This is a genomic window from Streptomyces viridiviolaceus (genome assembly GCF_014650995.1).
Classification (GTDB): domain Bacteria; phylum Actinomycetota; class Actinomycetes; order Streptomycetales; family Streptomycetaceae; genus Streptomyces; species Streptomyces viridiviolaceus.
On record NZ_BMWA01000003.1, the window covers coordinates 286256 to 343607 of the forward strand.

49 protein-coding genes, 1 tRNA gene and 3 pseudogenes (2 of these 53 cut by a window edge) are annotated in these 57352 nt (G+C 71.7%); 28 read left to right on the forward strand and 25 right to left on the reverse strand.

The annotated features are described in order from the left end of the window. The 4 genes from IE260_RS05360 to IE260_RS05375 all read right to left on the reverse strand — a co-directional run. Positions 1-277, reverse strand: the 5' portion of a protein-coding gene (locus IE260_RS05360; protein WP_189869294.1) for a ribokinase. 626 nt of this gene lie to the left of the window's left edge; the window shows 277 of its 903 coding nt (coding positions 1-277); its start codon is at positions 275-277; its stop codon lies off the left edge, out of view. Between the two features lie 105 nt (positions 278-382). Then, positions 383-2335: an ABC transporter permease/substrate-binding protein gene (locus IE260_RS05365; RefSeq protein ID WP_189869295.1), complete on the reverse strand. Its 1953-nt coding sequence runs from the start codon at positions 2333-2335 to the stop codon at positions 383-385. After that, complete coding sequence (locus IE260_RS05370; protein ID WP_189869296.1) at positions 2325-3848, reverse strand: sugar ABC transporter ATP-binding protein; 1524 nt, start codon at positions 3846-3848, stop codon at positions 2325-2327. The genes IE260_RS05365 and IE260_RS05370 overlap by 11 nt, the downstream gene beginning before the upstream one ends. Further along, entirely contained in the window at positions 3845-4879 is a 1035-nt protein-coding gene (locus tag IE260_RS05375) for a LacI family DNA-binding transcriptional regulator (protein WP_189869297.1), read from the reverse strand. Before IE260_RS05375 ends, IE260_RS05370 begins: the two co-directional genes overlap by 4 nt. Before the next feature lie 192 nt (positions 4880-5071). On the opposite strand from IE260_RS05375, the gene IE260_RS05380 reads away from it, so the two are divergent. Next, complete coding sequence (locus tag IE260_RS05380; RefSeq protein WP_189869298.1) at positions 5072-5704, forward strand: VOC family protein; 633 nt, start codon at positions 5072-5074, stop codon at positions 5702-5704. A gap of 15 nt (positions 5705-5719) precedes the next feature. Here the strand turns inward: IE260_RS05380 and IE260_RS41480 are convergent. After that, positions 5720-6062: pseudogene (locus IE260_RS41480) on the reverse strand (ATP-binding protein); the annotation flags it as partial. Here IE260_RS41480 and IE260_RS41485 point away from each other — a divergent pair. The 4 genes and pseudogenes from IE260_RS41485 to IE260_RS05395 form a co-directional block, all read left to right on the forward strand. Beyond that, positions 6032-6249: pseudogene (locus tag IE260_RS41485) on the forward strand (transcriptional regulator); the annotation flags it as partial. The pseudogenes IE260_RS41480 and IE260_RS41485 overlap by 31 nt on opposite strands. 65 nt (positions 6250-6314) lie before the next feature. After that, on the forward strand, positions 6315-6383 hold the full coding sequence (locus IE260_RS43005; RefSeq protein ID WP_373303318.1) for a hypothetical protein: 69 nt from the start codon (positions 6315-6317) through the stop codon (positions 6381-6383). Positions 6384-6876: 493 nt separating this feature from the next. Continuing rightward, on the forward strand, positions 6877-9081 hold the full coding sequence (gene recD2, locus IE260_RS05390; RefSeq protein WP_189869299.1) for an SF1B family DNA helicase RecD2: 2205 nt from the start codon (positions 6877-6879) through the stop codon (positions 9079-9081). A 232-nt stretch (positions 9082-9313) separates the two neighbouring features. Continuing rightward, a complete protein-coding gene (locus tag IE260_RS05395) occupies positions 9314-10603 on the forward strand; it encodes a citrate synthase (RefSeq protein WP_189869300.1) in 1290 nt (429 codons plus the stop codon). A 576-nt stretch (positions 10604-11179) separates the two neighbouring features. Here IE260_RS05395 and IE260_RS05400 read toward each other — a convergent pair. From IE260_RS05400 to IE260_RS05410, 3 genes are all read right to left on the reverse strand, one after another. Next, the gene (locus IE260_RS05400; protein ID WP_189869301.1) at positions 11180-13453 is read right to left on the reverse strand and encodes a heavy metal translocating P-type ATPase; all 2274 of its coding nucleotides are present in this window, start codon (positions 13451-13453) and stop codon (positions 11180-11182) included. A 92-nt stretch (positions 13454-13545) separates the two neighbouring features. Beyond that, entirely contained in the window at positions 13546-13785 is a 240-nt protein-coding gene (locus IE260_RS05405) for a heavy-metal-associated domain-containing protein (RefSeq protein WP_189869302.1), read from the reverse strand. A 91-nt stretch (positions 13786-13876) separates the two neighbouring features. Beyond that, a complete protein-coding gene (locus IE260_RS05410) occupies positions 13877-14512 on the reverse strand; it encodes a TetR/AcrR family transcriptional regulator (protein ID WP_189869303.1) in 636 nt (211 codons plus the stop codon). Positions 14513-14678: 166 nt separating this feature from the next. Here IE260_RS05410 and IE260_RS05415 point away from each other — a divergent pair, with 166 nt between their 5' ends. Further along, positions 14679-16964 carry an MMPL family transporter gene (locus tag IE260_RS05415; protein ID WP_189869304.1) on the forward strand — a complete coding sequence of 762 codons (2286 nt, stop codon included), beginning with the start codon at positions 14679-14681 and terminating at the stop codon, positions 16962-16964. Between the two features lie 69 nt (positions 16965-17033). After that, positions 17034-18071, forward strand: a complete 1038-nt coding sequence (locus IE260_RS05420; RefSeq protein WP_189869305.1) for a zinc-dependent alcohol dehydrogenase family protein — start codon at positions 17034-17036, stop codon at positions 18069-18071. A gap of 49 nt (positions 18072-18120) precedes the next feature. On the opposite strand, the gene IE260_RS05425 is transcribed toward IE260_RS05420, so the two are convergent. Continuing rightward, positions 18121-18321 carry a helix-turn-helix transcriptional regulator gene (locus tag IE260_RS05425; protein ID WP_189869306.1) on the reverse strand — a complete coding sequence of 67 codons (201 nt, stop codon included), beginning with the start codon at positions 18319-18321 and terminating at the stop codon, positions 18121-18123. A 581-nt stretch (positions 18322-18902) separates the two neighbouring features. Between IE260_RS05425 and IE260_RS43010 the strand changes: the two are divergent. Together IE260_RS43010 and mmsA are read left to right on the forward strand one after the other, a co-directional pair. After that, a pseudogene (locus IE260_RS43010) lies at positions 18903-19088 on the forward strand (hypothetical protein); the annotation flags it as partial. 14 nt (positions 19089-19102) lie between these two features. Further along, on the forward strand, positions 19103-20605 hold the full coding sequence (gene mmsA / locus IE260_RS05430; RefSeq protein ID WP_189869307.1) for a CoA-acylating methylmalonate-semialdehyde dehydrogenase: 1503 nt from the start codon (positions 19103-19105) through the stop codon (positions 20603-20605). Positions 20606-20660: 55 nt separating this feature from the next. Here the strand turns inward: mmsA and IE260_RS05435 are convergent, their stop codons facing one another. Further along, a complete protein-coding gene (locus IE260_RS05435; RefSeq protein WP_189869308.1) occupies positions 20661-21500 on the reverse strand; it encodes an SCO4651 family lipoprotein in 840 nt (279 codons plus the stop codon). Between the two features lie 345 nt (positions 21501-21845). On the opposite strand from IE260_RS05435, the gene IE260_RS05440 reads away from it, so the two are divergent. The 4 genes from IE260_RS05440 (at position 21846) to IE260_RS42775 (ending at position 28328) form a co-directional block, all read left to right on the forward strand. Beyond that, a complete protein-coding gene (locus IE260_RS05440; RefSeq protein ID WP_189869309.1) occupies positions 21846-23261 on the forward strand; it encodes an APC family permease in 1416 nt (471 codons plus the stop codon). Between the two features lie 128 nt (positions 23262-23389). Then, positions 23390-26041 (forward strand): alpha/beta fold hydrolase, encoded by a 2652-nt coding sequence (locus tag IE260_RS05445; protein WP_189869310.1) that lies wholly within the window; start codon positions 23390-23392, stop codon positions 26039-26041. Then, positions 26038-26946 (forward strand): ABC transporter permease, encoded by a 909-nt coding sequence (locus IE260_RS05450; RefSeq protein ID WP_189869311.1) that lies wholly within the window; start codon positions 26038-26040, stop codon positions 26944-26946. The genes IE260_RS05445 and IE260_RS05450 overlap by 4 nt, the downstream gene beginning before the upstream one ends. Positions 26947-27386: 440 nt before the next feature. Next, positions 27387-28328 (forward strand): chaplin family protein, encoded by a 942-nt coding sequence (locus IE260_RS42775; RefSeq protein WP_229880426.1) that lies wholly within the window; start codon positions 27387-27389, stop codon positions 28326-28328. 173 nt (positions 28329-28501) lie between these two features. Here IE260_RS42775 and IE260_RS05460 read toward each other — a convergent pair whose 3' ends face one another. Both IE260_RS05460 and IE260_RS05465 read right to left on the reverse strand, forming a co-directional pair. Then, complete coding sequence (locus tag IE260_RS05460; RefSeq protein ID WP_189869422.1) at positions 28502-29767, reverse strand: NAD(P)-binding domain-containing protein; 1266 nt, start codon at positions 29765-29767, stop codon at positions 28502-28504. Between the two features lie 2 nt (positions 29768-29769). After that, positions 29770-31032 carry a carboxylate--amine ligase gene (locus IE260_RS05465; RefSeq protein WP_189869312.1) on the reverse strand — a complete coding sequence of 421 codons (1263 nt, stop codon included), beginning with the start codon at positions 31030-31032 and terminating at the stop codon, positions 29770-29772. Positions 31033-31205: 173 nt separating this feature from the next. On the opposite strand from IE260_RS05465, the gene IE260_RS05470 reads away from it, so the two are divergent. Then, positions 31206-32453, forward strand: a complete 1248-nt coding sequence (locus IE260_RS05470; protein WP_189869313.1) for a glycoside hydrolase family 26 protein — start codon at positions 31206-31208, stop codon at positions 32451-32453. 143 nt (positions 32454-32596) lie between these two features. On the opposite strand, the gene IE260_RS05475 is transcribed toward IE260_RS05470, so the two are convergent. Genes IE260_RS05475 through IE260_RS05510 form a run of 8 tightly spaced genes read right to left on the reverse strand, consistent with a single transcriptional unit; the run spans position 32597 to position 42060 of the window. After that, a complete protein-coding gene (locus tag IE260_RS05475) occupies positions 32597-33253 on the reverse strand; it encodes a YveK family protein (RefSeq protein ID WP_189869314.1) in 657 nt (218 codons plus the stop codon). Then, complete coding sequence (locus IE260_RS05480; RefSeq protein ID WP_189869315.1) at positions 33250-34404, reverse strand: glycosyltransferase; 1155 nt, start codon at positions 34402-34404, stop codon at positions 33250-33252. Before IE260_RS05480 ends, IE260_RS05475 begins: the two co-directional genes overlap by 4 nt. Before the next feature lies 1 nt (position 34405). Continuing rightward, the gene (locus IE260_RS05485; RefSeq protein WP_189869316.1) at positions 34406-35170 is read right to left on the reverse strand and encodes a polysaccharide deacetylase family protein; all 765 of its coding nucleotides are present in this window, start codon (positions 35168-35170) and stop codon (positions 34406-34408) included. After that, positions 35154-36860 carry a murein biosynthesis integral membrane protein MurJ gene (gene murJ / locus IE260_RS05490; protein WP_189869317.1) on the reverse strand — a complete coding sequence of 569 codons (1707 nt, stop codon included), beginning with the start codon at positions 36858-36860 and terminating at the stop codon, positions 35154-35156. The genes IE260_RS05485 and murJ overlap by 17 nt, the downstream gene beginning before the upstream one ends. Continuing rightward, complete coding sequence (locus IE260_RS05495) at positions 36857-38197, reverse strand: O-antigen ligase family protein (RefSeq protein WP_189869318.1); 1341 nt, start codon at positions 38195-38197, stop codon at positions 36857-36859. Before IE260_RS05495 ends, murJ begins: the two co-directional genes overlap by 4 nt. A 5-nt stretch (positions 38198-38202) precedes the next feature. Continuing rightward, on the reverse strand, positions 38203-39630 hold the full coding sequence (locus tag IE260_RS05500) for an exopolysaccharide biosynthesis polyprenyl glycosylphosphotransferase (RefSeq protein WP_189869319.1): 1428 nt from the start codon (positions 39628-39630) through the stop codon (positions 38203-38205). Beyond that, on the reverse strand, positions 39627-40916 hold the full coding sequence (locus IE260_RS05505; RefSeq protein WP_189869423.1) for a glycosyltransferase: 1290 nt from the start codon (positions 40914-40916) through the stop codon (positions 39627-39629). Before IE260_RS05505 ends, IE260_RS05500 begins: the two co-directional genes overlap by 4 nt. 49 nt (positions 40917-40965) lie before the next feature. Continuing rightward, positions 40966-42060 carry a DUF3344 domain-containing protein gene (locus tag IE260_RS05510; RefSeq protein ID WP_189869320.1) on the reverse strand — a complete coding sequence of 365 codons (1095 nt, stop codon included), beginning with the start codon at positions 42058-42060 and terminating at the stop codon, positions 40966-40968. 315 nt (positions 42061-42375) lie between these two features. Here IE260_RS05510 and IE260_RS05515 point away from each other — a divergent pair, with 315 nt between their 5' ends. From IE260_RS05515 to IE260_RS05550, 8 genes are all read left to right on the forward strand, one after another. Further along, entirely contained in the window at positions 42376-43104 is a 729-nt protein-coding gene (locus IE260_RS05515) for a hypothetical protein (protein WP_189869321.1), read from the forward strand. 171 nt (positions 43105-43275) lie between these two features. Continuing rightward, positions 43276-43533, forward strand: coding sequence for a hypothetical protein (locus tag IE260_RS05520; protein WP_189869322.1), 258 nt, complete (start codon positions 43276-43278; stop codon positions 43531-43533). 161 nt (positions 43534-43694) lie between these two features. Next, a complete protein-coding gene (locus IE260_RS05525) occupies positions 43695-44159 on the forward strand; it encodes a tyrosinase family oxidase copper chaperone (protein WP_189869323.1) in 465 nt (154 codons plus the stop codon). Next, positions 44143-45009: a tyrosinase family protein gene (locus IE260_RS05530; protein ID WP_189869324.1), complete on the forward strand. Its 867-nt coding sequence runs from the start codon at positions 44143-44145 to the stop codon at positions 45007-45009. Before IE260_RS05525 ends, IE260_RS05530 begins: the two co-directional genes overlap by 17 nt. 246 nt (positions 45010-45255) lie before the next feature. Further along, positions 45256-45519 (forward strand): hypothetical protein, encoded by a 264-nt coding sequence (locus IE260_RS05535; RefSeq protein WP_189869325.1) that lies wholly within the window; start codon positions 45256-45258, stop codon positions 45517-45519. A gap of 141 nt (positions 45520-45660) precedes the next feature. Continuing rightward, entirely contained in the window at positions 45661-45939 is a 279-nt protein-coding gene (locus IE260_RS05540; protein ID WP_189869326.1) for a hypothetical protein, read from the forward strand. Positions 45940-46092: 153 nt separating this feature from the next. Then, positions 46093-46359, forward strand: a complete 267-nt coding sequence (locus tag IE260_RS05545; protein ID WP_189869327.1) for a hypothetical protein — start codon at positions 46093-46095, stop codon at positions 46357-46359. 142 nt (positions 46360-46501) lie between these two features. Beyond that, positions 46502-46774, forward strand: a complete 273-nt coding sequence (locus tag IE260_RS05550; RefSeq protein WP_189869328.1) for a hypothetical protein — start codon at positions 46502-46504, stop codon at positions 46772-46774. 108 nt (positions 46775-46882) lie between these two features. Here IE260_RS05550 and IE260_RS05555 read toward each other — a convergent pair whose 3' ends face one another. Then, on the reverse strand, positions 46883-47860 hold the full coding sequence (locus IE260_RS05555) for an alpha/beta fold hydrolase (RefSeq protein ID WP_229880429.1): 978 nt from the start codon (positions 47858-47860) through the stop codon (positions 46883-46885). 211 nt (positions 47861-48071) lie between these two features. Then, positions 48072-48144: transfer RNA gene (locus tag IE260_RS05560), tRNA-Arg, on the reverse strand. 321 nt (positions 48145-48465) lie between these two features. Between IE260_RS05560 and IE260_RS05565 the strand changes: the two genes are divergently transcribed. From IE260_RS05565 to IE260_RS05580, 4 genes are all read left to right on the forward strand, one after another. Beyond that, positions 48466-50067, forward strand: a complete 1602-nt coding sequence (locus IE260_RS05565; protein WP_189869330.1) for a dynamin family protein — start codon at positions 48466-48468, stop codon at positions 50065-50067. Positions 50068-50070: 3 nt separating this feature from the next. Next, positions 50071-52035 (forward strand): YfjP family GTPase, encoded by a 1965-nt coding sequence (locus IE260_RS05570; protein ID WP_189869331.1) that lies wholly within the window; start codon positions 50071-50073, stop codon positions 52033-52035. A gap of 215 nt (positions 52036-52250) precedes the next feature. Next, on the forward strand, positions 52251-52718 hold the full coding sequence (locus tag IE260_RS05575; RefSeq protein WP_189869424.1) for a single-stranded DNA-binding protein: 468 nt from the start codon (positions 52251-52253) through the stop codon (positions 52716-52718). 263 nt (positions 52719-52981) lie between these two features. Continuing rightward, positions 52982-54400, forward strand: a complete 1419-nt coding sequence (locus IE260_RS05580; protein WP_189869332.1) for a Cys-Gln thioester bond-forming surface protein — start codon at positions 52982-52984, stop codon at positions 54398-54400. 52 nt (positions 54401-54452) lie between these two features. Here the strand turns inward: IE260_RS05580 and IE260_RS05585 are convergent, their stop codons facing one another. Together IE260_RS05585 and IE260_RS43015 are read right to left on the reverse strand one after the other, a co-directional pair. After that, a complete protein-coding gene (locus tag IE260_RS05585; RefSeq protein ID WP_189869333.1) occupies positions 54453-54932 on the reverse strand; it encodes a hypothetical protein in 480 nt (159 codons plus the stop codon). Between the two features lie 320 nt (positions 54933-55252). Continuing rightward, positions 55253-55552 carry a hypothetical protein gene (locus tag IE260_RS43015; protein WP_373303319.1) on the reverse strand — a complete coding sequence of 100 codons (300 nt, stop codon included), beginning with the start codon at positions 55550-55552 and terminating at the stop codon, positions 55253-55255. A 350-nt stretch (positions 55553-55902) separates the two neighbouring features. On the opposite strand from IE260_RS43015, the gene IE260_RS05595 reads away from it, so the two are divergent. Continuing rightward, the gene (locus IE260_RS05595) at positions 55903-56124 is read left to right on the forward strand and encodes a hypothetical protein (RefSeq protein WP_189869334.1); all 222 of its coding nucleotides are present in this window, start codon (positions 55903-55905) and stop codon (positions 56122-56124) included. A gap of 604 nt (positions 56125-56728) precedes the next feature. Then, a complete protein-coding gene (locus tag IE260_RS05600) occupies positions 56729-57181 on the forward strand; it encodes a hypothetical protein (RefSeq protein ID WP_189869335.1) in 453 nt (150 codons plus the stop codon). 127 nt (positions 57182-57308) lie between these two features. On the opposite strand, the gene IE260_RS05605 is transcribed toward IE260_RS05600, so the two are convergent. Then, positions 57309-57352, reverse strand: partial view of a hypothetical protein gene (locus tag IE260_RS05605; protein ID WP_189869336.1) — the end only. The gene runs 286 nt beyond the window's last position; only the last 44 of its 330 coding nucleotides appear in the window; its start codon lies beyond the right edge, outside the window; the stop codon is at positions 57309-57311.

Genomic DNA, 57352 nt, shown 5'->3' on the forward strand with positions numbered 1-57352 from the left:
TCGGCGCCCCGCCCACCAGGACGCCCACGGGATCGACGCCGGCCGCCCGCTGCGAGTCCAGCAGCAGCCGTCCGTACTCGTCGTCGCCGACCCGGGCCAGCAGGGCCGTACGGGCCCCCAGCCGGGCCGCGGCCACCGCCTGGTTCGCGCCCTTGCCGCCCGGGTGGACGGCCAGGTCGGAACCGAGCACCGTCTCGCCGGCACCCGGCCGGCGCTCGACACCGATCACCAGGTCGGCGTTGGCCGACCCCACGACCAGGAGGTCGTAGTCGTACATGGAATGTCTCCCCGATAAACCCTGATGTCCCGATCGGACCCTGTGCCCCCGAGCGAACGCCCGTGGGGCGGGCGGTCGCCGTGACCGCCCGCCCGCGCACCGGTGTCAGCCGTCGAAGCCGGCCACGTTGTCCTTCGTGACCACCTTCACCGGCACCTTCACCATCTCGTTCACCTTCTTGCCCTCGGCCGCCCGCAGCGCGTTGTCCACGGCGATCCTGCCCAGTTCCTTGGGCTGCTGTGCGACGGACGCGTACAACGTGCCCGCCTCGACCGCCTTCAGACCGTCCGGGGTGCCGTCGAACCCGACGACCTGCACCGACTTGCCGGCCTTGGAACCCAGCGCCTTGATCGCGCCGAGCGCCATCTCGTCGTTCTCCGCGAAGACGCCCTTGATGTCGGGGTGCGCCTGGAGCAGGTTCGTCATGACGTCCAGGCCCTTGGTGCGGTCGAAGTCCGCGGGCTGCTTGGCGACCACCTTGATGCCCGGGTAGGCCTTCAGACCGGCAGCGAAGCCCGCCCCGCGCTCCCGGCTGGCGGACGTGCCGGCCTGGCCCTGGAGGATGACGATCGTGCCCTTGCCGCCGAGCTTCTCGGCCAGCGCCCTGGCGCCCAGCTCACCGCCCTCGACGTTGTCGGAGGCGACCAGCGCGTCCGTGTCCGCCTTGTTGACGCCGCGGTCCACGGCGACGACCGGGATGTCGTCCTTGTTCGCCGAGCGGACCGACGGGCCCGCCGCGTCCGAGTCGACGGGGTTCACGATGATCGAGGAGAGGCCTTCGCTGGTGAAGTTCTGCAGCTGGTTGGCCTGCTGCGACGCGTCGTTCTGCGCGTCCGTGACCGTCAGGTCCACGCCCAGCTTCTTCGCCTGCTCCTGGGCACCGGCCCGGATCTGCACGAAGAACGGGTTGTTGAGCGTCGACAGCGACAGGCCGATCTTCTGCGTCCTGCCGGCCGAGGAGCCGTTGTGCAGGAGCGAGGTCGCACCGACGACGGCCACCGCGACGACCGCCGCGATCACGTACGTGAGCGCCTGCCTGCCCTTCCCGCCACCGGAGGCCCCGGCCGCCGGCGTGGTCGCCCCCGCCTTGCGCCGCACCGTGTCCAGCAGCACCGCCAGCGCGATGACGACACCGATGACGACCTGCTGCCAGAACGCGGAGACCGACAGCAGGTTGAGGCCGTTGCGCAGCACCGCGAGGATCAGCGCGCCGATCAGGGTGCCCGACGCCTTGCCGGTGCCGCCCGCGAGCGAGGCACCGCCGATGACGACCGCGGCGATGGCGTCCAGCTCGTAGCCCTGCGCGGCCTGCGGCTGCGCGGAGGACAGCCGGGAGGCCAGCACGATGCCCGCGGCGGCGGCGAACAGCCCGGAGAAGGCGTAGATGGCGAGCTTCTGCTTCTTCACCTTGAGGCCGGACAGGCGCGCGGCCTCCTCGTTGCCGCCGATGGCGTACATGGAGCGGCCGATGTAGGTCCGGCCGAGGACGAACGCCGTGATCAGACCCATGGCGACCATCACGAGCACCGGCACCGGCAGCCAGCCGCCGAGCGTGTCGCCCAGGTGGGAGACCGAGTCCGGGAAGGCGATCGGCGAGCCCTGCGAGATGACGAGCGACAGACCGCGGCCGACCGACAGCATGGCCAGCGTCGCGATGAACGGCGGCAGCTTCCCGTACGAGATGAGGAAACCGTTCACCAGACCGCACGCGATACCCGTCGCGATCGCCAGGACCACCGCCAGGACGACCGGCACCCCGGCCTCGGTGGCGCTCCACGCCAGCACGGTGGCCGACAGCGCGGCCACCGAGCCGACGGACAGGTCGATGCCGGCCGAGACGATCACGAAGGTGACGCCGAAGGCGAGGATCGCCGTCACGGCGGCCTGGACGCCCACGTTCAGCAGGTTGTCGGCGGTCAGGAAGTCCCCGGAGAGCGCCGACATGGCGACGACGAGGACGATCAGCGCGGTGAGCGCGCCGTTGTCGAGCAGCAGGCGGCGCAGACCGCCCGGGGCGCCCTGCGCGCCCGGCTTGCTCTTGAGCGTGTCAGTGGCCACGGGAGGCCTCCGTTCCGTTGCTGTGGGGAGTGCTGACGGCGAGCGCCATCACGGCGTCCTGGGTGGCCTGTTCGGCGGTGAGTTCGCCGGCGATGCGGCCCTGCGCCATGACCACCACCCGGTCGCTCATGCCGAGCACCTCGGGCAGGTCGCTGGAGATCATCAGGACGGCGGCGCCCTGCGCGGTCAGTTCGTTGATGAGCTGGTAGATCTCGACCTTGGCGCCGACGTCGATGCCGCGCGTCGGCTCGTCGAGGATCAGCACCTTGGTGTTCGCCAGCAGCCACTTGCCGATGACGACCTTCTGCTGGTTGCCGCCGGAGAGCGTGCGCACGTGCTGGCCGAGGCCCGCCATCCGCACGCCGAGCTGCCCGGCGATCCGGGCCGCCGCCTCGTGCTGGCCCTTGAGGTCGACGAGCCCCGCACGGGAGGCCGACCTGAGGGTGACCAGCCCGAGGTTCTCCTCCACGGAGGCGTCGAGCACCAGCCCCTGGCCCTTGCGGTCCTCGGGCACGAGTCCGATGCCGGCCGCCATGGCGGCGTTCACGTCGTGCCGCCTGAGCCGCGTGCCCGCGACCTTCACGGCGCCCTTGTCGTACGGGTCCGCCCCGAACACGGCCCGGACGACCTCCGTCCGGCCGGCGCCGACGAGGCCCGCGATGCCGACGACCTCGCCGGCGCGCACCTCGAAGCTCACGTCGTGGAAGACGCCGTCCCGGGTCAGGCCCTCGACCTTGAGCAGCGCCTCGCCGGTCTCGGGCCGTTCGCGCGGATACTGCTGCTCGATCGACCGCCCCACCATGAGCCGTACGAGTTCGTCCTCGGGCGTGGCGGCGGGCACCTGCCCGACGCTCCTGCCGTCGCGGATCACGGTGACCCGGTCGCCCAGGGCGGCGATCTCCTCCAGGTGGTGGGTGATGAAGACGATCCCGACGCCGTCCTCGCGCAGCCGCCGCACGATGGCGAACAGCTTCTCGACCTCCTCGGAGGTGAGCACGGCGGTGGGCTCGTCCATGATGAGCACGCGTGCGTCCAGACTGAGCGCCTTGGCGATCTCGACCATCTGGAGCCGGGCGATGCCCAGTTCCCGCACCCGCGCGCGGGGGGACACGTGCACACCGACGCGCTCCAGGAGCACTTCGGCGTCCGCGTCCATCTTCTTCCGGTCGATCATCCCCAGGCGGCGCGGCTGCCGCCCGAGGAAGATGTTCTCGGCGACCGTCAGATCGGGAACGAGGTTGAACTCCTGGTAGATGGTGGCGATCCCGAGGCGCTCGGAGTCCTGCGCACCGTTGATGCGCACCTCCTCGCCGCCGGCCAGGATCCGCCCGGCGTCGGGCGTGTAGGCGCCGGAGAGCATCTTGATGAGGGTGCTCTTGCCCGCGCCGTTCTCACCGAGGAGCACATGCACCTCGCCCCGGCGCAGGTCGAAGTCGACGCTGTCGAGCGCGACCACGCCCGGGAAGGTCTTGCGGATGCCCTCGATGCGCAGCAACTCGTCCGGGTTGCTCACGACGTACTCCTTCGTACGGGGGACGGGGACTGTGCGGTTGCCGGCTCGCCGCACGAGCGGCGGACGACGAGACGGGCGGGGAGGGTGACGGACTCGCCGGGCCGCCCCTCGATGCGGTCGACCAGGGCGTGCACGGCGGCCCGCCCCAGATCGCCCGTGGGCTGGGCGATCGCGGTGACCGGCGGATCGGTGTGCACGAACCAGCGGATGTCGTCGAACGCGGCCAGCGCGATGTCCTCGGGCACGCGCAGCCCGCGCGCGCGGACGGCGTCCAGCGCGCCGAGCGCCATCAGGTTGTCGGCGGCGAAGACGACCTCGGGCGGCCGGGGCAGGTCGAGGAACCCCTCGGTGACCCGGCGCCCGCTGTCGGCCTGGAAGTCGCCCTGGCCGATGTAGGCGTCGGGGAGGTCGAGGCCGTACGCGCCGAGCGCCTCCCGGAAGGCGTCCACGCGCTCACGGCCGGTGGTGGTCGCCGCGGGCCCGGCGATGATGGCCAGCCGCCGGTGCCCGAGCCCGTGCAGGTGCGCCACCAGGTCCCGTACGGCCTCCCGTCCGTCCGACCGGACCACGGGCACGTCCACGCCCGGGATCCACCGGTCGACGAAGACCATCGGCGTGCCCGCGCGGGCGGCGTCCAGCATGCGCGGCGAGCCACCGTCGGTGGGGGAGACGAGAAGTCCGTCGATACGGCGGTCCAGCAGGGTGGTGACGTGGTGGTCCTGGAGGTCGGGCCGCTCGTCGGCGTTACCGATGATGACGCTGTAGCCGAGCGCGCGGGCCTCCTCCTCGACGGAGCGGGCCAGTTCGGTGAAGTACGGGTTCATCACGTCGCTGATGACCAGGCCGAGAGTGCGGGTCTGGTCGGTGCGCAGCGACCGGGCGACGGCGTTCGGCCGGTAGCCCAGCGCGTCGACGGCGGCCAGCACGCGCGTGCGTGCGTCCGCGCTCACCGACGGGTGGCCGTTGAGGACGCGCGACACCGTGGCGACGGAGACGCCTGCCTCGGCGGCGACGTCCTTGATGCTCGCCATCGCCGTTCCACCTCCTCGTGGAATCGATTACACGAAGGATTGGAAACGATTACACGCGGCGGGGGCAAGGGGGTGCGGGTGGCCGAAACCCAATCGTGACCGTGAGCCGGAGGGGCGCGGTCCGGCTCGGCCGGCGGAGCCGGTCAGTTTTCGAGAAGCGCCGGCGGGCCGGCGGTCCCTACCGTCGAAGGCATGAACTCCATCGACTCCGTCACCCTGGAAGTGGCCGACACCACGGCCGCCGCCCGCTTCTACTCCACCGCCTTCGGGCTGGACCCGTCTCAGCTGCGCCTGCGCGCCTCCGACGCCCCCACGACCGGGTTCCGCGGTTTCACGCTGTCGCTGGTGGTGTCCCAGCCGGGAAACGTCGACGCGCTCTTCGGTGCGGCCCTGGACGCGGGCGCCACCACCCTCAAGCCGGCCTCGAAGTCACTGTGGGGCTACGGCGGTGTCGTCCAGGCCCCGGACGGCACGATCTGGCAGATCGCGACTTCGACGAAGAAGGACACCCGCCCGGTCACCCGGGACGTGGACGAGCTGGTGCTGCTGCTGGGCGTCGAGGACGTGAAGGCCAGCAGGCAGTTCTACGTCGGTCAGGGCCTCGCCGTGGGCAAGGGCTTCGGCGGCAAGTACGTGGAGTTCGCGACCGGTCCGGGCTCCGTGAAGCTGGCCCTGTACAAGCGCCGCGGCCTCGCGAAGGTCGCGGGCGTCCCCGCCGACGGCACCGGCTCGCACCGGCTCGTGATCTCCGGCGCCGACGTCTCGTTCAGCGACCCGGACGGGTTCGCCTGGGAGCCCGCGGCCTCGCTGACGGCCACCGACTGAGCGTCCCCGGAATCTTCAGGCCGCCGCCGGCTCGCACCACACGTACTTGCCCCGGTTGCCGTGCCTGGCCGGCGGATGCCGCCCCCACACGTCGGCGCCCGCCCGCACCGGTGCGAGTCCCCCGCCCCTCCTCCGCCTCCTGCGTCCGCGCGAAGCGCGCCGGCGGCTCGGGCGGTTCGGGGTCCGCGTCCCAGGCCCCGATCCGCAGTGTGCCCGGCGGCGACCGGCGCACGCGCAGGGCGGCGGGGCCCTTGGTGTGGCGCACGGCGTCGGAGATCAACTCGGTCGCCGGCAGCTCGGCGACGTCGACGAGCCGATCAGTCCGTCGACCTGGAAGGGTTCGCCGGTGCCGCCGGCGCCATGGTGTACGCGGGGGACGTGTCGGAGTTGAACACCGTGGTGCGTGATGCGCCTCTCGGCACCGTCTTCATCGACGCGGAAGCCCAACTCGGTTCTTTCGAACGCTCTTCCGCAAAGTAGAGGCTGTGTCACTCGACCCCGGACGGTCGCGAGACTTCGTCCACAGGTTGGTGAGAGAGCTGTGAGGCACACCGCGTGGACAACTGGGCGGAAGTCGTCCTCCTCGGGCCCGGGCGACGGCAATGAGTGCGTGGAGATCGCAACCTCACCCACCCACGTCGCCCTCCGCGACACGAAGGCCCCGACCAGGCAGCCCTGACCTTCCCGGCCGAAGCCTTCATCCCCGTCCTCGAAGCCCTCAAGAGGCACCCCCGCCCCTGACTCCCCTTGCCGTAGGCGAACGGCACCTGGCCCAGCTGGGAGGAAGGCCCCGAGGGCAAAAAACAGTCCCCGGTAGTGCTGCACGTGTCCTGAAGCTCCAGTCGTCACTGTCGCCTCGGTATCGCGCCGGCTTGCCGGGGGCCTGAACGACATCCTGTCCAAGTCACTCCGCCGACTAGACGTCCTTGCCGACTTTGTGACTCTTTCGGTGTTGCCGTCTACTAACTACTAGTACGCCCTTTTTTCCCCGAGTCAATAGGTCTTGGGAAAATTTTTCGACGCTCATGTGGATCACCTCAAATGATCACACCCCGCGTTGTCCGACCCCGGCGGTAGCCTCCTGTCACACGGAGACGCGAAGGGCAGGTGAGACCGTGTCTGGCGCGGGGAGGGGCGGCCCGGACCGAGGGAACCGGCCGGGTCTTGCCGAAGTGACCGGCGTCCTGGAGCGCATCACGTACGCCAACGAGGAGAACGGCTACACGGTGGCCCGCGTGGACACCGGCAGAGGCGCCGGTGATCTCCTCACGGTCGTCGGCGCGCTGCTCGGCGCCCAGGTCGGCGAGTCCCTGCGCATGGAGGGCCGCTGGGGATCCCACCCGCAGTACGGCAAGCAGTTCCACGTCGAGAACTACACCACCGTGCTGCCGGCCACCGTCCAGGGCATCCGCCGCTACCTCGGCTCCGGCCTGGTCAAGGGCATCGGCCCGGTCTTCGCCGACCGCATCACGCAGCACTTCGGGGTGGACACCCTGAAGATCATCGAGGAGGAGCCCAAGCGGCTGATCGAGGTCCCCGGCCTCGGTCCCAAGCGGACGAAGAAGATCGCCGACGCCTGGGAGGAGCAGAAGGCGATCAAGGAGGTCATGCTCTTCCTCCAGACCGTCGAGGTGTCCACGTCCATCGCCGTGCGCATCTACAAGAAGTACGGCGACGCCTCGATCTCGGTCGTCAGGAACCAGCCGTACCGGCTGGCGGCCGACGTGTGGGGCATCGGGTTCCTCACCGCCGACAAGATCGCCCAGTCGGTCGGCATCCCGCACGACAGCCCGGACCGCGTCAGGGCCGGCCTGCAGTACGCCCTGTCGCAGGCCACCGACCAGGGCCACTGCTACCTGCCCGAGGAGAAGCTGATCGCCGACGCGGTCAAGCTGCTCCAGGTGGACACCGGTCTGGTCATCGAGTGCCTCGGCGAGCTGGCCGCCGAGCCCGAGGAGGGCGAGGACCCCGGCGTCGTCCGGGAGAAGGTCCCCGACCCCGAGGGCGGCGAGCCGGTCACCGCCGTCTACCTCGTCCCGTTCCACCGCGCCGAGCTCTCCCTCTCCGCCCAGCTGCTGCGCCTGCTGCGCACCGACGAGGACCGGATGCCCGGCTTCCGTGACGTGGCCTGGGACAAGGCGCTCGGCTGGCTGAAGGGACGTACGGGCGCCGACCTCGCGCCCGAGCAGGAGGCGGCCGTCAAGCTGGCGCTGACCGAGAAGGTCGCCGTCCTCACCGGCGGCCCCGGCTGCGGCAAGTCCTTCACGGTCCGCTCGATCGTGGAGCTGGCCCGCGCGAAGAAGGCGAAGGTGGTGCTCGCCGCCCCGACCGGGCGCGCCGCCAAGCGCCTGGCCGAGCTGACCGGTGCCGAGGCGTCCACCGTCCACCGGCTGCTGGAGCTCAAGCCCGGCGGCGACGCCGCCTACGACCGGGACCGGCCGCTGGACGCCGACCTGGTGGTGGTCGACGAGGCGTCCATGCTCGACCTGCTGCTCGCCAACAAGCTGGTCAAGGCGGTGCCCCCGGGCGCCCACCTGCTCTTCGTCGGGGACGTCGACCAGCTGCCCAGCGTCGGCGCCGGGGAAGTGCTCCGGGACCTGCTCGCCGACGGCAGCCCCGTCCCGGCCGTCCGCCTCACCCGCGTGTTCCGCCAGGCCCAGCAGTCGGGAGTGGTGACGAACGCGCACCGGATCAACGCGGGGCAGCATCCGGTCACCGACGGGATGAAGGACTTCTTCCTCTTCGTCGAGGACGACACGGAGGAGGCGGGGCGGCTGACGGTGGACGTCGCCGCGCGCCGCATCCCGGCCAGGTTCGGGCTGGACCCGCGCCGGGACGTGCAGGTCCTGGCCCCCATGCATCGCGGCCCGGCCGGCGCGGGCACGCTGAACGGCCTCCTCCAGCAGGCCGTCACCCCGGGCCGCCCCGACGTGCCCGAGAAGCGATTCGGCGGCCGGGTGTTCCGGGTCGGCGACAAGGTCACCCAGATTCGCAACAATTACGAGAAGGGTGAGAACGGTGTCTTCAACGGCACCGTGGGCGTGGTCACCTCGCTCGACCCGGTGGACCAGCGCCTCACCGTGCTGACGGACGAGGACGAGGAGGTTCCGTACGAATTCGACGAACTGGACGAACTGGCCCACGCCTACGCGGTGACCATCCACCGCTCCCAGGGCAGCGAGTACCCGGCGGTGGTCATCCCGGTGACCACGGGCGCATGGATGATGCTCCAGCGGAACCTGCTGTACACGGCGGTCACCCGGGCCAAGAAGCTGGTCGTCCTCGTCGGGTCGCGCAAGGCGATCGGGCAGGCGGTGCGCACCGTGTCGGCCGGCCGGCGCTGCACGGCACTCGACTTCCGGCTGGCGGGCTCCTGACTCCGCAAACCTCTCGGCCCGTGTGACAAAAATGATCGATCAAACGAGTCGCAAAGGTCACAGACCACTTCCCGAAGGGGAGGAGAGGGGGCAGGATGAGCAAGTTGGCGGCACTGAGTGCCGCCAATAGGCCCGATGGTCGACCCCGAGTGCACTCTCCTGAGCCAAGTGGGGGATGGTAGAGACAGTCAGGGCACCTCGAAGATGAGGCACTACGTCGGTGAGGGAAGACGTGAGCGACAACTCTGTAGTACTGCGGTACGGCGACGGCGAGTACACCTACCCGGTGATCGACAGCACCGTCGGTGACAAGGGCTTCGACATCGGGAAGCTCCGCGCCCAGACCGGTCTGGTCACGCTGGACAGCGGTTACGGCAACACCGCCGCCTACAAATCCGCCATTACGTATCTGGACGGCGAGGCGGGCATCCTGCGGTACCGCGGCTACCCGATCGAGCAGCTGGCCGAGCGCTCCACCTTCCTGGAGGTCGCCTACCTGCTGATCAACGGCGAGCTGCCGACCGTCGACGAGCTCACCGCGTTCAAGAACGAGATCACGCAGCACACCCTGCTGCACGAGGACGTCAAGAACTTCTACAAGGGCTTCCCGCGCGACGCCCACCCGATGGCCATGCTGTCGTCGGTCGTCTCGGCGCTGTCGACGTTCTACCAGGACAGCCACAACCCGTTCGACGAGACGCAGCGCAACCTCTCCACCATCCGGCTGCTCGCCAAGCTCCCGACGATCGCGGCCTACGCGTACAAGAAGTCGATCGGCCACCCGTTCGTCTACCCGCGCAACGACCTCGGCTACGTCGAGAACTTCCTGCGCATGACCTTCTCCGTCCCGGCGCAGGAGTACGAGCTCGACCCGACCGTCGTCTCCGCCCTGGACAAGCTGCTCATCCTGCACGCGGACCACGAGCAGAACTGTTCGACCTCCACGGTCCGTCTCGTCGGCTCCTCGCAGGCGAACATGTTCGCCTCGATCTCCGCCGGCATCAACGCCCTGTGGGGCCCGCTGCACGGCGGCGCCAACCAGTCGGTGCTGGAGATGCTGGAGGGCATCCGCGACGCCGGGGGCGACGTCGACTCCTTCATCCGCAAGGTGAAGAACAAGGAGGACGGCGTCCGCCTGATGGGCTTCGGCCACCGGGTCTACAAGAACTTCGACCCGCGCGCCAAGATCATCAAGGCCGCCGCGCACGACGTGCTCTCCGCCCTCGGCAAGTCCGACGAGCTGCTGGACATCGCCTTGAAGCTGGAGGAGCACGCGCTCTCCGACGACTACTTCGTCTCGCGCAGCCTCTACCCGAACGTCGACTTCTACACCGGCCTGATCTACCGGGCCATGGGCTTCCCGACCGAGATGTTCACGGTCCTGTTCGCCCTCGGCCGGCTGCCGGGCTGGATCGCCCAGTGGCACGAGATGATCAAGGAGCCGGGCTCCCGCATCGGCCGCCCGCGCCAGATCTACACCGGCGTGGTCGAGCGCGACTTCGTGCCCGTCGAGGAGCGCTGAACCTCGGGATCCGGTGAAGTCCCGTACCGCCCGGCGCGGTGCGGGACTTCTCGCGTGCCCGCCGCGACCGCGAACGACAGAAGGCGCCCCGGCGCCGGTCCCCCCACGGGCCGACGACCAGGGCGCCTTCCCATGTCCCGGTGCGGATTCCCCCCACGGGATCCGGCCGGGCGTCTGGAGAACAGCGCCTGAATCGCTGTGTGAGCACGACGAGCGGACTCGCCGTACTCCTTGTGCTGTCTGCGGTCTGCCGGGACAGCGCACGCCCGGGATGGGCCGCTCAAAGCTTCCCGGTGTACGTGCCCCGGCAACGCATCTCTGAGGAAGTCCCCCAAGACATCCTCAGATGCCAGGAAGCGCCCCCCAAGACGCTGCCCGACATCGCCAACTTAGACCTTCGAACCCCTTCGATGGTTACGTTCAGATCACTGTGATCTGCGTCTCTTGCATATGTCCGTTAGATACGCAAGAGCCCCGATACGCCGATCGAGACTCAAGCGTAAGGAAGATGCGCGAGCCTTGTGAAGAGCTTATGTGAGGCGCGTGCCGGACTCCAGAGGCACTCCCTCCACGACCTCAGCGAAACGTACGCAGCCGAAGGCTGTTCGTGACCACGAAGACCGAGGAGAAGGCCATCGCCGCCCCGGCGATCATCGGGTTCAGCAGCCCCGCGGCGGCCAGCGGCAGCGCGGCCACGTTGTAGCCGAACGCCCACACGAGATTGCCCTTGATCGTCGTGAGGGTCTTCCGGGACAGCCGGATCGCGTCCCCGGCCACCCGCAGGTCCCCGCGCACCAGCGTCAGGTCGCCCGCCTCGATCGCCGCGTCCGTCCCCGTGCCCATCGCCAGGCCGAGGTCGGCGGTCGCGAGGGCGGCGGCGTCGTTGACGCCGTCACCGACCATGGCGACCGTACGTCCTTCGGCCTGCAGGCGCCGGATCACGTCGACCTTGTCCTGCGGCAGTACCTCGGCGATCACCTCGTCGATGCCGACGGCCCGCGCGACGGACTCGGCGACGGTCCGGTTGTCGCCGGTGAGCAGCACGGGCTCCAGGCCCAGCCGGCGCAGGGCGGCGACGGCTTCCGCGCTGGTCTCCTTGACGGTGTCCGCGACGGCGACCACACCGCGCGCCTCGCCGTCCCAGCCCACGACGACGGCCGTACGGCCGTTCCTCTCGGCCTCGTCCCTGGCGTCGGCCACGTCCTGGGGGAGCCGGGAGGTGTTCTCGGCCAGTCGCCCGACGACCACCTCGTGGCCCTCCACGCGCGCGCGTACGCCGCGCCCCGGCACGTTCTCGAAACCCTCGACGGCCGGCAGCGCGCCGACCCGTTCCTCCGCGCCGGCCGCGATCGCCCGGGCGACGGGGTGTTCGGAGGCGTGCTCGACGGCGCCCGCGTAGCGCAGCAGTTCCTTCTCGTCGGTGCCCTCGGCGGCGTACACCTCGTGGAGGGTCGTCCGGCCGGTGGTGACGGTGCCGGTCTTGTCCAGGACCACGGTGTCGACGCGGCGCGTGGACTCCAGCACCTCCGGGCCCTTGATCAGGATCCCCAGCTGGGCGCCGCGCCCCGTGCCGACCAGCAGCGCGGTCGGCGTGGCCAGGCCCAGCGCGCACGGGCAGGCGATGATCAGTACGGCGACGGCGGCGGTGAACGCGGCGACCGTGTCGCCGGTGGCTCCCAGCCAGCCCCCGAAGGTGGCGGTGGCGATCAGCAGGACGACGGGCACGAAGACCGCGGAGATCCGGTCCGCGAGCCGCTGCACCTCCGCCTTGCCGCCCTGCGCGTCCTCCACCAGCTTCGCCATCCGGGCCAGCTGCGTGTCGGCGCCGACCCGGGTGGCCTCGACGACCAGCCGGCCCCCGGCGTTGACCGTGGCGCCGGTGACGGCGTCGCCGGCGGTCACGTCCACCGGCACCGACTCGCCGGTCAGCAGGGACGCGTCCACCGCGGAGGAGCCCTCGACGACCGTGCCGTCGGTGGCGACCTTCTCGCCCGGCCGGACGACGAACCGGTCGCCGACGGCCAGCCGGGCCACCGGGATCCGCACCTCACGGCCCTGCCGGAGCACGGCCACGTCCTTGGCGCCCAGTTCCATCAGCGCCCTCAGGGCCGCTCCCGCGCGCCGCTTGGAGCGGGCCTCCAGCCAGCGCCCCAGCAGCAGGAAGGCGGTGACACCCGCGGCGGCCTCCAGGTAGATCGCCGAGGCCCCGTCCGCGCGCGAGACGGTGAAATCGAAGCCGTGCCGCATGCCCGGCATGCCCGCGTCGCCGAAGAACAGCGCCCACAGGGACCAGCCGAACGCCGCCAGCGTGCCCAGCGACACCAGCGTGTCCATGGTGGCCGCACCGTGCCGGACGTTCGTCCATGCGGCGCGGTGGAAGGGCAGGCCGCCCCAGACGACGACGGGCGCCGCCAGGGTGAGCGAGAGCCACTGCCAGTTGTCGAACTGCAGCGCCGGGACCATGGCGAGCAGTACGACGGGGGCGGCGAGGAGCGCGGAGACGGTGAGGCGCCGGCGGAGCGCCGACAGCTCGGGGTCGTCCTCCGTGGTCGCCTCGCGGGGCGTCTCCTCGGCGACGGGTTCCGGCGGCGAAGGCTGCTCGGCGGTGTACCCGGTCCTGACGACGGTGGCGATCAGGTCGGCGACCGGGGTGGTGACGGGGTGGGTGATCCGGGCCTTCTCCGTGGCGTAGTTCACCGTGGCGGTGACGCCGTCCATGCGGTTGAGCTTCTTCTCGACCCGGGCGGCGCACGAGGCGCAGGTCATCCCGCCGATGAGCAGCTCGACCTCGCGGAGGTCCGGCTCGGCGGCCGTGGTGGCGTGGGCAGGGGTTGCTGCGGTGGTGGTCATGCTCGGACTCCAGACGGCTGACCGGGCCGTGCGAGGCGCGGCCCGGTCGACAGCGGTTGCCGGGCGCTTCCGGCGTGGCGCGTGCGCGCCGCTCAGGCCTTGCCGACGAGCTCGAAGCCCGCCTCGTCCACGGCCGCGCGCACGGCCTCGTCGTCGAGCGGGACCTCGGAGACGACGGTGACCTCGCCGGTGGAGGCGACGGCCTTCACCGAGCCGACACCGGGGATCTCGGAGATCTCGCCCGAGACGGCGCCCTCGCAGTGCCCGCAGCTCATCCCGCTGACCTTGTAGACGGTGGTGACGGAGACCGGGGTGTCGGTCTGGGTGCTCATGTCGTGGCTCCTCGTCGGTGTGTGCAGGTGTGGGGTACCCGTGTCGGCCGGGATCGCGGTGACCCCGGATCACACACCTACCACCATACCCCTAGGGGGTACGGGCCACGTGCGTCAGGGGTGTGAGGTAGCGCAGAAGTACGTCCTTCAGCTCCTGAACGTACGCCTCCCGCTCGGCACCTTCGTGGGCCAGGACCAGTTCCAGGCCCGCCTTGTAGATGCCGAGGCAGACCTGCGCGACGCGGTGGACGTCGGGGGCGGGCGTGTCGGGCAGGAATCCGGTGAGCAGTGTCTCGACGCGGGCCACGAGCGTGGCGTGCAGGGCGTCGTGCGCCTCGGCGATCCGGCCGGGCGCGTCGGGGCCGTGCATGAGGGCGAAGAACTCCGGGCGCCGGCAGTTGAACTCGATGAAGCGGTCGACGGCCGTCTCGATCGCCTGCTCCAGCGGAGTCGCGGGATCCACGGTGGCGAGGGCTTCGCCGTAGGTCTCCCGCATCTCGTGCATCAGCCGGTCGCCCAGCTCGATCGCGATCGCTTCCTTGTTCGGGAAGAACTGGTACAGCGTGCCGGGCGAGACGCCCGCCTCGCGGGCGATGGCATTGGTGCTGGCGGCCGTGTAGCCGGTCGTGCAGAAGACGGAGGCCGCGGCCTGCAGCAGCTGGGCGATCCGCCGCTCGCCGCGGGCCTGGCGGCGGCGCGGCTGTTCCTTCTCCTGGTGGTCGGACACGTGATTGTCCCCAGCTCTCCGGACGTGATTGACAAACGCGAGTGGTCGCTCGCATTCTGATGGAACGCGAGCGATCTCTCGTGTTTGCCAGTCTATGGGTGACGGCAGACCCATGCCGCCTGCCTGGACGCCGGCGCACGGGTCAGGGTGAAGGGGACACCGCAGGATGACCGAAGTCAACAGGCCGCAGCAGCGGGCCGGCGCCACATCGCCGCACGTCGGGGGCTGGACCCGCTTCGTGACGGCCCGGCCCCGCCTGTCCCTGGTGGTGGCCCTCGTCCTCACGGCACTCGCCGTGCTGGCGGGCAGCGGGGTCGCCGACCGGCTGGGCAGCGGCGGCTGGGAGGACCCGGACGCGGAGTCCACCTACGCGACCAAGGCGCTGGAGCGCGAGTTCCCCGACTCCCAGCCCAACGTCCTGCTCCTCCTCGACGCGGGCCGCTCCTCGGTCGACGACCCCGCCGTCGCCGCCGAGGCCGAGCGGCTCACCGCGCGCCTGGCCGGCGAGCGGGGCGTCACCGGCGTCGGCTCCTACTGGCGGTCCGGGAATCCCGCCCTGCGTGCCGAGGACGGGCGCGAGGCGCTGATCGCCGCCCGCATCACGGGCGACGAGAAGGCCATGGGGGAGACCCTGGACCGCCTCGCGCCCTCCTACCGCGGCGCGCACGGCCCTGTAGAGGTGAGCGTCGGCGGCCCGGTCGCGGTCCGGCACGAGATGCAGACCATCATCCAGGAGGACCTGGTGCGGGCCGAGGTGATCGCCCTGCCGGTCACGCTCGTGCTGCTGGTCATGGTCTTCGGCAGCGCGGTGGCGGCACTGCTGCCGCTCGGCATCGGCATCGTCGCCATCCTCGGCACCAACGCGGTGCTCCGCGGCCTGACGGAGCTCACCGACGTGTCCGTCTTCGCGATGAACCTCACCACGGCACTCGGGCTCGGCCTCGCCATCGACTACGCGCTGTTCATCGTCCGCCGCTTCCGCGAGGAACTGGCGGCGGGAGCGCAGCCGACCGCCGCGGTCGGCACCACGCTGCGCACGGCCGGTCGCACGGTGCTCTTCTCCGCCCTCACGGTCGCGGTCTCGCTGGCCGCGATGCTCCTGTTCCCGCAGTACTTCCTGAGATCCTTCGCCTACGCCGGGATCGCCGTGGTGCTGCTGGCGGCGACTGCCGCCCTGATCCTGCTCCCGGCCGCCCTGGTGCTGCTCGGCCACCGCGTCGACGCGCTGGACCTGCGACGCCTGTTCCGCCGCGGCCGGCCGGGTTCAGGCGGGAAGGACGGGGACGCCGAGAAGAACGGGAACGACGGGAGCCGTACGCGGAAGGACGAGGAGGGCAGGGCCTGGGCGCGTACCGCGACGCTCGTGATGCGCCGCGCCCCCTTCTTCGCCCTCGCCACCACGGCCGTCCTCGTCCTGCTCGGCCTGCCGTTCCTCGGGGTGAAGTTCGGCACCGCCGACGACCGCCAGCTGCCGTCGACGGCCGAGTCCCACGTGGTGCAGCAGCACATCCGGGACGGCTTCCCCGGCAGCCCCGGCGGGGGGCTGGAGGTGCTCGCCGAAGGCCGCGCGACCCAGCAGCAGTACGGCGCCTACCGGGACCGGATCGCCGCCCTGCCCGACGTGCAGCGGGTCGACGGGCCCCTGGTGAAGGGCGACTCGGCGTACTTCACGGTGCTGCCGAAGGGTGAGGCCGTGGACGAGCCCGCCCAGCGCCTGGTGGGTGAACTGCGCGAGATCGAGGCCCCGTTCGACACCAGTGTGACCGGCGCGGCGGCCGTGCTGGTCGACTCCAAGGACGCCATCGGAGAACGCCTGCCCCTGGCCGCCGCCTTCATCGCGATCGTCACCCTGCTGCTGGTCTTCCTCCTCACCGGCAGCGTGCTGATACCCGTCCAGGCCGTGGTGCTCAACGCCCTCAGTCTGACCGCGATGTTCGGTGCCGTGGTCTGGGTCTTCCAGGACGGTCACCTCTCCGGCCTGCTCGGCTTCACCAGCCCCGGTTCCATAGAGACCACCCTCCCGGTCCTGATGTTCTGCGTGGCCTTCGGCCTCTCCATGGACTACGGCGTCTTCCTGCTCTCCCGGATCAAGGAGGAGTACGACGCCACCGGCGACCACGACCAGGCGGTGCGGCACGGGTTGCAGCGCACGGGCGGACTGATCACGGCGGCCGCGGTCATCCTCGCCGTGGTGATGGTCGCCATCGGTACCTCGCGGGTGACCAACACCAAGATGCTCGGTCTGGGCATCGCCCTCGCGGTCCTGATGGACGCGATGATCGCCCGCAGCCTCCTGGTCCCCGCGGTGATGCGGCTGACCGGCCGTGCCACCTGGTGGGCGCCGGGCCCGCTGCGGCGCTTCCACCGGCGGTTCGGTCTGAGCGAGGGGGAGCCGGGGCCGGCGGCCATGGCCGAGGAGGGGGCGCGGGAGAGGGTCGGGGCACACCGTTAGCGTTCCTCCAGGAAGTCGCGGCACAGGCCCCGGCGCCCGGAAGGGCGGACGGGCCGAGAAGGAGGGCGTATGCGGGCGGTCGTGTTCGAGCGGTTCGGGGAGCCGGCCGAGGTGCGGGAGGTGGCCGACCCCGAGCCCGCGCCGCACGGGGTCGTGGTCCGCGTCGAGGCGACCGGGCTGTGCCGCAGCGACTGGCACGGATGGCAGGGACACGACCCGGACATCACGCTGCCGCACGTGCCCGGTCACGAACTCGCCGGTGTCGTCGAGGCGGTGGGCGACCGGGTGACCGGCTGGCGCCCCGGCGACCGGGTGACGGTGCCCTTCGTCTGCGCCTGCGGAAGCTGCGGCGCGTGCGCGGCGGGCGACCAGCAGGTGTGCGAACGGCAGACCCAGCCGGGCTTCACCCACTGGGGCTCCTTCGCGCAGTACGTGGCGCTCGACCACGCCGACGTCAACCTCGTCGCCGTGCCCGAGGACATGTCCTTCGCGACGGCCGCCTCGCTCGGCTGCCGCTTCGCCACGGCGTTCCGTGCGGTGGTCCAGCAGGGCCGGGTGGCGGCGGGGGAGTGGGTCGCGGTGCACGGCTGCGGCGGGGTGGGCCTGTCGGCGGTGATGATCGCCGCCGCCTCCGGTGCCCGGGTCGTCGCCGTCGACGTCTCGCCCAGGGCGCTGGAGCTGGCGCGGCAGTTCGGAGCGGCGGAATGCGTGGACGCGGGCCGCACCGAGGACACGGCGGCGGCGGTCCGCGACGTCACCGGCGGCGGGGCGCACCTCTCCCTCGACGCCCTCGGCTCACCCGTCACCTGCGCGGCGTCCGTGAACGGCCTGCGCCGCCGGGGCCGCCACGTCCAGGTGGGCCTGCTGCCCTCACCGACCGGCACCACGCCGGTCCCGATGGCCCGTGCCATCGCCCTGGAGCTCGAACTCCTCGGCAGCCACGGCATGGCAGCGCACACCTACCCGCCGATGCTGGAGCTGGTCCGTACGGGAGTGCTGCGTCCGGAGCTGCTGGCCACGGCCACCATCCCGCTGGACGCGGCCCCGGCGGCCCTGGCGGCGATGGGGACGGCACCCGGGGCGGGCGTGACGATCATCGAGCCGTGACGGGCCGGTCGGGGGCGCGGCTGCGCGTGCTCCCCGGCACACCAGCAGGTCAGTGCTCCCGGCGGGACCGGTTGCCCGGCCGGGACGCCACCCAGGCGCGGATCGTGTCCGCGTACCAGTAGGGCTTGCCGCCCTCCACGTGGTCGGGCGGAGGCAGCAGACCGTGTTTGCGGTACGACCGCACGGTGTCGGGCTGTACCCGGATGTGGGCCGCGATGTCCTTGTAGGACCAGAGCCTTCGGTCGGTCATGCGTCGAACCTCCCCGCGCGCACCGCGGCGGCGACCGGGGACGGACGCCGGGGGGAGCCGGGTGCTGCGCTGGCGATCACCAAGCCTGTGCCGGGTGAACGACGCGGCGTGCGGCACGGTCCGGGCCCGTACCCGGGTGTGACGGAAGGCCCGCGGACGTGTGACAGGCGTGACACGCAGGGTGCGTTCGTGACAGGAATGCCGCAAAGACGTGCGCCGGCTCTGGGGCGTGGCGCGTTGACTTCGCCGGGGTGAGGTGCCTCACGACGGCGGGTGAGCGGCCACCTGGCTTCATCTAGTCCGTATGTCCGGACAAAACATTGACAGGCTTCGCGCGTGGAGCTAGAAACCGGGGAGGACGCAAGGACGGGTGCGAAGGGAACGCGATGGCGTACGACCTGACCGCGGCGGGCTCGCGGACGCGGTCCGTCCCTGGCACCCGGGCACAGAACGCCTCCGGCGCGGGAGGCCGCTTCGCCCTGGCAGGAGCGAAGTGCGAGCGCCGACTCCCCGCCCGCTACGGCCCCGCGCCGGAGGTTCGGACCTGCTGCGTGCACCGCACCGGCGCCTCGCGCGCCGGGGCGCCGGTCGCCGACACTCCCACATGTGTCTACGCGGAGACCGAAACCGCAGACACTGTGTCGGGCGCGCCCGCGGGCCATGACTGGTGGGATGTTCCTGTGGCCGAGACCGCAACCCGACCGTCGCCGGTCAAGGCCCATGAGCTGTACGAACGGCACGTCTCGACCCGACGCCGCCATCTGTGAAGGAGTTCTCGGTCATGACGAACATCGTCAATCACTGGATCGGCGGCAAGACCGTCGAAGGCGCCTCGGGCACGTACGGGCCGGTGACCGACCCGGCGACCGGCGAGGTCACCACGAAGGTGGCCTTCGCCTCGGTGGAGGAGGTGGACGCCGCGGTCGCCGCCGCCAAGGAGGCGTACCTGACCTGGGGACAGTCCTCCCTGGCCCAGCGCACCTCGATCCTGTTCAAGTTCCGGGCGCTGCTGGACGCGCACCGCGACGAGATCGCCGAACTGATCACCGCCGAGCACGGCAAGGTGCACTCCGACGCCCTCGGCGAGGTCGCGCGCGGCCTGGAGATCGTCGACCTGGCCTGCGGCATCAACGTGCAGCTGAAGGGCGAGCTGTCCACCCAGGTCGCCACCCGCGTGGACGTGGCCGCGATCCGGCAGCCGCTGGGCGTCGTCGCCGGCATCACGCCGTTCAACTTCCCCGCGATGGTGCCGATGTGGATGTTCCCCATCGCCATCGCGTGCGGCAACACCTTCGTGCTCAAGCCGAGCGAGAAGGACCCGTCGGCCTCCTTGAAGATCGCCGAGCTGCTCGCCGAGGCGGGCCTGCCGGACGGTGTCTTCAACGTCGTGCACGGCGACAAGGTGGCCGTGGACCGGCTGCTGGAGCACCCCGACGTCAAGGCGGTGTCCTTCGTCGGCTCCACCCCCATCGCCCGCTACATCCACACGACCGCCTCGGCCAACGGCAAGCGCGTGCAGGCCCTGGGCGGCGCCAAGAACCACATGCTGGTGCTGCCGGACGCCGACCTCGACGCGGCGGCGGACGCGGCCGTCTCGGCGGCGTACGGCTCCGCGGGCGAGCGCTGCATGGCGATCTCCGCGGTCGTCGCGGTCGGCGCCATCGGCGACGAGCTGGTGGAGAAGATCCGCGAGCGCGCCGAGAAGATCAAGATCGGCCCCGGCAACGACCCGACGTCCGAGATGGGCCCGCTGATCACCAAGGCGCACCGCGACAAGGTGGCGTCCTACGTCGAGGGCGCGGCGGCCGAGGGCTGCGAGGTCGTCCTGGACGGCACCGGCTACACGGTCGACGGCCACGAGGACGGCCACTGGATCGGCATCTCGCTGCTCGACAAGGTGCCGACCACGGCGAAGGCGTACCAGGACGAGATCTTCGGCCCGGTGCTGTGCGTGCTGCGCGCCGAGACGTACGAGGAGGGCGTGGCCCTCATCAACGCCTCCCCGTTCGGCAACGGCACCGCGATCTTCACCCGGGACGGCGGCGCGGCCCGCCGGTTCCAGCTGGAGATCGAGGCCGGCATGGTCGGCGTGAACGTCCCGATCCCGGTCCCCGTCGGCTACCACTCCTTCGGCGGCTGGAAGGACTCGCTCTTCGGCGACCACCACATCTACGGCAACGACGGCACGCACTTCTACACCCGCGGCAAGGTCGTCACCACCCGCTGGCCGGACCCGTCCGAGGCCCCGGCGGGCGTGGACCTGGGCTTCCCGCGCAACCACTGAGGCCGACGCCGCCCCGTCTCCCGGCACCGGGAGACGGGGCGGCGCCGTACCCGGCTCAGCCCTGCTGCAGGCCGGCCTCCTTGACTTCCTCGGTCAGGTCCCCGGTCTGTGCCGCCGGCGGCGCCACGATCTTCTTGGTGGCACCGAACTTGTCGAAGTCCATGGTGACCGCCATCGCGCCGAACTCCTGCTTCATGCGCACCGGCAGGTCCCCGGCACCCACCCAGACGTCCATGGTGATCGACTCGGCGCCGCCCGTCAGCGAGTCCAACAGGTTGCCCTGGCTGCCGTAGGCGTCCTTGAGCTTGCCCATGTCCTCCTGGCCGATCACGGCCCGGTAGTGGGTCGTGGACCGCCCGTTGACGTTCTCCTTGCCGAGGTCCTCGACGTCACTGGCGTACTTCAGGCTCTTCATCGACGCCGACGGGCTGGCTCCGGCGCTCCCGCTGAGCGCGTCGGCGCCCGATTCGCCGAACACCGCCGAACCGTCGATCTTCATCCACTCCTTGCCCTGGAGCGGGCCGGTGGCCTGCGGATCGATGTCGTAGTAATAGGCGCCGTCCACGAACAGGGTGCGCACCGTGGGCGAGTCCGTGAGTTGCTGCATCTGCGCGGCCTCGGTGTCCATCTCGACGTCGAAGGCGTAGCCGTCGCCCCAGGAGTACGTGCCGTCCATGGAGATCGGTTCGCCCGTGCCCAGGTCGGTCGACGTGCGGACCTCGGCGGAGCCGAGGTCCTCGGTGCGGTCGGTCACCCGGGAGAGCGCCGCCATGATGGTGTCGGCCTTGTCCACGGCCTCGGCAGCCGTCCTGGCGCCCTCCGAGCCGCACGCGGAGGTGGCCACCATGGCCGCCGCCGTGAGTCCCACCCAGGCCGCCGTGTACCTCAGCTTCATTGAGTCCCCACCCGTTGCTGTGATCCCTGTGATTCCACTGTGGGAAGGACTCTAGCGGCCCCCGCCGACAGGTCCGGATACCGGACGCCCGCACGATTTTTTATCGGCCCGCCTACGGTTCCCGTACGCGCCAACGAGCCCGAACCCACGCACAGTGATGCGGTTTTCAGGTGTTTCCCGTCCGCCGGTCAACGAATTCCGTAGGTAAACACCCATTGACGCGCTGGTTTTCGTCGGGGTTCCATCTTGCGCCGGGAGCGGACGAGAAACACGTACGACCAAGCCGCCGGAGGCGATAGCGCTCCCGACCGAACCTTCACCGCACAAGTCGATCGGAACCGCTCCATGACCGACACGCTCCGCCCTGTCGAGACCGACACCCCAGCGACGCCCGACAGCGCGACGGACGACAGCAGTCCCCAGAAACTCAAGCGTTCCATCGGCGTCGTCGGCGGCACCTTGCTGACCCTCTCGTGCGTGACCCCCGCCTCCACGCTGTTCGTCGTGGTTCCCGACCTGTTCGGCTCCCTGGGCACCGCCACCGCCCTGACGATCGCCATCGGCTCCCTCCTCTGCATCGCCGTGGCGTTCTGCTACTCCGAGCTGGGCACCCTCATCCCCAGCGCGGGCGGCGAGTACGCCATGGTGTCGACCATGGCCGGGCGGCTGGCGGGCTGGCTGGTCTTCGTGCTCTCCCTGCTCGTCGTCATGATCGTCCCGCCGGTGATCGCGATGGGCACCGCCGACTACCTCGCCCCGATCGTCCACCTCGACCCGTCCGTCGCGGGCGCCGGCGTCATGCTGCTCGCCACCCTCGCCGGCCTGCTCGACCTGCGCGCCAACGCCTGGATCACCGGCGTCTTCCTGGTCCTGGAGGTCATCGCCGCCGCCGTCGTCGCGGTGCTGGGCTTCGCCCACGGCGAGCGCGGCCTCGGCAGCCTCGCCTCGATGGAGGTGGCCGGCGCGGACGGCCACACCGACACCGTGACGGCCATGCTGGTCGTCTCCGGACTCGCCATCGCCCTCTTCGTCACCCAGGGCTTCTCCACCGCCGTCTACCTCTCCGAGGAACTGGAGAACCCGCGGCGCAACGTCGCCCGCACGGTCCTGGCCACCCTCGGCATCTCCGCCGTGATCATCCTGGTCCCGGTCGTCGCCATCACGCTCGGCGCCTCCGACCTGACGGAGCTGACCGGCGGCGACATCGGCGCCATGGTCACCGCCTGGTCCAACTCCGCCGTCGGCACCTTCGTCAGCCTCTGTGTGGCCCTCGCGATCATCAACGCCGGCATCGTCATGGTCATCCAGAACTCGCGCGTGCTGTTCGCCTCCGCCCGCGACAAGGCCTGGCCCGAGCCGGTGAACAACGTCTTCGCCAAGCTCGGCCGGTTCGGCTCCCCCTGGGTCTCCACGCTCGCCGTCGGCGTGCCCGGCGCCGTGCTGTGCTTCGTGAACCTGGACACCCTGTACGGCGTCACCGGCGTCTCCGTCACCGGCATGTACCTCCTCGTCGCCGTCGCCGCCCTCCTCGCCCGCCGAGGCGCCCACCGCCACACGCCCGCATGGCGCATGCCCCTGTGGCCCGTGATGCCCGTCCTGCTGATCGCGGTGCTCGCCTACGTGCTCTCCCAGCAGGAGACCGAGTACCTGCTGTGGACCGGCGGCATCACCGCCGTCGCCACGCTCTACTGGGCCCTGTACCTCCGCCCCCGCCGCGACACGCGCTGGCTGGTCTCGATCCCCGAGGACGCCCGGGCCTGACGGTCCCGGCCGGCCGCCGCGTACCACGGCCGCGGTACGCGGTGGCCGGCCCGTACGCCTGTGGGAGGTGCGGGGGTTCAGCCCCGGGGCTGCCCCGGTTGTCCGTGGCGGCCCGTACCGTTGGGCGCATGGATCTTCGACTGCCCCGAGTGCGAGGGCTGCTGCGGGGGCCGCGCCGGCTGCTGGCCGCCGCGGCCGCCGTCGTCGTGCTCGCCGGTGCCGGTACGTGGACGGCCGTCGCCGACGACGACGCGCCGCCGGTGCGCCGCACCGACCGGGTCATGGCCATGGACGGCGGGGTACGCCTGGACACCTCGTACTTCACGGCGGGCCCCGCGGGCCGCCGCCCAGCCGTCCTGCTGGCGCACGGCTTCGGCGGCAGCAAGGCCGACGTCCGGGAGCAGGCGGAAAGCCTGGCCCGGGACGGGTACGCGGTGCTCACCTGGTCGGCGCGCGGCTTCGGCCGGTCCACCGGGAAGATCGGGCTCAACGACCCGGACGGCGAGGTCGCCGACGTCTCGCGGCTGCTGGACTGGCTGGCGAAGCAGCCGCAGGTGCGGCTGGACGGAAAGGGCGACCCGCGCGTGGGCGTGGCCGGCGCCTCGTACGGCGGCGCGGTCGCGCTGCTGGCCGCCGGGTACGACGACCGGGTGGACGCCGTCGCCCCGGCGATCACCTACTGGAACCTCGCGGACGCCCTGTTCCCGAACGGCGTGTTCAAGAAGCTGTGGGCAGGCATCTTCGTCAACTCCGGCGGCGGCTGCGAGAGGTTCGAGGACCGGCTGTGCCGGATGTACGACCGGGTCGCCGAATCGGGGCGGCCGGACCCCGAGGCCCGCTCGCTGCTCCAGGCCCGCTCGCCGTCCGCGGTCGGCGACCGCATCAAGGTGCCCACCCTGCTGGTGCAGGGCCAGACCGACTCCCTCTTCCCGCTCGGCCACGCCGACGCGGCGGCGAAGGCGATCCGTGCGAACGGCGCCCCCGTGGACGTCGACTGGATCGCCGGCGGGCACGACGGCGGGGACATGGAGACCGACCGCGTCCAGGGCCGCGTACGGCAGTGGTTCGACCGCTACCTCAAGGACGACAAGGGCGCCGACACCGGCCCGGCCTTCCGGGTCACCCGCACCGGAGGCGTCGACTCCACCGACGGCCGGGCCCAGTTGAGGGGCGCGAGCGCGGACCGGTACCCGGGCCTGGGGAACGGGCGGCGGACGATCGCCCTCAGCGGTCGCGAGCAGACCTTCGACAACCCCGCCGGCGCCAACCCGCCCGCCGTCTCCGCCCTGCCCGGACTCGGCGGCTCCGGCGGGCTGGCCCAGCTGTCCTCGCTGGGCCTCGGGGTGTCGCTCGACTTCCCCGGCCAGTACGCCCGGTTCGAGTCCGCCCCCGTGCGCGACGACCTGCGCATCACCGGATCGCCCACGGTGACCGTCCACGTCCGGTCCACCGGCGACGACGCCGTTCTGTTCGGGAAGGTGTACGACGTCGGCCCCGACGGCACCGGTCAGCTGCTGCCCGCCCAGCTGGTGGCGCCCGTCCGCGTCGAGGGCGCGAAGGCCGGCCAGGACGTGACGATCACCCTCCCGGCCATCGACCACGAGGTCGAGAAGGGGCACCGGCTCCGCCTGGTCCTCGCCTCCACCGACCTCGGCTACGCCTCCCCGGCGGCGTCCGCGACGTACACCGTCTCCCTCCGGGGCGGCCTCGAGGTGCCGACGGCACCCGACGTGACGACCGCCGCCGCCCCGCTGCCCGCGTGGGTGTGGTGGCTGCCGCTCGCGGGCGCCGTGATCGCGGCGGCCCTGCTGCTCACCGGTCGCCGCCGCACCACCACCCCGGCCCCGGACCCGGAGCTGGCCGGCGTGCCCCTGGAGATCACCGGCCTCGGCAAGCGGTACGCCGGGTCGGCGGACCGGTACGCGGTGCGGGAGCTGTCCTTCCGGGTGGAGAAGGGCCAGGTCCTCGGCCTGCTCGGACCCAACGGCGCGGGCAAGACGACCACCCTGCGCATGCTGATGGGCCTGATCAAGCCGGACGCCGGCGAGATCCGCGTCTTCGGCCACGCCGTCCGGCCGGGCGCCCCGGTGCTGTCGCGGGTCGGCGCGTTCGTCGAGGGCGCTGGCTTCCTGCCGCACCTGTCCGGCCGGGAGAACCTGGAGCTGTACTGGCGGGCGACCGGCCGCCCGCCCGAGGACGCGCACCTCGACGAGGCCCTGGAGATCGCCGACCTGGGCGACGCGCTGGCCCGCGCGGTCCGCACCTACTCGCAGGGCATGCGCCAGCGCCTCGCCCTCGCCCAGGCCATGCTGGGCCTGCCGGACCTGCTCATCCTGGACGAGCCGACGAACGGACTCGACCCGCCGCAGATCCGCGAGATGCGCGAGGTGATGATCCGGTACGCCGCCGGCGGCCGCACCGTCATCGTCTCCAGCCATCTCCTCTCCGAGGTCGAGCAGTCCTGCACCCACCTGGTGGTCATGGACCGCGGCAGGCTCGTCCAGGCGGGCCCGGTCGGCGAGATCGTCGGCTCCGGCGACACCCTCCTCGTCGGCACCGCCGTGCCGGTGGAGGAGCCCGTCGCCGAGAAGGTCGCCGCCCTGCCGGGCGTCGTCTCGGCCGTCCGCACCGACGACGGGCTCCTGGTCCGGCTCGACGCCGACGGCACCGCTCCCCGCCTGGTCGCGGAGCTGGTGCGGCTGGAGGTGCCGGTGTCCTCGGTGGGCCCGCACCGCCGCCTGGAGGACGCCTTCCTCACTCTGATCGGAGGTTCCGCATGAGCACGCTCACCGAGCGAACCGAGCAGGCGGGGCAGCCTGGGCAGCCCGGGCGCGCCGAGTCCGTCGAGGCCGCCTCCGGCTACCGGCCGGGCCACACCCTGCCCCTGCGGGTGGAGCTGGTCCGTCAGCTCAAGCGGCGCCGCACGCTGGTGATGGGCGCGATCCTCGCCGTCCTGCCGTTCGTCCTCCTGGTCGCCTTCGCCATCGGCGGCGAGCCGGACGGCCCCGACGACCGGATCACGCTGATGGACACGGCCACCGCCTCCGGCGCCAACTTCGCCGCCGTCAGCCTGTTCGTCTCGGCGGGCTTCCTGCTCGTCATCCCCGTCGCCCTGTTCTGCGGGGACACCGTCGCCTCGGAGGCCGGCTGGTCCTCCCTGCGCTATCTGCTCGCAGCCCCGGTGCCGCGTGCCCGGCTGCTCGCGTCCAAGCTCGTCGTCGGCCTCGGCCTCAGCCTGGCGGCGATGGTGCTGCTGCCGCTGGTGGCCCTCGCCGTCGGCACGGTGGCCTACGGCTGGGGACCGCTGGCGATCCCCACCGGCGGCTCGCTCGCCCCTGGGACGGCGGCGCAGCGCCTGGTGGTGGTCGTGGCGTACATCTTCGTCTCCCAGCTGGTCACCGCCTCACTCGCCTTCTGGCTGTCCACGAAGACCGACGCCCCGCTCGGTGCGGTCGGCGGCGCGGTCGGCCTGACCATCGTCGGCAACGTCCTGGACGCCGTGACCGCCCTCGGCCACTGGCGCGACTTCCTGCCGGCGCACTGGCAGTTCGCCTGGGCGGACGCCGTGCAGCCGCGCCCCGAGTGGTCGGGAATGATTCAGGGCACCGCCATTTCCGTGACGTACGCGCTCGTGCTGTTCGCGCTGGCCTTCCGCGGTTTCGCCCGCAAGGACGTGGTGTCCTGAGCGCCGAACCGGGGCCGGGCCTTTCCGCGTTTTTCCAAAAGCCGATCGGTCCAACCGGGTGAATCTGCGCAACCGTTTCTCACGCGCCGGGTTGATGATGCCGTAGGGCATGCGACGCCACGAGAAAGGAACGCGCAGTGCTCAAGAAGGCATTGGCCGCCGAGGCGGCCGCAGCTTCTGTCGGCGGTATGCCGGCGGCGGCCGCTTTCACGGCGCTTGCACCGTCGCCTGCTCAGTCCGCGGTCCACGGGCCTTTCCCGCAGGAATTCCCGCCTGTGATCCGAAGGGCGAACACGTAGCGACGCAAGGCGGACGGGCGACTGGAGCCATTGCCGAGGGACGCCCGCACCAGCCGCCCGGTCAAGCCAGGGCCGGCCTTGGACGTCGATCTCCGTACCAAGGCCGGCTTTCCCAGTTCTTCAAGCAGGAAGATAAGCACATTGCGACAGACCCTGAGCAGGGGAGTGTTCGCGGCGGCTGCCGCCACGGGCATTCTGTCCCTGTCCGGAACCCCCGCACTCGCCGACTCGATCGCGGTGGGAGCCACCGAGGATTCTTCCGGTCTGCTGTCCGGGAACAACATCCAGGCGCCGATCGAGGTGCCGGTGAACGTGTGCGGCAACACCATCGGTGCGGCCGCGGCCCTCAATTCGGCGACCGGCAACGCGTGCGGCAACACCTCGAACGGTGACCAGTCGTCCGCGTCCTCGTCCGGTGCCGCCTCCACCGGCAGCTCCTCCACCGGCAGTTCCGCCGGCGGCAGCCGCGCGGTGGGCACCACCGAGGACGCTTCCGGCCTGGTGTCCGGGAACAACATCCAGGCGCCGCTCAGCGTGCCGGTGAACGTCTGCGGCAACACCGTCGACGTACTGGCGGCCCTCAATTCGGCGACCGGCAACTCGTGCGGCAACACCTCGTACGGTGACCAGTCGTCCGCTGCCTCGTCCGGCACCTCCTCCACCGCCGGCAGCGAGGCGGTGGCCACCAGCGAGGAGGCCTACGGCCTGCTGTCCGGGAACAACATCCAGGCGCCGCTCGGCGTGCCCGTGAACGTCTGCGGCAACACCATCGACGTGGTCGCGGTGCTCGACGACGCCTACGGCAACTCCTGCGGCAACACCTACGCGCCCGAGTACGGCACCGACGAGGTCACGCCTCCGGCGTCCTGCGACGACTGCGAGACGCCTCCGTCCACCACCCCTGCCCCTCCGACCCGCGTCGTCGAGACGCCGCCCTCGGTCGGCGTCGAGGAGCCCGGCCTGGTGCCCCAGCTCGCCGAGACCGGCAGCGAGGGCATGCTGGTGGCCTCGGTCGCCGGTGCCGCGCTGCTCACGGGCGGGGCGATGCTGTACCGCCGCGGCCGTACCGCCGCGCGCCAGTAGCCGCTCCCGGGTGCCGGACGGAGCCCGCCCGGCACCCGCGCCCGCCGCACCCGCGCACGCCCCCGGGCCGACGCGAGCCACCGTACGAGGTGGCCGAGCCGGTCCGGGGGCGTGTCGCCGTCTGCGGGCCGCTGACGCGTCGAGTCGCGTCAGCGGCCCGCAGACGGCCTTGGTCAGTGGCTCACCGGCGACGGGGACCCGCTGCGGCTGCCGGTTCCCGGCACGGGGACCGTCGCGCGCGCCGGCGTCAACCTGAGCCGGCGGCGCACCCCTTGGACGAGGGTCGCCGCCGTGAACGTCGCGCCGTGGACGAACCGCATGGCCGGGCCGAAACCGGAGGCCGTCACCAGGCCCGCGAGGAACAGCCCGGGCTGGGACGACTCGAAGTCCCGCCCGGTCGCCGGGGAGCCGTCGGGCAGGACCGCCAGCGTGCCGCACAGCTCGGCGGCGAGCATTCCCATCCGGTCGCAGCGCGGCCGGAACCCCGTGGCGGCGATGACGTGCTCGGTCTCCAGGGTGCGCACGGCACCCGCCCGGTCCGCCATGTCCAGCCGTACGCCGCCCGGTACCGCGCAGGCCGCGGTGACCTCGTGGCCCGGCAGCAGCTCCACCGCACGCTCCACCCGGTCCCGCACCCACCACGCGCCCGCCGGTCCGAGGGCCGTGGCCGCGATCCGAGCCCGGGTCGACTGAGGCAGACGCCGGAAGACACCGGGACGCTCGGAGTAGAACCAGTTCCGCCAGCCCGGACCCAGTCCGCTGTGCGGGGAACGGACCGACTGCCACCACGGGCGCTCCCAGGGCGGCGGCACGTCGTTCCACCGCAGCTGTTCCGCCCGCGCCAGCACCCGTACCCGCGTGCCCTGTTCGGCGAGGAGCGCCGCGGTCTCCAGCGCCGCCTGACCGCCGCCGATCACCGTGACGTCCTTGCCGCGGAAGGGTGCGAGGTCGCTGTGGTGGCTGCTGTGCGTCACCAGCGAGGGGTGCAGCCCGCGCAGTGCGGGCGGTACCTCGATGAACGGCATCACGCCCACGGCCAGCGCCACCGTCCGCGCGTGCACCACCTCACCGTCCTCGACGACCGCGGTGAACCCGCCGGGGCCCGACGCCACCCGGGTCACCATGCGTTCGTCCACCTCCGGCACGGCGTGACGCGCGAACCACAGGCCGTACTGCGCGAAGGCCTCCACGGGGATCGGGTGCGCGTGGCGTGCCGGCAGCCCCTGCTCCGCGCAGTACGCGTCCAGACGCCAACGCCCCTGCGGGTCGGAGAGGTTGGACGCCCAGGGCTCCGACTTCAGGAACATGCCGCCGGGCATGTGGTCACGCCAGGACGCCATGGGCCGGCCGAACACCCGCAGGTTCAGACCGGCGGCCGCGGCGTGGGACGCGATCGACAGACCGTACGGACCCGCGCCCACCACCAGAAGGTCGTACATCATCAGCTGCTCGCTTTCTCGTTGTCGGTCAGGGAGGGCGAGGCCGCCCTGGGGATCAGGTGTGCCGTCGGTGCCGGCGGTGGCGCCGTGGCCGCGCCGAGCCGCTGTCGCACCCGGCCGGTGACATGGCGGCACCACAGGGCCCACATCGCCCGTCCGGGATCGGGGTCGTCCCGGGCGTACCAGGCCAGTTCGCGTCCGTCGCGCGCCGGACGCAGCGCGGCGAGCGGCGCGTAGTTCTCCACCACGAAGGTCCGCCCGGCCAGCGGGGCACCGTCCGGCAGCGGACGGTCCGTCAGGTCCAGGTGCAGAGCGCGTACGACGTCGAGTCCGGCGCTGTCGGCGAACAGCCGGAACTGGGCGCCGGGCCGCGGGTTGAAGTCGAGGAGGTGGTAGCGGCCCGTCGTGCCGCAGCGGCGGAAGTCGAGGTCGAAGATGCCCCGGTAGCCCAGCTCGCCGGTCAGCCGCTCGGCCAGCTCCCGCACCCGCGGCTCGGGCGTCCAGCGGCCCACCGCGGTCAGTCCCGCTCCGCGCGGCCAGGACAGCTGCTTGCGGCCCGGCCCGCCCGCGCGCACGGCGCCCGAGCGGTCGGCGTAACCGTGGAAGAACCAGTCGCGGTCCGGCCCCGGCGGCAGGTACGCCTGCAGCAGCAGCCGGCTGCCCGCCTCCTCGGTGCGCAGGTACAGCTCCCGGGCCTGCTGCGCGGACCGCACCAGAGACGTGCTGCGCAGCCCGCTGCCGGCCGGCAGCAGCCAGGGCCGGCTCCACTTCGCCACCACCGGCAGTCCGAGCCGCCGCACGTCGGCCGCCGCCCGCTCCGGGCTGTCCGGGACCAGCGTCACCGGGTGCGGAACGTCCGCGGAGGCGCACACCTCGGCCAGTTCCGCCTTGTCGGCGACGCGTTCCGCCAGTGCCCCCGGCATCGCCGGCAGCAGGTAGAAGGGAGCGAGGGCGTCCCGCATGCGGGCCACGGCGATGGCGCTCGCGTCGTCCATCGGGACCAGGACGGCGGGAGACGTGAAGTGGCCGGCCACCCGGCGCAGTACGGCCACGATGTCGTCCGCGGACGCTCCCGGGTGCGGCGGGGGATGCATCCGGCGTACGTAACGCGACCGGTGGACAGGGCTTTCCGCCGCGTCGGCGACGACATGCACTTCCACTCCCGCCCTGCCGAGTGAACGCACGGCGCCCAGCGTTCCGTGGTGAAAGGGATTCCGGTCGACCCGCAGCACTACTGCGGGGAAGCGGGTGTCGAGCAGCGACACGAATTCTCTCTTTCTTTTGGTGCGACTCACCCGCATGGGCGAGTCCGGTACTCGAAAGCCCCAAGTGCACTGGCGCCGGGGGATTTCGTGTGCCTGACTTCATATGACGGTTCGTCAATAGTGAGAACTGAGGCCGAAGTCGGACGAGAGCTAGAGGGAAGGAAGGAGCAGGCATGGCTCCACAGCACAAGCGGACGCGGATTCGCAGGCTGGCCGTGGGCGCGGCGGCGGTCGCCGCGTCGGCCGCCGTGGCGGCCGTTCCCGCGGCGGGGGTGGGGGTGGTGCGAGCCGCCGATCCGGGCGTTCCGGCGCCGACCCCGACCGCGGCCCTCGCCGGACCGCCCCCGGCCCCCGGGCCGGAGAAGCCCCCGGCGGCCGTCCCGGTCCCGGGGAAGGAGGTCCCGGCCTTCGGCGCCTTCCTCAGCTCCGACCAGCGTGGCGTGGCGCGCATGGCGCAGCTCAGCCGCTGGCTGGGCGGTGCCGAGCTCCGTGTCGGCCACACCTACCTGCCCGGCAACCGCTGGAGCGACATCGAGGGCGACATCCACTTCCTCGAGGCGTGGGCGCGCTGGCGCAACGAGAAGGACGACCGGATGCTCGTCCTCAACGTTCCCCTGCAGGAGCGCAACGAGGAGGGCGTCCCCGACGACGAGGTCCGGCGGCTGCTGCGGCGGGGTGCGGCCGGGGAGTTCGACCACCACTTCCGTGCCCTGGCCGAGCGACTGGTCCGGCTGAAGGTGCCGGACACGGTCCTGGTGCTCGGCTGGGAGATGAACGGCATCACGTACACCCACCGGTGCGGGCCGGACCCTCAGTCCTGGAAGAAGTACTGGAACCGGATCGTCACCACCATGCGTTCGGTGCCGGGCCAGAAGTTCCGTTTCGACTTCACGCCGAGCCGTGGCCGGGACGCCGTTCCGTGGACACAGTGCTACCCGGGGGACGACACCGTCGACGTCATCGGCATGGACGCCTACGACCAGCCGGCCGGGATGTCCTTCGACCAGCAGGTGAAGGAGCCCTACGGGCTTCAGGGCCATGTGGATTTCGCGAAGGCCCACGGCAAACCCATTTCCTATCCCGAGTGGGGGCTTTTCCGTAACGGCGACAATCCCGAGTACATGCGGGGCATGCTCGCGTGGTTCGACGAGCACAAGCCGCTCTACAACACGCTGACCGACTACTGCCCGCACGGTGTGTGGCAGTGCGGGGCCAACCCGCGCTCGTCGCGCGTCTACCGGTCCGCCCTCTTCGGCCGTACCGACGAGACGGCCCCCGCCCCCACCCCCACCCCGACACCCACCCCCACCGCACCGCTGCCCCCGGCGGGCTGCTCGCCGCTGGACCTGGGCAGCTGGGTGGAGTACTGGCTCGGAGGCAAGCTCTGCCTCCGCTTCGACTGGTGGTCGCGCGACGACTAGCGCTCCCGTCGACCCGGCCGGTGGCGGCCGGCCCGTACCGGGCGCCGCCACGGCCGGGGACCGTCCGTGCTCCCGCTCCCCGGCCCGGGCCGATGCGGCCACCGCGTGCCGGCGGGCGGCGTGTCCGGTCGGGTTCATCGGCGTCATTGCTTTCCGTGCACATCGGCGGCGACGGCCGGATTGGGGACCGAGGGCGCGGGGGCGGGGCCGTCGTTCCGGCCGGCCCGTCTCGGCCGTGCCAGCAGGGCCAGGCCGCCCAGCAGCCCGCCCGCGCTCGCGCCCACGGCGGTGGTCACCGCCGGTGACGCGGACGTCGGCTCGCTCGGCTTCACCGCACGCGAGAACTGCACCAGGCGGACCTGGGTGCTGTCCTTGGTGTGGTCCGCGTGCTGCGTCAGGGCGCGGGAGACCGCGTTGGCCATGTCGACGGCGAGGCCGGGCCGCGAGGAGGTGGCCGAGACGGCGACCATCGGAGCGTCCGGCGAGGTCGCCGCGCGCACTCGGTCCCGCAGCGTGCGCACCGGCACGCCCGCCCACACCTGCGCGTCCCCGAGCACCGCGAGCTGCGTGGCCACCCGGCCGTACGCCTGCGCGAAACCGCGGGCGGCCTCCGGGGTGGACTTCGAGGTCGGTACGGCGACGACGTAACTGGTGGCCGTGTAGGTCACGGGTGTGAGCAGCCCGTACGCGCCACCGGCCAGGCCGCCGACGAGGGCGCCGGCCGCGAGCGCGGACCAGGACGGCAGCCTCCTGTCACGAGCCAGGTACTTCAGGCGCTGACGGGTCGGAGTGTCGGTCATGACGGGCTTGCTCCGAGGGGTGAGAAGGATGACGACGAACGGGAGACGGCGGCCGCGTACACGTCCATGAGGCGGGCCGTGCTCCGGGTGATGCTGTAGCGGTGCGCGACCTCCGGGGCCGTGCGCGGCCGGGCGCCCGCCGCGCGCACCTCGGTGATCGCCCGGGCGTAGGCCTCGGGCCCGCCGCGGACCCGGCGGGCGCCGACGGTGGCCGCCGGCGGCAGGTCCTCGATCGCCGGGCAGGAGGCGTAGAGCACGGGCAGGCCCGATGCCAGCGCCTCCACGACGGCCAGGCCGAAGGCCTCCTCCGCGGAAGGGGACGCGAACAGGTCCATCGCCGAGGTGAGGGAGGGAAGGTCGGGTCCCGGGGAGCCGTCGGGGACGTAGGGACGTTCGCCGGTGAACAGGACGCGGCCCGCCACACCGGCCTCGTGGGCCGTGCGCCGCAGGAGGTGTTCCTCGGGTCCGCCGCCCACCAGCAGCAGCCAGTGGTCGTCCCCGAGCCGGGCGAGCGCGTGGATCAGGACGTCGAAACGCTTGCCGGGGGCGAGCCGGCCGACGCCGCCGACGACGAACGCCCCCTCCGGCAGGCCGAGGCGGCGCCGGGTGCGCTCGCGCCGCTCCGGGTCGAAGCGGAAGCGGTCCAGGTCGATGCCGTTCGGGACGACCTCGATGCGGGGCGCGGGCACCCCCCACCGTTTGAGGCGGTCCGCCACCGCCGAGGAGACGGCGACCGTCGCCGAGCCGAGGCGCTCGCTGGCGAGGTACAGCGCGCGGACCCCCGGCGTCAGGCTGCGGCCCTCCATCTGCGAGTCGCCCAGGGAGTGTTCGGTGGCGACGACGGCGCGTACGCCGGCGATGCGCGCGGCGAGCCGGCCGTAGACGCAGGCCCGGTACAGGTGCGTGTGCACCAGGTCGTAGCCGCCGGCGCGGATCACCCGGACCAGTTGGGGCAGCGCGGTCAGGTCGCGGTTGCCGCCCATGCCGAGATGCACGACGCGGACGCCGTCGGCGGTGAGGCCCTCGGCGACCGCGCCCGGGTTGGTGAGCGTGACGACGTCGCAGTCGACCGGCAGATGGCGCAGCAGCAGGCGCAGTTGCTGCTCGGCCCCGCCGACGCCGAGGCCGGTGATGATGTGCAGGGCTCTCATCTCACAGCCCTTCCACCGGGCGCCGGCGCAGCCGGTGCAGACGGTGCTTGAGGAACAGCCGCCACGTCGTGTCGTTCTGACCGACGTGGACGCGCGGCAGGGCGTGCGGACCGGTCAGCGGGCCGGGGTCGATGGCGCAGGCATAGGTGTATCCCGCCTCCCGTACGGCCTCGACGGCACGGGCGTCGACGGTGCCGTACGGGTAGCAGAAGCCGTCGACGCGGGTGCCGGTCAGCTCCGTGAGCAGGGCCTGGCTCTCGACGACCTCGGCCTTGAGGGTGACGTCGTCCGCCCGGGTGAGGTCGACGTGCGTCAGTCCGTGCGAGCCGATCTCCACCCCCTCGGCGGCCGCCTGCCGGATGCCGTCCGCGGTCAGCAGCGGCTTGCGCGGCCCGAGCGGGTCCCAGGCGTTGACGCCGCCGAGCCGTCCGGGCAGGACGAAGAGGGTGGCGCCGCAGTTCCAGCGGCGCAGCAGCGGCAGGGCGTGGGTGAGGAAGTCGGCGTACCCGTCGTCGAAGGTGAGCCCGACCAGGCCCCGCCCCTCGCCCCGGGCGCGGGCGGCGAGCAGGTCGGCCACGGACACGCCGCGCAGCCCGCGCCTGCGCAGCCAGGCCAGCTGCCTGCCGAGCCGTTCCGGCGTGACGGTGATGCGGTACGGATCGTCCGAGCAGTCGCCCACCGAGTGGTACATCGCCACCCACGGCAGCGGGCCGGGGCGTGGGGCGGGGAGTCTGCCGGTCTCGACGGAATCAACGGAAGCGGCCATGGGTGAGCCTTCGTTTGACGGTGCGTACGGAGCGCAGTGCGGACGGGAATCCCTGGGCGCCCAGGGCCCAGGCGAGCAGGACGAAGACGGCGGTCACGGTCAGACAGCCCGCCGCCAGGCCCGCCACCGGGGACTGGAGCCGGCTCGCCACGAACGCCCCGGCGACGGTGGCGGCGATCGTGGCGAGCACGGGCCTGCTCAGCTCGGCCAGGACCTGCCGGACGCGGACGGTGACACTGTTCGGTCCGGCGCCACGGGAGGTGCGCAGGCCGGCGAGCAGCAGGGCGGCGGTGGCGGTGATGCCGAAGGCGTTGGCCGCGGCGATCCCCGCCACCCCCCAGGGCCGCACGGTCACGGCGCCGATCAAGGACGTCACGGCGATGCCCGCGGCCATCACGCCGACGGGGTACCAGCTGGGCCGGCCTGCCGAGAAGTACGAGCGGACCAGCGCGCCCACCAGGGTCTGGCCCAGCAGCCCGAGGGCGTACACGCGCATGACGTCGGCCGTCGCCACGGTGTCGTCCGCGGTGAACGCGCCGCGCTGGAAGAGCAGTTCGATCATCTGCGGGGCGCAGGCGATCACCGCAGACATGCCCAGCAGGACCACGCAGGAGGCCAGCACCAGGTCCCGCTCCACCCGGCTGCGGGCACGTTCGGTGTCGCCGTCGGCGAGCGCCCGCGCCACCACGGGGAAGGTGACGGTGCACACCATCAGCGACAGCGTCATCGGGATCTGCGCCACCTTCTGCGCGTAGTTCAGGTGGGAGATGGCCCCGGACGGCAGGGAGGAGGCGAGGAAGCGTTCGACGAGGACCTGCGACTGCCGGCACAGGGCGAACAGGAGTACGGCGGCGACCAGGGCGAGCCGCATCGGCCGCTCCTCGACGCCGGACCCGGCCCCGGGACCGTCGGCGGCCGGCGCGGGCGACGTCAGCTGCCGCCACAGGGACGGCAGTTGCACCGCCACCATCAGGCAGCCGCCCACCGCGACCCCGACCGCCGCGGACCGCACGCCCCACCGGCCGCCGAGCAGGAACATCGCGGCGACGATGCCGGTGTTGTAGGCGACGTAGATCGCCGCGGGCGCGAAGAACCGGCGGTGTGCCCGCAGAGCGGCGCTGCAGTACCCGGCGAGTCCGAAGGCCAGCAGGCTGATCGCGGTGAGCCGGGTGCAGTCGACGGCGAGGCGGGGGTCGGGCAGCCCGGGTGCCAGGACCTGGACCACGTAGGGGGCCGTGCCGGCGACCAGTGCGGCCACCGCGGCGAAGGCGAGGCACAGACGGGGCAGGGTGGCGGCGACCAGCGCACGGACCGGGTCCCCCGGGGCACCGCGGGCGCGGCGGGCCAGCGCCAGGCTGAACGCCGGGATCAGCACCAGGGCCAGCCCGTCCTCGATCAGCAGCGTGGCGGCCAGCTCCGGCACGGTCCACGCGACGAGGAAGGCGTCCGTGTCGCTCCCGGCCCCGAACAGCCGGGCCAGTGACTGGTCGCGGACCAGGCCGAGCAGCGAGCCGGCGATGGACAGCGAGGCCGTGACGAGCGTGGCCCGGGCGAGGAACTTCCGTGAGACCGAGGCCGAGGCCGAGCCCGGGTCGGTGCCCGCCCCGGCCGGGGCGGCCGCACGTGCCGCGGGGACGGTCGCCGCCCCGTCGGCCTCGGGGCCGGGCGTCTGTGAAGGCACCACCGTCATCGCGCCACTGCCTCCCCGACGCGCTCCCCGGCAGCGTCCCGAGGCCTGGCCTCCGGCTCGCCGCAGGCCAGCGCCCACCACGCCGCGAGCCCGAGGGCCATGGCGGTCAGCACGGTCGAGGGGCCGCCGATGTCCCCGTACACGAAGTCGGTCAGGAGCCAGACCAGCAGCCCGCAGGCGACGAGCCCGCAGTCGAGGCCCGGTCCGCGGCGGCGGACGAGCAGCAGCCGCCGGGCACCGCACACCAGCAGCGCCAGCCAGCTCCCGACGAGCGTGACCAGACCGATCAGGCCCTGCTCGCTCAGCACCAGCAAGTACATGCTGTGCGGCGACAGCAGCGCCTGCTTGTGGTACTCCGCTCCGGCGCCCTCGATGTCGCTGCCCGACGACAGGGCCACCGTGGCGTGCGCGTCACGGTACTCGGGAAAGTTCTTCAGGCCCACGCCGGTCAGCGGGTGCTCCCGCCACATGCCGGTGGCCGACGCCCACAGGGTGTACCGGTCGACGACGGACTGGTCGGGCGCGTCGGTGACCTGCGCGATGCTGTCGATCCGTTCCTGCAGCGCCGCAGTGCCGACGCCGAACCCGCCCATCAGGATCACCCCGGCGGCGGCCACCGCGGCGGCCACCTTCAGCGCGCGGCGCAGCCCGGCCATGGCCAGTTGCGCGGCGCACGTCAGGGCGGTCGCGATCCAGGCGCCCCGGCTGAAGGAGAGCGCCAGCGGCAGCAGCAGCACCGCGGCGCACACCGCGGCGGCCAGCCGCTGCCGTACGGGCGCCCGGCCCAGCGCGATCCCGGCCGCGCACACCAGGCCGAGGGACACCACCGTCGCCATGCCCATCACGTCCCCGGCCCCGAAGGTGCCGACCGCCCGGATGCCCTCGCCCTGGTAGGAGGCGCCGGTGCCGGTGGCGTACTGGTGCACGCCGACGGCCCCCTGCCACAGCGCGAGGCCCACGAACGACCAGGCCAGCACACGGAAGCCGGCCCGGTCGCGGAGCAGGATCAGCACCGCGGCCGGGACGAGCACGAAGATCTGCAAATAACGGCCCATGCCGGCGAGCCCGGCCTGGGGCGAGGACGCTCCCAGCGCGGCGAGCGCGATCCCGACGACCGGCAGGCCCAGCACCAGGGCCGCCGCGGGCGACAGCGGGCGCCGCCGTTCGCGCAGGACACGGATCACGCAGTAGCCCACCACCAGCCCGGAGACCACGTCCGCGGGTCCCGCGCCGTCCCCCGTCAGCGGCAGGGCCAGCAGGACGGGCACCGCCACCAGCGGCAGGACCGGCACCAGCGCGGCGGCCCGCCGCGGCAGCGGGGCGAGAGCGTGGCTCACGTCTGTCAGCTCCCCGTCGGACGTACCAGCGTGGCCGCGGTGCGCAGGAGGATGCAGATGTCCTGCCACAGCGACCAGTCGTCGATGTAGGCGTTGTCGAAGCGGCAGCGGTCCTCGATCGAGGTGTCACCGCGCAGCCCGTGGACCTGGGCGAGACCGGTGATGCCGGTCCGCATGCGGTGACGGGCCGCGTAACCGGGGTAGGTCTGGCTGAACTGCGACACGAAGTAGGGGCGTTCGGGGCGCGGGCCGACCAGGCTCATGTCGCCCCGGAGCACGTTCCACAGCTGGAGCAGCTCGTCGAGCGAGGTGCGGCGCAGCATGCGGCAGAAGCGGCGCATCTCGTTCTCGTCGGCCACGCTCCACCGGGTCGCCGACTCGTGCTCGTCGACGGGGCGGTGGGTACGGAACTTCAGCAGCGTGAACGGCTTGCCGTCCCTGCCGATCCGCTCCTGCCGGAACACCACGCCCGGACCGTCACTGAGACGCAGTGCCGCCGCGCACGCCAGCAGCAGCGGGCCGGCCAGCAGCAACAGCGTGCCCGACACGAGGATGTCGAGCATCCGCTTGCCCGCGCCGCCGCCGCGCACGGGGGACAGGTCCAGCCGCCGGCAGGAGAAGCCGGCCAGCCGTTCCCCCGTGGTGTACGACGGGCAGTCGGCGTCGACCTCCCAGATCACACAGCCCGAGGCGGCCAGCGTGCGCAGCAGCGGCCCGTGTTCGGTGTGTGCCGAGGGGTGGACGGCGAGCACCGCCCGCACCCCGTTCTGGATGACCGCCCGCTCGACCTCCTCGCCGGTCCGCAGCACCGGGATCCCCTCCGTGCCGTCCGGCTGCTCGGCGACGACACCCACCGGCCGCACGCCGCACCGCGGGTGGCGCAGCATGGCGGCGGCCACACGCTGTGCGGTGGCCGCCGGGCCGACGACGAGTGCGGCGCGCGGATGGCGCAGCAGGGCGGCACGCCGTCGCCCGTGCACGGCCGCGCGCAGCACACAGGCCGCCGCAGCCTGCAGGGCGAGGCCCGCCAGCACGGTTCCGGCGGACACCGCGTGCTCCGGCCGGTACGCGGCCCAGAGCGCGGCGGCCGCCAGCCAGGAGACGGCGATACGGCCGCACATGGCGGGCAGTTCCTCCAGCAGTCCCGGTACCGGCGGCCGGCCGTCGCGCGGCCGCAGCAGCAGCGACGCGACGACGAGCAGCGCGATGAGCAGCGGGTGCTGCCGGGTGCCGGTCAGGGCCAGTGCGCCCAGCAGGGCGGCGGCGCCGTCCGCGGCGATCAGCGGGACCGGGGAGGCCGGCCGCGCGGGGGGCCGGGGGACGGGTGGCCGGACACCGGTGGCGGTGCCGGGGGCCGGCATGACGGAGACGGGTGAGAATCCGTGGTCCCGTGGCGTTACGCCGGGGGAGGGCACGGTACGTTCGGCAGTCACGAGTGGATGGACTCCCTGTGCTCGGTGGGCTCGACGTGCTGTGTTGTCCGGGCCGCCTCGGCGCCACAGCCCGTGTCGAGCGGCTGACCGTGCTCAGCGCCGCGGGCCGTGGCGGCCCCGGGCGCTCGGGACGGGCGCGTCCGTTGCGTGGCGGACCACGTGCCGAGCAGGTCGCGGTAGACGCCCGCGACCTGCTCGGCGGTGTGTCGTACGTCGTGGAGGGCGAGCACGTGCCGACGCCCCCGGTCGCCGAGGGACTCGCGCAGCGGCGGGTCGAGCAGCAGCGCGGCGACGGCCTCGGCCAGCTCCCCCGGGTCCTCCGGCCGGACCAGGCACCGGTCGGTGAGTGAGGGCGGCAGGCTCTCGCGGGCGCCGTCGACGTCCGTGATCACCACCGGCCGTCCGCAGGCCATCGCCTCCAGCGGGGCCAGCGCCATGCCCTCCCAGCGGGACGGCAGGACGACGAGATCGGCGGCCTGGTACCAGAGCGCGGCGTCGGCGACGGCTCCCGCGAACAGCACGGACCCGGGGGCGCCCTCGCGCAGCCGGGCGAGGTCCGGCCCGTCGCCGACCAGGACGAGACGGGCGTCGGGCACCCTGTCCACGACGGCGTCCCAGGCCCGCAGCAGGAGGTCCTGCCCCTTCTGCCGGCACAGCCGCCCCACGCAGACCGCGAGCGGCGTTTGCGGGCGGACGCCGGCGAGCGGTGCGAGTCCCGCCCGTACGGTGCCGGCGGCGGCCGGGTGGTAGTGCTCGGGGTCGACGCCGTTGGGGACGACCGTCCAGCGGCCGGTGATCCCGGCGTCGACGCCGGTCGCGCGTTCCGCCTCGCTCACGCACACCGTCCGCGTGGCCCAGCGCGCCCCCCACCGCTCCCACACGAGCGCGGCAGCCGCGGTCGCCCCGCCGACCGCCTCGAACGACCAGGCGTGCGGCTGGAAGACCGTCGGGATCCGGCCGCGCACCGCCAGCCGCCCGGCGAGTCCGGCCTTCGCGCTGTGCGCGTGCACCAGATCGGGGCGCACCTCGTCGATCAGCCGGGCGAGCTGCCGAACCTCCCGCACGAGCGACGGACCCGGCGACCGTGTCGCCTGCCAGTGCCGCACGTGCGCGCCGAGTGCCCGCAGCCGGGTGGTGAGCGCGCTGTCCGGGCAGGCGGCGGTGACGTGCAGGCCGTCCGCCAGCTGTGCCCGGACCAGATCGGTCACGACGCGTGCGACCCCGCCGTCCACCGGTTGGGTGAGGTGCAGGACCCGCGGCCGGCGGCCGACGGGTGACGGGACCATGGGCACGATTTCCTCGCTCACGAAGACGCTCTGGACGGCAGGGGCGCGTTCACTGCCGGGCGTCGACCGCGGCGAAGAGCACGCCGGCCCACGCCCCGTCCCGCGCGGAAGCGAGCCGGAAGGTCGCCTCGTCACCGGCGTGCGGCAGGCCTCCCGCGAGGTCGAACACGTCGGAGTCGTAGCCGAGGGTGTTGGCGTACGCCGGCACACGCGCCCCGGAACTCGACCCGGGCCCGCTGATGGTGGAGTTCAGGACGTCGTCGCGGGAGTTGCCGGGACCGGTGAGCGGAATGGAACCGGACCTGGATCCGCTGGTCACGGTGAGCGAGTCGCCGCTGTTGCCGCGGTCGCCGTCGTAGGCCACCAGGCCCACGCTGCCTTTTGCGTCCGCGGGGAAGCGGGCGCCACGCAGCCGGAGTTCCGCCGCCTCGGAACGCAGCGGTACGAAGCCGTCCCAGAGCGCGAGGTGCCGCAGCGGCTGCGCGACGTTCTCGTAGGCCACCACCAGCGTCCAGCCGCCCCAGGCCCCGGCCGCCGACCGGCCGGCGGCCACGTTGACCTGCGCCACGGTGTACATGCCCGGACCGCTCTGCTGCACCAGCCCCGTCACGTCCGCCGAGGCCTGGAAGGCGTCCACGTTGTCGGTCACGCGGTGTCCGACGACCGTGTCCGCGAGGATCTCCTTGTACTCACCGCCGGGTTCGGCGACCAGCACCCGCCCGTTGTCCTCGGACGGCTTCTGCTCGCCCACGCGCAGGTTGCCGCCCCAGTACAGGCGCGCGTACGTCACCTGGGAGCCCTCGGGCAGGCGGACCTCCGCGCGGGAGGAGTTGTAGGTGTTCGGGTCACGGTCGACGTCGATGTAGAACATGTCGAAGTCGCCGTTGACCCCGGCGCTGCCCGACTGCACGCCCTCGCACGAGGACTGACTCGGGCGGCAGCTGATGGAGGAGTTGGCCGCGCGCACGATGCCACCGTGCTGGAGTGCGGCGAACCGCTGGGCGAACGCGAGGCTCTCCGCCTCGGGCGCGGGCGCGGCGGCCGCCGCGGCGGCCGCCGGGGATCCGGCGGATGTCCACATCGTGGCGAGGGCGAGGACGCCCACCGTCGCACGGCGGAGCCACTGACCAGGGGAATGGCGCATGACCGTCGGTGCCCTTTCGGAACAGGGGAGTGGTGGCACGCAGCGGCACGCGTGCGGTGCATATGCCTGTCGAGGTGCGTCAGGCGGTTCGCAACTCTAGTCATAAAGCGGGCGAAGTCACCGAAAGTCGGGCATATCAAAGAATGTGTTGGAACCGTGAAGGCCCGTTCGGCGGCCTCGACGTGACGACTCATCAGGTATGCCGGGCCAGCAGGGTGAAAGTAGTACCGCGAACGGCGCCTGATCGCTTGCGGGGTGCGAGGGGTGGATTCACGGTGGGTTTCGACCTCCGACCTCCGTTCGAAAGGAACCCCCATGCGCGCTCTTCCCGCACGGCGCATCGCGCTCGGTGCACTGTGCGCCGTCCTCCTGGCCGGGATCACCGGCCCCACCGCCATGGCGACCGACGCGGCTCGCGAGCACAGCCGTGCGACGTCGCCCGACGCGCTGCTCGTGCAGGTAGGCCACCTCGACACGCGCGAGGGCGACCTCGCCCCGGTCGTCGACCTGCTGAACGCCGTCCTCACGGCGGACAACGGCCAACTACCCCCGGCCGAGGCCCGAAGACTGGGCGAGGCCGCGAAGAAGGCCGTGGACGAGGAGGCCGCGCAGAAGGCCGTGGACGAGGAGGCCGCGCAGGGCCCCGCGAGGGGCGCCGTCAAGGCTCCGGCCGCCACGGCCACGCCGTCGGCATCGGCCGCGCCGTCGGCATCTGCGTCGGCCACCCCCGAGGCCGACCTCGCGGACGACCCGCTGGACACCGTTCAGAAGGCCCTCGACGAGCTGCTGGACCTGCTTCTGCCCGAGGGTGAGGACGCCGACCTGGAGCTTCCCTCGCTCGACGACGTGCTGACCGAGGTGGACGAGCTCCTCGACGCGCTGAACGACAGCGCCTCCCAGACGTCGGTCGTGGTCACTCGGACGACGGCGTCCGACGCGTCCCCGTCACCGTCGGCGTCCGCCGGCACGCTCCCTCTGTTCCCCGGTATCACCGCCCTCACCCCGCTCACCCCGCTGACGGCGGTGCTGCTGCCGGCCTCGTGAGCCTCTCGCGGCACGTCTCCCGCCGGTCCGCCACCGGGGACCGGTAGCCCAGAGTTCTCATATGAGGACTTATCAATCTTCGGTCCCCCGGTTTCCGCTCCGGCCGGGGATCGTTGGGCACGGCGACAGACTGACCTCCGGTGACCTCGCGTCGCCGAAGAAAGGAACACGATGAAGTCCCTGAAGGCTGCCGCCGTCATTGCCGGATCCCTGATCGCCGCCGGCGCCGCCGCCCCCGCGCACGCCCAGGAGACCGAGCTGGCGTCCACCGGCCTCGACACCGGTCTGCGTACCGCGCTCCCCTTCGAGCTGTGGTCGCAGCAGGAGGACACCGACAGCGACGGCCCGCTGCTGCACACGACGAAGGACGCGGCGGCCGCCCTGAACGAGGCCAAGCCGGTGCACGGTGACCTGGGGCTGCACGCCTGAGCCCACGCCGTTCGAAAGTCGGCCCTCGGGAAGACCCGAGGGCCGACTTTTGCGTGCGCCCTGCGCCGGCCGTGGGCTTCACCGTCCTGGCCCCGTGCTGGTGACCGTGCGAGGCGTCCGTCGGTTACGGCTACCGACAACCGCACGGACAAGGAGGAACCATGATCATCAGCAGGCGCGGGGCACCGGTGGGTGCCGGGGGCGGAACACCGGACGCGGCGCCGCCGGGACCGGCGGACAGGACACGGCGGGACCTGGCGCGCGGCCTGCGCGCCTGCGCGCTCGCCGCCCTCGCCCCGGCGCTCGCCGCCTTCCGCCCGGCCCACCCCCGTCCCGGCACGGGCTTCGACGTGACCCATGGCGGCCGTCGCATCCGAGGTGTGCGGACGTCCGGGAGCGGCGCCTTCGAGGACGGCCGGTGGCACGTCACGGTGGACGGCCGGCCCCTGCACCTGATGCGCCGCGCCGACGGCACCTGGCTGAGCATGGTCGACCACTACTGCTCGTACCCGACACCGCTCGAAGCCGCCCGCGCCGCCGTCGACGTTCTCGGCCCCGGCGTGCGGCTGCGCGCCGCACAGGCCGCGGACCGGCACGAGGGAGGCATGCATGACGTACGTGCGTAAGGACGCCGCCACGCTCACGGGGACCGAGAAGCGCCGGTTCGTGAACGCCCTGCTGGAGGTAAAACGGCGGGGCGAGTACGACGAGTTCGTGCGGATGCACATCGCCTACAACGCCGCCGACGGCGAGCGCGGACTGCGCGCCGCGCACATGACCCCGTCCTTCCTGCCCTGGCACCGCCGCCTCCTGCTCGATCTGGAGAACGCCCTGCGCCGGGTGGACTCCTCGGTGACGATCCCGTACTGGGACTGGACCCGGGACCGCACCACCACCTCCGCGCCCTGGACGGCCGACCTCATGGGCGGCAACGGGCGCCGCTCCGACCGCCAGGTGACGACGGGTCCGTTCGCCCATCGGGAGGGCAACTGGCCCATCAGGGTGGGCGTCACCGACGAGGGGTTCCTCACCCGGGACCTCGGCCGTCGCAGCGACCCGATCGACCTGCCCACGAAGAGCGACCTGGACTGGGCGCTGAAGGACCCCGCCTACGACGTGTCGCCGTGGGACTCGACGGTCGCGCGAGGTTTCCGCAACAAGCTGGAGGGCTGGGGCCCGGGCCGGGGCAGAGCCTCCTGGCGCAACCACAACCGGGTGCACCGCTGGGTCGGCGGGGCCATGCTCGGCGCCGCGGCCGTCAACGACCCCGTCTTCTGGCTGCACCACGCCTTCGTCGACCTGCAGTGGCACCGCTGGCAGCGCCGGCACCGCCGGGCCGCCTACCTTCCCGCCGCACCGCCGGCCCGCGACGACGCCCAGCACGGCCGGGTCGTGGCACGCCACGAGAAGCTCCCACCGTGGGACGTGACACCGGGCGAGCTGGAGGACGTGGGCCGGATCTACCGGTACGCGTGAGCTGACGCGGGTCCATGGAAGAGCCCCGGAGATCGGGGACGCCGGGGCTCTCGGAGCGGTGCGACCGACGTCAGCGAGTGCGTTCCGCCGTCCGATGCAGGCACGGCAGGGGCCTGACCTGCATCTTCACGAAAAAGTTACCCATACCGGCGTTTCAGCTGTCGAAAGCCGCATGTCTCCCTTACGTTTGCCACTGTCAGTGACCGACCCACTACGGGTTGTGTCAACTCGAGAAACGGAGAGGTAATGCGCAAGCACCAGAAGGCCGCTGTCGTCATGGCCATGCTCGGCAGTGTCAGCTTCCTCGGCGCCGGTGTCAGCCACGCCGGTGACGACCCGAAGTTCGAGCTGAACAACAAGCAGGCCACGACCTGTGCGCAGGACAACTCGACGCAGGGTCTCGTCAACATCGACGACGTCAACGTTGCGGTCGGCGCCCTCCTGGGCCTCGGCAACGTCGAGAACAGCGACACCCAGGCCGTGTCCTGCTCCTCGAACTTCGGCGGCTGATCACCGCCTGGTGATCTGGGTGGGTCCCGGGGCTCGGTTCATCTGTCCGAGCCCCGGGCCTGCCCGGTCGTCGGCCGGTCCAGGTGTTGGGAACGACTCCGCCGGTCAGCGGCGCGGGGTCGACCGTTAAGGAAAAGGTAGATGTTCAAGTCGAAGAAGTTCGCAGCGGTGGCGGGGGTCGTGGGGGGCTTTGCCCTGATCGGCGCCGGCGCCGTCCAGGCCGTCGGTGCCGAGGGGCATGGCGCCTGTGGCAAGGACAGCAAGGGCAATGTCCGCTGCGTGCAGGTGAGGGAGTACCAGCTCCCGGCCGACAACCGCGGAAAGGTTCGCATCGACAACGACTCGAAGCTGGCCTGCTCCGGTTCGGGTGGCGAGGTCGCCTGCGTGAACGGCGCCGTCGTCCGCGGCGAGAAGTCCTGACCTCTCCGCCGGGCAAGCGCAGAAACTCCCTTTTTCCATAGATTCGCCCTGTTCGGCGTTTCAGCTAACAACTGCCGCATATGTCGCCCTACATTTGGCGACTGTAAGCGACCGGTTCATCACGAACCGTGTCAACACGAGAATGGAGAGGTAATGCGCAAGTACCAGAAGGCCGCTGTCGTCATGGCCATGCTCGGTAGCGTCGGTTTCCTCGGTGCCGGTGTCAGCCACGCCGGTGACGGTCCGTCGGCGAAGCTGAACAACAACCAGACCACCAACTGCTCGCAGGACAACTCGAGGCAGGGTCTCATCAACATCGACGACGTCAACGTTGCGGTCGGCCTCCTGGGTCTCGGCAACATCGAGAACGACGACACGCAGGCCGTGACCTGCTCCTCGAACTTCGGGCTGGGCGGCTGATCACCGCCAGATGTTCTGGGCAGGTCCCGGAGTTCGGTCCATGTGACCGAGTTCCGGGCCTGCCCGGTTCGTTGGCCGGTCCAGGTGTTCGGAACGACTCCGCCACTCAGTGGTGCGGGGTCGACCGTTAAGGAAAAGGTAGATGTTCAAGTCGAAGAAGTTCGCAGCGGCGGCGGGAGTCCTGGGGAGCTTTGCTCTGATCGGCGCCGCTGCCGTCCAGGCCGTCGCTGCCGAGAATCCCGGCAACTGCGCCGAGGACCGCGCCGGCAACGTCCGCTGCGTGCAGAAGAGTGATTCCGAGATCACGACCGAGTACGGAAAGGTTCGCTTCGTCAACGACTCGGAGCTGACCTGTTCCGGTTCGGGCGAGGTCTCGTGCAAGAGCAGCGCCGTCGTCGGCGGCAAAAAGCCCTGACCTCGGCCGAGGCGCCGTTGTTCACGTCGGCGGCCCGAGCGAGATCACCCGTGCAGCGGAGAGTGGCCGGGACCCGGTACCGGGTCCCGGCCACTCGTCGTACGTCTGTCATCGGCGGTGCGTCGCGCAGGCCAGCAGACCCGCGTCCAGCGACTCCACGGCGTTGCAGTACGGCAGGTCGTCGATGGGGCGGTCGGTGCAGAACCGGCCGATCAGGTCCGAGGACTCCTGCCTGCGCTCGACGGTGACCAGATGGTCCGCCTCCTTGACGGTGGTGAACAGTGCCGAGGGCATCGTCTCGGCCAGCTCGCGGCCCATCTGAGGGGTGCACAGACTGTCGTACTCCCCCGTGAAGACCAGTGAGGGAACGTCGGGGACGGGCAGAGGCTCGTAACACCCGTGCATCATCAGCCTCGTGTTGTGCTCGACGGCCTTCTTGATCTCGTCCGGCGTCTGGTTCACGAACTGCTGCTGGAGCAGGCGTGCCACGGCCGCGTGCTTGCGGACCTTGCCGGCGCCCGGGTTCGACATGAACAACTGCACCAGTCCGTCCGCGGCCGCTTCGATCTCGCCGCGTCCGAGCGCGTGCGACAGGCGCGGTACCGCGTCGGTGTAGATGTCGGGGAGACGTTTCGCCGCACCGCAGAAGACGATGCGCCTGACGAATTCAGGATGGAGCTGTGCGAAGCGGAGGCCGACGACTTCCCCGAAGCAGCCGCCGAAGAGATTCACTTGCGGCATCCCGCTCTCCACCAGCATGTGCTTGATCGCGGCGGCGAGGAAGTCGATGCCGTATCGGGCGGGCAGGAAGTCGGAGGTGCCGTAACCGGGAAGGTCCACGGTGATCAACGTGCACAGCGGTGACAGCCACCTCTCGTGTCCCTGCCAGGAGTATCTGTTCTGGGAAGAGCCGCCGAGCAGCACCAACGGTGCCGTCTGGGGCGCGTCCTGATGGACGATCCGGCACGTGTACGCGAAGCCCTCGAAAACGAGGCTTCGTTCTTCCACCTGCTTCGGTGCGGGAGGAACAGACCCGTAACGCTGTGTGCTCGGTGAGTCCTGGGCGGCGGTGAGGGAGGTGCGCATGGACGGCTCCGCGACGAATGGAACAACGGCGAACCAGTCCATGATTTACCAGCCGCACCACCAATTGGGCGTAACCACTCATTTGTGGGCGATCCTGTGAAGACGCGTACGAACCGGACAGTCGCGGTGTGGTCCGGTGCTCGGCGTGAGAGGGCGGTGTCGCGGAGTGAGAGGGCATGCGCGGTCCCGGAAGCGGTGACCGCGATGTGGGCGCCCCCGGCAGGACTCGAACCTGCGGCCAAGCGCTTAGAAGGCGCCTGCTCTATCCACTGAGCTACGGGGGCCTGGTGTGGTGGCCTCGGTCGTGGTGGCCGGCCAGGGGCCGATCCGTGACGTCGCCGGAGACAAGGATAGGGCTCCCGGCTCCTCGTCCCTGTTGCTTCGCCTCCGTGGCTCGATGTGGAGGTTCGGTGAAGCGGTCCTGATAATCGCAGGCAGGTACGAATCGTGCATCGCTTTTGGCGTCTTCCGCATCGGGTGTTGTGCACTCGTTATGCCTGGACCGCGCTCCTGCCCCACTAGTCCCTTCTGCCCCTTCTGTCTGGTCGGCGCGCAGACATGCTCATATGCTTCAGAATTGCCCTAAAAGCGGGCATTCTTCCCATGTGGTGACCTTGCACGTACGGCCTCAGCTGCTCGACGCACTCTCCGCGCTGCGCGACCGTGTCGCGGCCGCACGCTTCCCGCTGCCCCTGGCGGGGGCTCCACGCGCGCGTGCCAACCGCGACGAACTGCTCGCACAGCTCGACGACTACTTGGTGCCCCGGCTGAGAGAGCCCGATGCGCCCCTGCTGGCCGTCGTGGGGGGCTCCACGGGCGCCGGGAAGTCCACGCTGGTGAACTCGCTCGTGGGGCGCCGGGTCAGCGAGGCGGGCGTACTGCGGCCCACGACCCGGACGCCGGTGCTGGTCTGTCATCCGGAAGACCAGCACTGGTTCAGCGGTGCGCGGGTGCTGCCCGGCTTCACGCGCGTGTGGGTGCCACCCGAGGACCCGCGCGACGACATGCTCGTGCCGGCCGAGGTCCCCGGGCGCGTGCTGCGTATCGAGACCGCCGACACCCTGCCGCCCGGCCTCGCCCTGCTCGACGCTCCGGACATCGACTCCCTCGTCGCCGACAACCGCGTCCTGGCCGCCGAGCTGCTCTGTGCCGCCGACATCTGGGTGATGGTCACCACGGCCGCCCGGTACGCCGACGCCGTGCCCTGGCACCTGCTGCGCACCGCCAAGGAGTACGACGCCACCCTGGTCACCGTGCTCGACCGGGTGCCCCACCAGGTGGTGTCCGAGGTGTCCCGGCAGTACGGGGCGCTGCTCACCAAGGCCGGGCTCGGCGACGTCCCCCGCTTCACCGTGCCCGAGCTGCCCGAGTCGGCCTGGGGCGGCGGCCTGCTGCCCGGCACCGCGGTGGCGGCGCTGCGGACCTGGCTCGTCCACCAGGCGCAGGACCCCGGGGCCCGGCACCAGGCCATGGCACGTACGGCCTACGGTCTGCTGAACTCCCTCAAGTGCCGGTTGCCCGAGCTGGCCGGTGCCGCCGCCGCGCAGTACTCCGCCGCTCTGCGGCTCACCGCCGCCGTCGACGGCGCGTACGACAACGAGCACACGCGCGTGCAGAGGCGCTTGCGGGCGGGAGCCGTGCTCGCCGGGGACGCCCTGAAGCGGTGGCGGGCCTTCCCGCTCGACTGCTCCCCGGCGGAACTCCTCGACTCCCTGGTGGAGAGCCTGACCGCGCTGCTGCTGTGCGCCGTCACCGCCGCGGACGAGCAGGTCGACGAGGCGTGGCGGCACGACCCGGCGGCGGGCGCCCCGGAGCTCGCGGGGCACGGCCCCTCGGCGCGCAACGCCGAGCACCGCATCGGCCTTGCGGTACGGCGGTGGCGGCGGGAACTGGAGGAGTACGCCGAGGACGAGGTGCGCCACCGGAGCACGTCGCCGGACCCCGAGATGGTCGCTGCCCTGGTCGCGACCGCACTGCTGGGCGGGCGCCGGGCGAGCACCGCCGGGGAGGGTCTCGCCGAGCGGATCGGTGTCCAGGGCGCGCTGCGGCTGCGCGACTGGAGCGGGCGGCTGCTCACCGAGTACGTGGACCGGGTCATGCACGCGGAACGTGAGCGCCGGCTCGCGCCGCTGGATGCGCTGGAAGTCCATCCCGAACCCCAGGCCGAACTCATCGCCGCGCTGTCCGTACTGCAGAAGGAGAGGTGACCGGTGACCGCCGTCACTGAACAGGACCCCACCGAGCACACCGACCACACGGTGAAGCCGGCCTCCGAGGAGGGCGCGGCCCCGCGCACCGACCTCACGAGCCTCATGGAGCGCATGGAGCGCCTTGATCGCACGGAGCGTACGGACAGCAGGGAGCGTACGGAGCGTACGGACTGCGGGGGCCGTTCCGAGCGGGCGGACCGTACGGAGCGGGCGGGCGAGGGGCCCTGCGGACTCGACGGGACCGCCGACCCCGGCACCGAGGAGGACATCTGGGACGACGGGCTGATCGCGCGGCGCGTGAACGAGAACGACGGTCCGCCGCAGTTCACGCCCGTGGAGCGCAGACCCGCCGTCGGGCCGCCCTTCATGCCCCTGGCGTACGACGGACCGCTCAGGTCGCGGCTCGACGCCCTGCGCGAGTTGGTGGGGCTCTCCCGCGCCCGGCTGGACAGCGGCACGCTCGCCGAGGCCGGACGGGTCCTCGACGAGGCCTCCGCGCGCCGCAGGCTCTCCGGGCAGCACACCGTCGTCGCCATCGCGGGCGCGACGGGAAGCGGCAAGTCCCAGCTGTTCAACACGCTCGCCGGGGTGACGATCTCCGAGACGGGCGTGCGCCGCCCCACCACCGCGGCGCCCATCGCGTGCAGCTGGAGCGACGGCGCGGCCACCCTGCTGGACCGGCTCGGCATCCCGGGCCGGCTGCGGCGGCGCCCCATCCAGTACCCGGACACCGAGTCGCCGCTGCGCGGACTGGTGCTGGTCGACCTGCCCGACCACGACTCCGCGGCCGTACAGCACCGCGAGCAGGTGGACCGCATCCTGGCGCTCGTCGACGCCGTCATCTGGGTGGTGGACCCGGAGAAGTACGCCGACGCCGTCCTGCACGAGCGCTACCTGCGGCCGATGGCGGGCCACGCGGAGATCACCTTCGTCGTCCTCAACCAGGTCGACCGGCTGCCCGGGGAGGCGGCCGAGCAGGTCCTCGACGACCTGCGGCGACTGCTCGACGAGGACGGGGTCGCACTGGGGGAGTACGGCGAACCCGGCGCGACCGTGCTCGCGCTGTCGGCGCTCACCGGGGACGGCGTCGGCGAGCTGCGGGAGGTGCTCGGCCAGTTCGTCGCCGCACGACAGGCCCCGGCGCGCCGGATCGCGGCCGACGTGGACGTCGCCGCACGGCACCTGCGGCCCGTGTACGTCACCGGGGGGCGCACCGGGCTCAGCGAGGGGGCCCGGGAGGAGTTCGCGGACCGGCTCGCGGACGCGGTCGGCGCCACCGCGGCGGGCGAGGCCGCCGAGCGCGCCTGGCTGCGCAACGCCAACCGGGCCTGCGGCACGCCCTGGCTGCGGCTGTGGCGTTGGTACCACGACCGACGGGAACCGACCACCGGGCGGCTCCCGCTGCGCGCCCCGGCCGACGAGGAGGCCACCGCACGCCAACGCGTCGAGCAGGCGGTGCGCACGGTGTCCGACCGTGCCTCGGCCGGGCTGCCGGCGCCCTGGGCCCAGGCGGTGCGCGAGGCCGCCGTCCGCGGCTCCCAGGGGCTGCCCGAGGCCCTCGACGAACTGGTCACGCGCGCGGGGCTGCCGCCGGGGCGTCCGCCGCGGCCGGGGTGGTGGCCGGTGGCCGTGCTGGCCCAGGCGTGCATGACGCTGCTGCAGGTGGTGGGCGGCCTGTGGCTGCTGGGCCAGATCATCGGGTTCATGTCGCCCAACCTGGGCGTGCCGGTGCTGCTGATGCTGTCCGGCATCATCGGCGGCCCCGTCATCGAGTGGAGCTGCCGTATGGCGGCCCGCGGACCGGCCCGGCGCTACGGCCACGAGGCGGAACGCCGATTGCGGGAGGCGGCGGCCGGGTGCGGCCGGGCCCGGGTACTGGATCCGTTGGCGTCCGAGTTGCTGCGGTACCGGGAGGTGCGGGAGCAGTACGGGAAGGTCACGGGGGCGGAGGCCATGGTGAGGTAGGGATCCGGGGCCTCACCCATGTGGGTGGGGGAGTTCTCCACAGGCCGGGGGTGGTCCACAGCGCTCGACGGGCCCGGACCGAACGGAGGCAGTCTGGCCTCGCGGCGATCGCGACGGATGCGGTCGTCACGGCAGACGCAGCCGTACGGGACGGGCCCGTACGCGTCATCCGCCCGGCGTCGGCATCGACGTCCGGGCAGGCAAGGGGGTTCATGATGAACGAGACGATGATCTGCGCCGTGGGCAACGTGGCGACGACGCCGGTGTTCCGGGAACTGGCCAACGGCCCGTCGGTGCGGTTCCGGCTCGCGGTCACCGCCCGCTACTGGGACCGCGAGAAGAGCGCCTGGACGGACGGGCACACCAACTTCTTCACGGTCTGGGCCAACCGGCAGCTCGCCACGAATGTGTCGGGGTCGCTGACGGTGGGCGAACCCGTGATCGTCCAGGGCCGTCTGAAGGTGCGGACCGACGTGCGCGAGGGGCAGAGCTGGACGTCGGCGGACATCGACGCGGTGGCGATCGGCCACGACCTCGCGCGCGGCACATCGGCGTTCCGCCGCACCAACAGGCCCGAGACGGCGGCCACTCCAGCGCAACCGGAGCCCAACTGGGAGACGCCGGCCGAGGAGTCGGCGGAGAAGGCCGCCGAACAACGCCCGGTAGCGGCGGCGGTGGCCTGACGCCGACGGCCCGGCGGACCGGACCGAAGTACGGCTCATCGGCGCATGCGCACCCGGCGGCACCGGGTGGATTTGTCGATAAGCCCTGCTCGTGGGCGCTGTCGGCGATAACGATTCCGAGTCGGATCACCGCTCGGGCGAACATCACCGGCAAGCGCGGTCTGCCACGTCCTTAGGATGCCCAACATGCCCTGCGGGGCTGCTGATTCTGCAGGTGGGACCGTGCCCCACACACCAACGGGTCCTGCTCGAAAGGGAATTTGGTGCTTTCTTCATTCTCTGCGCTGTCCGTGCCCGGCCGAGGGGCGGCGCGTCTCGCCGCCGTGACACTGGTGTCCGCGTTCGCCGCCACCGGTGTGGTGGCGGGCGCCGGCCCGGCCGCCGCCGAGGGGACGGCGCAGGGCGGCCAGGGCGGGGCGACGGCCACCATGGGCGGACTGAAGACGTACGGCACCGCGGTGATGCACGGGGAGGGCGGCGACCAGGAGGTCCCGGCCGGCCTGTTCGAGATGTCCGTCGAGGGCGGCGGCATGCTGCAGACGTACTGCGTCGACATCCAGAACCCCACCCTCAAGGACGCCAAGTACCACGAGACGCCCTGGAGCGGGACCTCGCTGGGCACCAACGACGAAGCCGGCCGGATCCGCTGGATCCTGCAGAACTCCTACCCGCAGGTCAACGACCTCGCGGCGCTCGCCAAGAAGGCCGGAGTCCGTGGCGGGCTCACCGAGCAGGACGCGGCGGCCGGCACGCAGGTGGCCATCTGGCGGTACTCGGACGACGCGGACGTCGAGGCGGTCGACCCCCAGGCCGAGCGGCTCGCGGACTACCTGGAGAGGAACGCCCGCGACCTGGCGGAGCCCGCGGCGTCGCTCACCGTGGACCCGCCGGCGGTCTCGGGCCGGCCCGGTGAGCGCCTCGGCCCGGTGACCGTGCACACCGGCGCGGGCAGCGCCTCGGTCGTGCCGCCGACGGACGCCGCCTTGAGCGGAGTGCGGATCGTCGACAGGAAGGGCAGGGCCGTCACGTCCGCGGCCGACGGCACCCAGGTCTTCTTCGACGTGCCGGACGACGCCGCGGCCGGCACCGCCGAGCTGACCGTCCAGGCGTCGACCACCGTGCCGGTCGGCCGTGCCTTCGCCTCCGAGAACCGCAGCCAGACCCAGATCCTGGCCGGCTCCAGCGAGTCGACGGTCGCGGCCACGGCCACCGCGACCTGGGCGGACCAGGGCGCGATACCCGCCCTGTCCGCGGTGGAGAACTGCGCCGAGAACGGCCTGGACATCACGGCGGTCAACAAGGGCGACGAGGCGTTCACCTTCGAGCTGATGGGCACCGAGCACACCATCGCGGCAGGCGAGTCCCGGACGGTGACGATCCCGTTGCAGGAGGACCGGTCCTACGACTTCGTGATCCAGGGCTTGGCCGGTTTCGAGCAGCGCTTCACCGGCGTCCTCGACTGCCGGACGCAGAGCAGCGCGGCCGGCGACCTCACCACCCAGACGCTTGGTGAACCGAGCCGCCCCGCCACGGCGGGCGGCACCGCGACCGACACCAACCTCGCCGAAACCGGCAGCTCCGACGTCACCCCCATGATCGCCGGCCTGGCCCTCGCCCTGATCACCATCGGCGGCGTGACACTGACCGTCGTGCGCCGGAAGAACTCTTCGGAGCACCCCTGACCCGAAGACCTACGGCTCCGCTTCGCGGCCGGGCGCTCCGAGGCGCGCCATGTCAACGGTTGGCGTCCACGCAACGCTGGATGCGCTTTCTGAGCAGGGTGTACCAGGGATACGTGAGCAAGGCTCCCAGCATGCCCCCGACCAGCCCGCCGCCCAATCGATGGTCGAGCCAGTCGGCCGTGCCGCCGACGAGCGCCAGAACCAGCGCCAGCAGACAGAGCGAGGCGAACCAGAGCGGATACCACCGTATGGGGCTGCCCCGCCGGATACAGCCGTCTATCAAGGCGCGACAACTCTCTGCGCGCTGTACGGCCAGCGCCGCCAGCCGTGGATCCGAGACCGCACGACCGCGCAGGGTGGCGCGGTACAGCTCCCACCGGTCCCGCCAGGGCAAGGCCTTCGCGGTCCGGCACCACTCCGTCCACCCTCTCTCGATCATCATCCGGTGGTTGATGATCGTCCAGAGCGCGAGGAACGCGACCAGAAGGGCGAGCGTGACACAGAAGAGGGGTATCGCCAACGAATCGGACATGGGAATTTCTCGCCTCGTGAAATCGGAAATCTTCGGTGAGGCGAGAACCTCCGACGACCGTCCACCGCGTAGCGCTCCACCGGCCTCGCCTCGGCAATCAGCGTGCCTGGCGCCGGGAAGACGGGCTTGTCCCGAAAAGTCGCTCCTTGACGGCGAGACCCCCGTGCGGTAGGGAGAGGGCGCCCCTTGCGTAGTCCGCAGGCCGTGCGGTCAGGAAACCGCAGCAGACCCGCCGGGCCGGATGGGTTTCCGCCCAGGACGGGCAGGGACGGCGCCCGGGCGGCGGATGCTTGGCGGTATCGAGGCCGCCTGGGAGCCGGTCAACGGCGCTTGGTGTCGGCGTTGACGAGCGGGCGGATCACCAGGGCGCAGACGGCGACCGAGGCGCCGGTGATGGCGACCGCCAGGAGCATGGAGACCAGGACGGCGCCGACGACCAGGACCACGGCCGTGCCGCCGCCGACGAGAGCGAGCACGGTGCCGGGGATGAGCTGCACGGTGGGGCGGGACGGCGCCGGTGCCGTTGAGCACCGCATGCAGCCGCACCACAAGCGCACCAGATCGAGCCGGGAGCAGCGGGAAACCACGGTGAAAGCGGCCTGGTCCGGAGCCATCACCATCCGGTCATTCGCCCAGGTGAGCGCACCGATCAGCTCCGAGTGACCGCAGCTTCCCAAGCAGAGGTCCAGGAAGCTGTTGACTAGCCCGGGCCGGCCGTCGCGGCTTGCTCTGGTCGGCAACGCGAGCCGGTGGCATGGCTGGGGCGCCATCGTGGCTGATTGTCGTCGGCTGAGATTGGTGTCACAACCGCACCATGCAGGGGTCAGCCACGGTCAGTGAAGAAACCTACGGTCCATTTTCGCCTCACCAGGTCTCGGAACCCCAGGTCAGTGGCATGAAGCGGTTGTTCCCGTCCAAATCTGTGCCGACGGCCACAGCGAACGGGATGCACGTAGGCGCATACTGAGACATGACCAAGCCTGCTGCGCCGAAGCGTCATTTGCCTACCAGCCCCTTCAAGGCCCCGGTCACACCGGCTCCCAAACACTTCGCCGTGGGCGACCAGGTCACACACGACATGTACGGCCTCGGCCGAGTAATCGGCATCGAGGACGGAGTCGCGGCGCTCGTGGATTTCGGCCCGGCGCAAATGCGGATCTTGAGCCCCTACGCCAAGATGACCAAGCTGTAGGACCGCTGTGCCCGGTCACGGCACACCAGGCCCCTTCAGGGACCTGTAACGAAAGAGAGTCCTCTCATCGATCTGACGTCGCTGTTCTCCGCCCCGGAAGGGCAACCCCGCTGCTCCACTGCAGCACCGCCGCCTCCGACGACCAACCCTTTCCAGGCCCCTGACTTCGGGCGAGACGAGACCTTGCCGCTGGGGGACGCACAGAAGCCCGCCTCGGGCGTACGTGCGGCGCGACCCAAGGCAGCTCGGCTCCACGAATGACGGTGGCTCCGGCAACTGGCCGCGGGCCGTCTCCCGTGCGCCGGTGAAGAGTGCGTCCGTCTCGGTTTCCGTCTCATTCAGCCCCGTTCACCGTCGTTCGGACCAGACCGTGTGCCGGGTCCTTCCGTAGCCAGGCCACTCATGAACGCAGGTGAACGGCCCGGTACGTGCCCGACTGAACGTCAACGGACTTGGAAAGCGTGCGGGCGTACAGGCGCCTCGAGGGCCCCTTCGTGTCTGCCCATGGAGCAGCGCGCATGGTGCCGTCGAGCTGCCACAACTGCCTCCCATCGAGCACCGCAGCAAGATAGCGTGACGGCCGTCACACCTGGAGGGGGGCGGCATGGCATTCATCTCGAAGAAGAGCCCAGAGCAACAGGCACTGGCAGCCGCAGAGAAGGAGCGCAAGCGGCAGGAGGCGGAAGAGAAGCAGCGGGCCGAGCGACTCGAACGCGAGAGACAGGCGTTCCTAGCCACACCCGTAGGTCAAGCACGCCAGTGCTTTGAGCGGGGGGATCTCGTATATCAATGCTCGATCGACGTGATGAGCCAGCAAGCGATCACCGTCGCCATGGTTGGTAGCACGACCACACAGCAGACGACAGATGCTGTAGTCGTCCTCAACGCCGTGTGCCGGGAGGGGTGGGAGCTGGTGAACGGCTCATTCGTCTTCGTAGAGCAGGGACAGCAGAGCCGCGACAAGTTCATGTCGTCCGGTCAGAACGTCGCGATCAAAGGGGAAACCGTGGGCTACTACCTCTTCAAGCGCTGCGAGGCGAACAGACGCCAAGCCTGACCGGCAGCCGACGCGCGCATGTTGCACCGGGCAGAGAGCTACGGATCAGACGTCCTCTGACATCCACGGATGACATCAACGACGCCGGACGGAGGACTCCTGAAGCGGTGCTCACCTTCTGCTCTGCTCAGGGCGAGGGTGTGAAGCCGACGGACAGGTCGAGATGGAAGG

Coding starts and splice junctions, on each gene's coding strand:
- IE260_RS05375 (WP_189869297.1), bottom strand. CDS start 4,879: ATGGCGAGCATCAAGGACGTCGCCGCCGAGGCAGGCGTCTCCGTCGCC.
- IE260_RS05380 (WP_189869298.1), top strand. CDS start 5,072: ATGAACTCCATCGACTCCGTCACCCTGGAAGTGGCCGACACCACGGCC.
- IE260_RS05400 (WP_189869301.1), bottom strand. CDS start 13,453: ATGACCACCACCGCAGCAACCCCTGCCCACGCCACCACGGCCGCCGAG.
- IE260_RS05405 (WP_189869302.1), bottom strand. CDS start 13,785: ATGAGCACCCAGACCGACACCCCGGTCTCCGTCACCACCGTCTACAAG.
- IE260_RS05415 (WP_189869304.1), top strand. CDS start 14,679: ATGACCGAAGTCAACAGGCCGCAGCAGCGGGCCGGCGCCACATCGCCG.
- IE260_RS05420 (WP_189869305.1), top strand. CDS start 17,034: ATGCGGGCGGTCGTGTTCGAGCGGTTCGGGGAGCCGGCCGAGGTGCGG.
- IE260_RS05425 (WP_189869306.1), bottom strand. CDS start 18,321: ATGACCGACCGAAGGCTCTGGTCCTACAAGGACATCGCGGCCCACATC.
- mmsA (WP_189869307.1), top strand. CDS start 19,103: ATGACGAACATCGTCAATCACTGGATCGGCGGCAAGACCGTCGAAGGC.
- IE260_RS05435 (WP_189869308.1), bottom strand. CDS start 21,500: ATGAAGCTGAGGTACACGGCGGCCTGGGTGGGACTCACGGCGGCGGCC.
- IE260_RS05440 (WP_189869309.1), top strand. CDS start 21,846: ATGACCGACACGCTCCGCCCTGTCGAGACCGACACCCCAGCGACGCCC.
- IE260_RS05445 (WP_189869310.1), top strand. CDS start 23,390: ATGGATCTTCGACTGCCCCGAGTGCGAGGGCTGCTGCGGGGGCCGCGC.
- IE260_RS05450 (WP_189869311.1), top strand. CDS start 26,038: ATGAGCACGCTCACCGAGCGAACCGAGCAGGCGGGGCAGCCTGGGCAG.
- IE260_RS05460 (WP_189869422.1), bottom strand. CDS start 29,767: ATGTACGACCTTCTGGTGGTGGGCGCGGGTCCGTACGGTCTGTCGATC.
- IE260_RS05470 (WP_189869313.1), top strand. CDS start 31,206: ATGGCTCCACAGCACAAGCGGACGCGGATTCGCAGGCTGGCCGTGGGC.
- IE260_RS05475 (WP_189869314.1), bottom strand. CDS start 33,253: ATGACCGACACTCCGACCCGTCAGCGCCTGAAGTACCTGGCTCGTGAC.
- IE260_RS05480 (WP_189869315.1), bottom strand. CDS start 34,404: ATGAGAGCCCTGCACATCATCACCGGCCTCGGCGTCGGCGGGGCCGAG.
- IE260_RS05485 (WP_189869316.1), bottom strand. CDS start 35,170: ATGGCCGCTTCCGTTGATTCCGTCGAGACCGGCAGACTCCCCGCCCCA.
- murJ (WP_189869317.1), bottom strand. CDS start 36,860: ATGACGGTGGTGCCTTCACAGACGCCCGGCCCCGAGGCCGACGGGGCG.
- IE260_RS05505 (WP_189869423.1), bottom strand. CDS start 40,916: ATGGTCCCGTCACCCGTCGGCCGCCGGCCGCGGGTCCTGCACCTCACC.
- IE260_RS05510 (WP_189869320.1), bottom strand. CDS start 42,060: ATGCGCCATTCCCCTGGTCAGTGGCTCCGCCGTGCGACGGTGGGCGTC.
- IE260_RS05515 (WP_189869321.1), top strand. CDS start 42,376: ATGCGCGCTCTTCCCGCACGGCGCATCGCGCTCGGTGCACTGTGCGCC.
- IE260_RS05520 (WP_189869322.1), top strand. CDS start 43,276: ATGAAGTCCCTGAAGGCTGCCGCCGTCATTGCCGGATCCCTGATCGCC.
- IE260_RS05525 (WP_189869323.1), top strand. CDS start 43,695: ATGATCATCAGCAGGCGCGGGGCACCGGTGGGTGCCGGGGGCGGAACA.
- IE260_RS05530 (WP_189869324.1), top strand. CDS start 44,143: ATGACGTACGTGCGTAAGGACGCCGCCACGCTCACGGGGACCGAGAAG.
- IE260_RS05535 (WP_189869325.1), top strand. CDS start 45,256: ATGCGCAAGCACCAGAAGGCCGCTGTCGTCATGGCCATGCTCGGCAGT.
- IE260_RS05540 (WP_189869326.1), top strand. CDS start 45,661: ATGTTCAAGTCGAAGAAGTTCGCAGCGGTGGCGGGGGTCGTGGGGGGC.
- IE260_RS05545 (WP_189869327.1), top strand. CDS start 46,093: ATGCGCAAGTACCAGAAGGCCGCTGTCGTCATGGCCATGCTCGGTAGC.
- IE260_RS05550 (WP_189869328.1), top strand. CDS start 46,502: ATGTTCAAGTCGAAGAAGTTCGCAGCGGCGGCGGGAGTCCTGGGGAGC.
- IE260_RS05555 (WP_229880429.1), bottom strand. CDS start 47,860: ATGCGCACCTCCCTCACCGCCGCCCAGGACTCACCGAGCACACAGCGT.
- IE260_RS05575 (WP_189869424.1), top strand. CDS start 52,251: ATGAACGAGACGATGATCTGCGCCGTGGGCAACGTGGCGACGACGCCG.
- IE260_RS05585 (WP_189869333.1), bottom strand. CDS start 54,932: ATGTCCGATTCGTTGGCGATACCCCTCTTCTGTGTCACGCTCGCCCTT.
- IE260_RS43015 (WP_373303319.1), bottom strand. CDS start 55,552: ATGGTGATGGCTCCGGACCAGGCCGCTTTCACCGTGGTTTCCCGCTGC.
- IE260_RS05595 (WP_189869334.1), top strand. CDS start 55,903: ATGACCAAGCCTGCTGCGCCGAAGCGTCATTTGCCTACCAGCCCCTTC.
- IE260_RS05600 (WP_189869335.1), top strand. CDS start 56,729: ATGGCATTCATCTCGAAGAAGAGCCCAGAGCAACAGGCACTGGCAGCC.